Here is a 57671-nt window from a genome sequence, read left to right as displayed (position 1 = left end):
CCGTGAACCTGCTGCCAAATCTGCGTGAACACTCGGTAGCATTCGTGACGACAAGTGGCGCATGGGCGATGACCCGCAGCCAGAGCGGTTGCTTCATCGAGGAAGAAGAGTTCGGTATAGCTGTGCGGCGCCATCAGGGTGCGCTTGTTACCGTTGAAACTCAGCGCACAAGCCACCCAATTCTGATGTGCATGCGTCTTGAGAATATTCTTGTCCTCATCATGTAGAATTCCGCGGTTCCCCATCAGCGAGCCCCGCGCAGCCGAAGCAACGATTTGACCGAACGGATTGACGCGGTTTTGCAGTGCCATACGTATCTCTCTACCAACTTCAAAGTGCGTGCTTGAGGTAGACCCATGCGTGAAAACGGCACTGAATGAACATTGCAAAATCTCAGAGGATCGACCGGCAAATCTTATCAAGACTACCCGGTCAGAAGATCAAAGTGGTCGTTCCCTGCAACTTGTGAAAATGACGGCGATGCGGATTTTTCTGCCTTTGAGCTCGCGGCAGTTTTGCGGCTCTTCTCGCGAGGGCGGCGATCATTGAGGGTAGGTCAAGCGACCGTCAAGCCGTTAAGAGCCACGATCAAGGAGGCCAAGGCGGCAAAAACGGTCCCGACGACATGGCCCACCTGTCTATATTTGGCCGGAGCCAAAAGCGATCCGGGATATCCCAGCGCAAGGATCGCCAAGGCCCCGCCCACACCGGTTGCGAAATTGGTCTCAAAGCCGCCCCCGCCCGATCCGTCGAACCAGATCGCAGTTCCGACACCACCCAGATAAAGAACGCCGATCACGAACCAGAAATAGCTTGAGAAATCACCCAGAACCACGCGCACGAAAAGCCGTTCAAAATCGCATTTCAGGCCATTCGTGACATAGATCGCCACCCAGACCAATCCGGTAAAGGCCAAGGAGAGACCGAGGCCGAGAAAGAAAAGCACGAAACCGTCTATCGGCCTTTCGTCGACAAACAGGAAAGCCGTAGCCACCAGAACAAACAGAACCCAACATGTCGCCCCTATGCTCCACCCCCAGGCGGCGACCTTCAGCAACCTGCGCGATGCGCCGTCTTTGGCCGCACCAACCGATCGCTTACGCAAGGCGCGATAGGTCGGCGCAGATTTCTGCTGCGCAGCAAAGCGAACCTCCTGCGCGCGGGCGCGTTCCTTGATCTCATCGGGCAGACGCCCCCACATCTCGACCAGGCGTTCCCAGACAACCACCTGTTGTTCGGTTTTAGAGCCGCCGAGCCGTTCCATCGCACCGGCGAGATATATCAGCGGCTTAAGTTGAAAACTGTCGCCCAGAATTTCATCAATGAATATCTGCAAAACGCCGTTCTTCCGCGCCATGCCGGAAATGACCCGCAGGAACGTGTCCAACTCATCGGCATCGTGGAACCACGACGGATAGAAGGATGCGCCGTTCCGCACCATCTCTCGGGCGCGGGCGATATTGGCCTCGAACCGCTGCGCTCGGATGACAAGGTAGTTGCGAAGAAAGGCAAAGCCGACGAACGCGAGAACAGACAAGCCCATTGTAGGCCATGCCAGCACCAGCGACAAAAGGAAAAGCGCAGTCATCATATTCGGACCCTCTGCCTTTGGTGTGGCCGGAAATCAGGGCGGGGATCAGGCGAAAATATGGAGATTTCCGGAACTGGCACCCTTCCAACAAAAAAGGACCCCGCAAATCGCGGGGCCTTCTCGTGAACCTGTCTGACAGGTTTAGTTCTTCGACTTGTCCATCAACTTGCCTGCGGAGATCAACGGTGCCGACGGCATGACCTGCTTGTTAGTATTTGGCTGGCACCAGAAGAGAAGCACAGTGTCCCAGCCCGAGGATCGCCAAAGCCCCATCGGCGCAGCGTGAGAAATTGGTTTCAAATCCGCTCTGGCAATAGGGACGGAGGGAGTGGCGTGCGGTCGGTAAATGACCGGAACGGCCTCAAACCGGACCTTAGCCGCGTGCTGCCTGCACAGCAGCTACGAGGTGGGGATCTCCGGTCAGTTTTACTAAGACTGCGCGGTCAATCTTAGCGAGAACGGGCGGTGGTTTTCTGAGAATACGCAGACATCCGTTGAAACTGTCAGAGATCCACTTGAAATCCCTCGATTACTTTCATGGTCCAAACCTAAATCTCTGAACACGCTCAGCAACTGCTCTTTCCGCGGCCTCGGCCCCGATCCTTCGGATGTCAGAATATTTTCCGAAATCTGACAAAAGACCCACCTCCTCGGCACAACACCGAGGAACCTTCGCATGCCACACCACGCCGCGCCCACAGCGCATGCCGGACAAGTTACGACGTCGCAGTTGGCGGAGTTCTTCGTTTGCTCGAATGAGATGGCGCGGCAGATCATGCGCCGGGTAGACATCCCAAAGCGCGGCGGAGGGTATTCCCGGCAACGGCTCTGGCGCGCTCTTGGCTTCCTCGGCCCATGTCCTGTGGATGATGACCCGCTATGGCAACCCCTTGCAGATGTGGCGACAGCGGCAAAGATTGCCATGGTCTCGGAAAAAACGGTCGGACGCATGTTCGACGGAAGGCACGCGGACAAGACCTTCGTGAACCACCTATTTCTGGGCCCGCGAAAGCGGCTGATCTTTCCGTTCGAGCTTGAAGCTTGGCTGACCGGGAGCACGCCCAGGTTTCAGCGCCCAATCGAACGCATTCACGCCGGACTGCGCCCTGGAACCAGCTCTGCCGGTATATCTGCCCAGAAACCCAACCGTGCAGGAAGGAATGTCCGGCCCACGGCCGGTCTGTTCCTTTCCCCGAAAAGCGCATGAAGAGATTTTTCCAAATTGTTTCCCGGAGCTGTCATTTGGACCCATATCATTATTGCCGCGGTGATGAGCGAATTTGCGACACCCTGCGCCACAAAATGCAAAAACGACCAGTCCAAAATGACACTCAGACGCAAGAATTTTCTAATATCGGTCAATGACACCGGCAGCAGACAAAATGACAAACACCCCTGAATATTCGGTGTCGGAAAATTCATATGTTTTTGTCATTTCTCTCTTCGGTTTTCACGATAACGGCCAATTTGTCATTTAATGGACATTATCAGAGGTCGAAATGAGCTTTCAAAAACCGATCACCGCGATGACCCTGCAAGATGTCCAGGAATGGGCTCGCCAGCAAGGCAATACAGATTACGCCAACGCGGTTGCGCGCTTTCCCAAACTGACTGACGGCACGCCCCTCAGCCAGGCCCCAGCGGACCTGCTCATGATCAAACGGGCCCTCCCCCTCCAAGGGTTCGATCCGACGCGCAACAAATCTGAAGCCGCCTACAAGGCCACGCGGCGCAAGATCATTGCCGCCGTCAAAGGCGCTACGGGAGAAATTGAGGCCGCGCAGGAGAGACGTTGTCGCACTGATGCTTGGTCGATGCTTATGGAACGGATGGAAGCCAGGGCACCCGCGCTTTGCGCCAAAGGCGGGCACCCGCCATTTGTCATGGTCCCCGTGCGCAAGTTGGCCGACCTCGCGCGCCAGCACCAGGTGGAACCACGCGACGTTAGTCAAGACTGGCTGAGCACGTTGATCCCTGTTCTCGATCAGAACGAATGGCGTGCCCTTCAGCACGCTCTGCGAACACTGAACCGGGCACGCTCATTTTCGGAGATCCTGGCGTTGCTGCCGACAGAGCCCTTTCCCGCGCCCAAAAGGCGGCGGTTCGAGAACCTGGACCTCATTCCTCCGCATCTTGCCAGCGAAATTGAAGACTGGGTCGCAAACGCAACGTGCGCGGAGTTTGATCCCGTTGAGCAGGAATTCGTCAAGACATCTTCGAAATCCGATCGTGACTTCAAGCGCGCCGCGCTTAGGAAATTCGTCAGCACGCTGTTTCAGTGTGGCGCGGTGGCTGCCGATTGCCAGCAGTCGTTGGGCGATCTCCTCACCCCCGACGCTGGTGCCGCCGCCGTGCGCTACTGGTCAAAGCATGCCGGGCAGTCAGGTCATATCTCTGCCCGAAGCGCCCATGATTACATGAAAGCGAATTTCGTCGTCATGTCGCGGAACCGTCTCGATCCAGAACCGATCAAAGCCCATTTGCGATCCAATCGCTTTCTGACCCAGGGGAAAAGGGCGAGTGGGGAAATGTCAGATCGATCACGGAAATTCTGTGAGAATCTGCTGGGCTCAACGCGGCAGACCATGACTTTCCTCTCGCTGCACGTGCGGTTTCGCAACGATGCCGAAGAACTGCTTCAGCAAATCAGCGATCGAGACTGGGTTCCAACCACCCTCGAGTTGAACCGTATCCGCCAACTCGGCACGGTTGCCGCCCTCTGTGCGATCGAAACCCGCGGGGCGCCTCTTCGCATCGAGAGTGCCTTGAACCTCGTCTACCGCGGACCGAAGGCAACGTTTCTTCTGCCGTCCACGCAAACTCAACATGCGACGATCAAGCTGAGCCCCGAGCACACCAAGAACAACGTCGAAATCTGGGCCCCCATGGCGCCCGGCAACCTGAATGGTCTCGAGACCATTCTTTGGTATCTCAAGAAGATCCGCCCGCTCTACGCTGGCAACGACACCAGTTCCTACCTTTTTCCCGGCGTTCGTGGTCGTGGCCCCCTGCTCTATCAAACATTTTTGATCTGGTTCAAACGCCTCACGCGTGCCGCCGGAATCCCAATGACCCCGCATAAGTTCCGCCACGGCCTTGCGTCCCTGCTTTTGCAGAAGAACCCCGGACGGTGGGATTTGCTCGAGCGATTGCTTGACGACAAGCCCGGCACCGTGCGGAAAAACTATGCTTGGGTAAACGCTCGGGCTCAACGCGAAGAGGTGCAGAAATACGTTCTCGATCTCTCGGAGATCCGCCAATGACCGCGCGCGACCGACGGACCAAGGCGCAGATCCTGCAAAATGCGCGCTGGGATCCGCTGATCGGCGATCCCGGACTCGACGCGGCCTCGACCGACAACCTTCGGATCCTTGATGATTTTCTGAGATACATCGAGGACCTCAAGATTGCAGATACACGCGCCCTGAGCCAGCAAGACTTTCTGACTTTCGATCAGCATAGCAGGTCTCACAGCCGACTTCTCAGACTGAACCGCGCGATTGATGCGGTCTTTCCCGGACACCCGTCGACGATCGCGCTCCGCGCAGCGATCCTCGTCAAGATGCGCGCCTATCTCGGGACAGCCCTTAACGCGACGAAGCGCCCGCGCCGTATCGATAAATCGGTGCCCTATGAGCAATTGCCAGAAACTTGGCAGGACGCGTTCACCGCCATGGAGGCGGGCTTCGAACGAAACCGCGAGACAGCACCGAGCGCAGGTATGCTGCCAACGCTCAAGATGAAGGCACGGCAGCTTCTGCGCTCCGCACGCGATGCCGACCTGCCAGACCAGCTCTCGGAGGCGGCCGTGCGCGCCTATGCGCGAGACCTGCGCGAACGGCAACTCGCCGCGGCCACGCTGCGCGCCTCGTTCTCCGCTCTGTTGAAATTCGCGCGCTACACTGGCGCCGACGAGGCGACCGTGGATCTTCTTGCAGAGCTCAGCCGCACCTACGAGGCAAAGGCGGCCAAGGCGCCGAAGCAGAAATTCGCGCATCTTCAGAACACCGGCTATTCGCCCGTGGCGCTAATCGAGAAAGCAAGCACGATCCTCGCCGCAGCCCAAGCGCTCCCTTGCCCGCGTGAACGCCATGCGCAGCGAAACCGCGCCGCGGCGATTGCGCTTTTTTCGGTGATGCCTGTGCGACTCGCTGACACGCGACTGATATTTGGGAAAACCCTATTCTGGGCCGACAAGGCCTATGCCATAGATGCTCGACTGTCGAAAACCGGCTATCACTGGGCAGCAAAGATTGACACACGACTGAACACGTTCATCGATGCGCTGATCCTGCGAGGGTGCGACCCAGACTGGCTGGACCAGATGCGGCAGGACTGCCTCGCCTCCAGGCGCGCCCTGTTCATCACGCATGCCGGAAAACCGGTCGCCTACAACTATGTCTCCGATGCATGGCGTCGAGAGGTGGGCACTGGCGAGCATATCGCCCGAACGGTGTTACATACTTTTCTCGGCATCAAACTTGGCCAGGCCGGAACAGATATGGCGATGTCAGCCTGTGGCCAGACCAGCCATCAGACTGCGGCAGCTTACCAGGGTGATGCGCTAACAATGGCGCAGCGGATGCGCGCACAGCAAGAACTTCAAGACATTACGAAAGCGGCGGATCATGGAATGTTCGCTTTCATCTGACGGATCAGGGGCGGCCGCGCACGCGCTAAGCTGCAATTTTGATGGAAACTCGTGGAGAAATATTTGCGAAGAGGCCAAGCTCTGAACAATGAAAAAGTCCTCGATATTCTTTATCGACTTCGAAGCATCGTCACTACGGGGCTGGCCGATCGAAATCGGGCTGTCCTGGATCAGCCATGGCCGCGTGGAGACGTGGTCGTCATTGATCCGACCTCGCGCCCAGTGGCCAGACAGTGCGTGGGACCCAACGGCGAACCGAATACACGGCATTGCACGCAAAGAGCTCGACCTTGCTCCGTTAGCTTCTAAAGTTGCCGATACATACCGTCACATCGTGGGTGGCGAACTGGTGATATCAGACGCCCCAGACTACGACGGCGCGTGGCTTCAAGAGCTTGTGGAGGCATCATGCCCCCTGGAGAACTATCACGAGCATGCCGCCAGAACTTTTTCGGGGGCCGCATTGGATTACTTGTATGAGCGGCTTGAGCGATCAAAACCGCCACACCGCGCAGGGCCAGACTCAGCACGGCTCGCGACAGCATGGCTCAGAGCGTTGCAGATTTCACGAAACATACCTTGATCGACGGGAATCAACTGATCGCGCAGCCTGATCAATCACCTGCGACGCCCCCCGAGATCAGATTATTGCCCAAACACTAACTTTGCTCATTCGCAAGTGCGCACTCGCACGCAAAACGCGGTGCAGATCGCGGTGGATGCGGTGGGTTGCGCTGAGCGCTGACTCGCACCGACCCAGAGCTTTCCTGCCGCGAAACAGGGTCAAACCCCCTACGCGGCTCAGGAAGCCGAAGATATGACTGCGCAACTAACAACGCAAAACCGGCTACCAGCGCACGCATTGCGAAGTAGTTCGATCACCAGAAAGCGGGTCAAACAAAAAATTTCCGCGTTGAGAATAGAGACCCATCTCCTCCCTGTAGCAGCGCGCACTCCGTCAACTGCTGCGGTCAAGGCGAATTGCCTGATTAAAAACACAGACGGGATTCCTCGAAAACCGAGGACCCAGCATCAAGGAAACTAATATGACGAACAAGGCTTCCATCCTCGAACTCGTGAGCATCTGCATTTCTGATGGCCTTTACATCCAAGCCGACTTCACGGCTAACATCGGCGGCGTCGACAAGCCCCTTTTGGTCGAAGCCGAACGGGCTCTGGGTCCTATTGCTGTCCATATCGATGATGCCGTCTGGAAGGAAACCGACGAAGACGCGTTGGACTTTGCCGCCACGCACTACGACACAATCCTTGCGCTCCTGGAGGAAGAGCTTGCCCTGTTCGACAAGGCCGCGCTCGTTTGGTAACGGAGAGCCTGTGAAAGAAGGTGCCTTTCCAGTTCAAACGATCAAGGCACTGAACACTCACCCAAAAAACGCGACCATCAGATCCCGGCGATTTCCGGGATCTGATTACATCTCCGCCTCGCTTAGGATATCAAGCGGCTCACCGCGTTCATTATCGCGATACTGCTGAGGGCAATTCGTCAGCAGGGAGTGAGACACACCACGCCGTCGCGTGCACCGCACTTCGCAACCCAAAGTGGCCAAGCTTTTTGCCATCCAGTAGCCTAATCTTCCTCCAGCGTTGATAGCCCATCGCGTGCTGTAAGCGGCGCGGAAGGGCGCCACGATTTACCAAGCCAAAAGATCGCGACAGGAAAGACGCCCGTATCCTCTTGGCACACGACTGCATTACGTGAAAACTGAACGGTAACGCTTTGCGAATATTGGCGATTCCATGAAGCACACCCATACTGCCACCATTTCGCCCGAGGCCATCCTGTCAGGGATCGGAAAGGCCGATCGAGTGCTGATCGCAACTTACCTCGCGCTTCTCGCTGCGGGTGACAGTCTCACCATCATGAAAGGTGCGGTGAAAGATCTCGGTAAGAAATTGCGGCTGCTCGAGGAAGATACTGCGGCGCAGATGCAAGATCGTATCCAGACCATCACGGCATCTCCCGTAACCGACGATGAACTGCGCCACCACCTCTGGGTTGCCCTGACGAAAAGTCTCGATGCTCAGGGGGAGACCCCATTCTCGCCTCGTTCGGCCCGGATGTCCGCTTCGGCTCTTGCCGTGCGCGCCTCGGAGCGGCTTTCGCCGACAATCCGCAAAACCCGGGAGCTTGAGGAGGAGAAACGGACGAACTCGTGTATTGCTCACAACATATCGTGGTCGGAAAAACTGGGTGCCAACGCTGCCAGCAGGGTCCGGAAGCTCAAAAGTCTTCTGCACGGCACCGAGCCGCTGCCGTTCCCAACGATCGTCGAGGAAGAAATCCTCGCATTGATGCAAGATACCGCGATCATGGAACAGGCGGAGCAGGTAGCCGCGACGAAGGATCCACAGTTGGCAGAGGCCGTAAAAGAAGCGCACCAGGCTGCGCAACTTGCCATGGCAGCCGGCGGCGGATGGGCAATGTTTGCAGCTATCGTCGCCAACGCCGGCTTCACTCCCTACATTCTTGCGGCTCAAGCCAGTGCGTGGGTCCCATTGGTCGGCGGCAAGACGCTGGTTTCGCTTCTCGCCGTCCTGGTCAGCCCAGTCACGCTTATCGTCGGCCTTGGGGCCATCGTTTGGCTCGGCGCGGGCAAAACCGGGGACGTCGTCAGATCAGCAATCGCGTCCAGGGTCTGCGTCCTACTGGCCATCGGCGGGCAAGAGAAACCCGAAGAAGGGGTGGCTGGCTTTCTCGACTCAATGCGGACTTTGACACGAGCGCCCGAGTCGAAGATGGCGCATCTTTCCAAATCCGAACGGCGCGCTTTTCGACGCCACGCGGCCATCGTTACCCGCCATCTCGGAAAGCCAATCTTCACGATAGCCGGAACACCTCCTGCACCATGGAATCGACGACTACCTCCGACGACGACGAAGGCTGGCCTTACTGATGCACTTCTGGCCGGAACACTCACAGCCGGAGAGATGTATTGGCACGCCGCATCGATTAACCCGGATGTCATCGCAGCCGCGGATTTCTGTCGTATTGACGATCTCGGCGATCCCGTATCTTTCGCGGCAAACGCACAGATGTTCGCCTCCGACGCCGCGGGTTACTCGTTGCGTGGATACACGGCTGAGCGCCTTGTCATGAACCGTCTAATAGCCGATGGCCGCGCGGTGTCGCTTGCACCTGACAGTAACACGGCCGGGTTGGATCTGATGGTTGACGGCTCGCCGGTGCAGATAAAATGTGGCGGGAACATCTCGAACCTCACCGAGCACTTCGAAAAATATCCCGACATTCCCGTGATCGCAAATGCCGAACTTGCACTTCAAGCCTGGGAACGGGGCGAAGACTGGGCCGACCTCGTCAGCACGGTGCCCGGCTTCGAGATTGCCGGCATAGAGGCTGACCTTGTTGAAGCACTTGGCCACGCGGCCTCCATCGCGGATCCGGGCGTCGTTGAGCTCGCGCTGGAGCTTGGTTTGCTGAGGGGAGGCCTCGAGGCGTGGCGCGGCAGGGTCCCACTAACGGATCTCCCGGCTTGGATGATCATGAACGCGGGAGCCAAGGGGGTGCTCGCATTCGCCGGAGGCAAAGTCGGTTGGCTCGCCGGCCTCGTTGCCGTCGGTCCGGCCGGCGCCGTGATCTTCGGCCCCGCGGTCGCATGCGCGGCCCTGATCGGGGCAATGCCCCTACAAGGTGCCGCGACCAGGGTTTTGTTACGGGATTGGCACGTGGAGCTACTCTCACTGGCCGCTGACCTGCATGCCCAACTTCGCCTTGCCACAGAAGCACGCATCAGGGAACTGAGCGCGAGATCCGAAGCAATCCGCGCCAGAACAGCCCGCGACGGCAGCACCTTTGGTCGATGGCTCGGCCTTCGGTCAGATGACGACCTTATAGCGGCGATTGAAGAACTCGCCAGCATGGGCGAACCACCGCGCACAGCGGCAGACGTTCCCTCATTGATCGTCACCGCGGCGCTTCTTGCTCCAGGGGTAAGAGCGGTCCTTCTTTCCAGAAAACGATTAGAACGACACTTGTTAAGACGCCCCGAGCTCATCGAAGTCGTTGGGAAGCGGGCGATGGATCTCGCGCGTCGCTCCGGATCGCATGTTCCGGAGAAGGATTGAGGTGCACCACACATTAAGAGATTGATCTGCGAAGACGGCCTCACTGACGCACACAGCGCGATGGTCAAAGACGCCTGGGCGTTTGTCGTCACACAAAGAACGCCATGATTCTTGCAGGTCTTTTCAGAAATTTTGAAAGGAAGTTATGGACTTCCTGTCGATGCCTGACAAAACTCAAAGCTTGAGCGTTTATGTTCTGAACTTGACTTAAGTGTGCCATCTTGCCAGCCTCAAGCTGGAACAGGAGGGGAACATGGCTCAATCTGTCAAACTTCCTGATGACATTATGGCTCTGGTCCGGCGCGAAGCCGAACTTAATAGCCGGTCAGTTGCCGCACAGATCACGCATTGGATCAAGATCGGCAGGGCAGCCGAGAGCTCGGACTCCTTCAATTTTGCCAGGATTACCGCAGCACTCGAAGGCAGGCTCGACACGACAGATCTGGGCGAAGAAGAATGTGTCTGGCTCGACAGCTTCACCAAAAAAATGGGCGAAGTCTCGGCCGTCGAGCATGCCTTCTTTACTCAGCGCCGGTCTCTCGGACGTGGAGTCGGCATTGATGCCGCCGGCAATATCGTCCGTGCGGAGGTTGACCCCGGAGCATGAGACCAAGCTTCGTTTTGCCTGTCAGAACCAACGGTTGAACTCGCCTGACCGCATTTCCGCCCCCAACAGACCGCGCCAGTCATGGCCTCCCCCCTCACGACTGCGTCAGGCAGTTCACCATGAGGCGAGACGCGGGCACCTTTCAGCGACGCGGGGCATGTTCGTCAATTCTACGCGACACTGAAAAGTAACATCGCCGCGCAACTAAGCGCAATTCGCCTCCGGAAAATCCAAGGGTGGTCAGTGATTTACACCTGTTCACTCACAGCCGCTTGAAACTGTAACGAATTCCTTCGCCTCGCATCTTCAAACAGGAAGCCCCCTCGTCGGTCATCGGGTTTGGGAGAAGCTCAATTCGGGTTTCTTTGGGATCCGACACATTGCTGACGTAGGCGATTTTGTATCGGACACCGCTCCTACCCTTTGCCGCTTCCCTCGCCGCAGCGACCTCCGTCTCGCCAAGCTCAAATGCCTGAGGATCGTTCAGACTGGCTTTGACTTCGATACGCCAAGTTTGCTTGTCGTATGATACCTCGAAGTCATATCCAAGTCCGTCATCGCCATCTCGACCAGTGATGTAGCCGCCGTTTCTCGACTTCCAAGCTGCATCGACATCTTGACCTTTCAAGATATTCTTCAGCCAAGAATACACGACGATTTCACCTATCCGCCCAATAAACTCAGTCTTTTCGGCCGGGCTCCGCGGAAGTCCCCCTGAGCCATGCTTTTTCCTGCTCTTCTTTGATCCGATCGGCCGATGATCATCGTCCTCAGTCGCCGCCAGAGAAGCCTGAAAACTCAGAGAACGAGAAATCTCGCCTTTGGGCAGCGACGCGCGGATTTCTTCGGTCAAGACTCCAAAGTCCACGCCGCCTTCGGGATCGATCATGCGACCATTAAATGGCACTGAGCGCGCAGCGCGCTTTCGCTCTTCGCTGACCTTGCGCGCCTCGACTTCTTCTTGCTTCAGGTCATCGTCGGAGAGCCCAAGCTCATCGAGCTTCAAGGATGCTTTCATGCCGTCTGGCCACACGCCGATCTCAATGCACCAACGCACGAGCATGTCCTCGTCGAGCTTCTTGAAGTCGAGGGCGCCGACTTGATCTAACATCTTACGAACGGCGTCAGCCGAATTCTGCTGCGTGAAATGGCCTCCCCGATTAAGTGCGCCCATCTTGGCACACCACGCTCGCACAATCGGCTCGGCTTTCTTAAAGAAGTTCAGAAAAAGCGTCCCGTTGTGGAAGCGAACATCCGTCAACTCGTTTGGGTTCGCCAAGTCATCATCCATGACAAGCGCGCCGTTTTCTTGAAGCCACGCATTGACGCGGCCTCTAAGCAGGTCCTCGGGCGGCACTTCGTATAACTCCAGCCACGACCCGTCCGGCTCGATTTCATAAATGGCTGACCGTAGGTCGCCATAACCCGCAAACGCCTTAATTGCCTCCAGTGAGGTGCGCGCTGAAAACAAGATGCATTGCGTGATTCTGAGGGCGTTCTCGCGCACAAATGCGTCCAAGGCCCGGCGATGCTGCTCGGGATAGAGATCCATTTCCTCCCCGACGGCAAACATGCTTTTGTTGAAATCTGCAAACTCTAACCCGAGGATCTCCCTGAAGTTCCGTGCTGAGTGACCATCTCGTATCACCTCGTCCAACATGTCCGGGCTTAGTGGGGTATCCTTCAACAGATCTTCCCAAAGTGTCCGGAGGCATCTTGGATCATTGTCCAATGCCTCGAACTGATCATCAAATTTATGAAGGGCATCCGATCCCGCAGCGTAATGTATAACCGCGCGCAGGAGAGGCACGCGTGTTTCCAACCCTTCGCTAAGAGTAGCGAGCGCAGCGCGCTTTTCAATTTGCGACAAGAACAAAGTATCGGCCATCGCAGAGACTTGATCCTGAATACTCTCGCCCGGCGCGCCAAGGTCGCGCGAACCGCGCTTAGATACGAGCAATCGAAGATGCGAAGCAAGGCTGACATGCCCCAGAGCCTCACAGATCTGAAGAATGCAACCGTCCAGGATCTCCCAATTCAATTCACCTGTCGCGTTGAGCAAGATCAAGGTTTTGCCATCGTTGCGTGTGAAACTGAACGATTTTCGGTTCAGATCCTCGATAGCAATGCTAATCCCGTCGATAAAGAAGCGGACGGTTTTGGCTTGCGCGAGCATGATCAGATCGAGATTTCGTAGCACCTCCAAGCGGTTCGACGGCAGCCTCTGTGCTTCGGTGCCCTTCAATGCCTCAATGGCGACCGCAATCATTGCCCGCAGCTCCGGCACCAGGTTTCTGATCGGCTCACCGGTCACGTCCGCGATTTCTCTGTGGTCAGCCTGAAGCGTGTATTCGACTTTCGAAACCCGGCGGACACGATTTCCGTATAGGGCCTCGAACATTTCCCCTGTCGTCTCACCGTCAAAGTCCGGCAAATTGAAGAAAAGCTGACCGCTTGCCATCAAGAGATCGAGATCGCCAAGTCGACCCGTATCGCAAATATAGACAGGATCTTTCAGATTCTCGTCGTCCTGATCATGAAGATTGACCGCTTCCACCTGCTGGCCACGCTGCACCAAAACCTCCGTCGGCCTTCGAATGCCTTCCGCCGCCCGGCCAGAAGCGGCTACGTTCTTGAGAAACCGACGCCAAGTCTCTGAATACAGGTTAAACAAGCGTTGCCGATAGAATGGATCGAACTCTCCGGCGACAAAACAATTGGACAGCATGGCGAGCTGATCCGCCAACGTATTGTCTTTACCTATCTGATTAAACCCGGCTTGGTTTCGCAGGCTCAGGAGGAGTTGAGCCCCACTTCGCTCGATCAACCGCCTAATTTCTATCCTCGGGCGCGGCAGGAACGGCAAAAAGAGCTCTTTGTCGATATCGCCGAGCCAGATGTCTGAAGTAAGGGTCGACGCTATTGCATCTTCAGACGCCTTTCCCCCTTCCATCGGCAGCCAGGGCGCAGCTCGGAGGAACGCGGTAAGCGGCATAGGCCAATGTCTGGTATCAGCATAGGTGTAATGCTGATGATGAACCTCTACATGCGAAGGGAAATCGGGCTTCGCTTCCAACCATTTCAAGACGAGCATCGCATACTTTTGCAGGCAAGCCGGGCTGAATGCCTCAAAGTCGCCTTGGCAGGGGAACCATAACAAAGGCTCGGAAATTAGGTAATTCGTCGTATGTTGTAAACTGAGGGCATTTTGATCCTCGCTTAGGACATAGCTTCGCCAGAAGCTGCCGAAAGCAGGCATCACCCCATAATGCTCGACAAACGAAAAATCTTGGATCTCACCCGCTCTGAACAAAGCCTTGCGGGAAGTCCTTCGAATTGGGTGAAGCCCTCGGCGAACACCGAGTTCAGAGAGAAAAGCGACCCAATCCTCAATATGCCTGTTAAGAAAGGCATGGTGTTTCGTTTCTGCCAATAGCTGTCGGCGAACGCCTTTGATTTCGTCCAGAGCGTCTGGTGCGACATCGAGAAATCCCTCGAGCAGCGACCCCAACGTCTCTTCCGGCCAGCTCGCCGAGAAGATCACTTCTTTCGCGTCAACGTAGTCTCCATTTTGGACAGGCACACGAAACCGAAACGTTGGTTGCATCCGAAACGGCCGGGGAGATGAGCGCGCTTGTCGCCATAATTCGAAGGCCCAGCGCAGCCCCCCTCGGAGAACCTCCTTGTTGCCCTCATCTCGCAACATCTGATCAAGGCGCCTGAAGATGGCCTCCCGGTCAAATTCTTCCACGAGACTGTTGTCTTGTAGGAACTGACGGGTTTTCGAAAGATCATCGTGCCATGACAGCTCGCTCCACAAAAAGTCGAAACGCTCTCTCAGCCTGGCTGGAGGTTCAATCTCAAGGTCATCCGCTTCGCCAAGTCGCCGTCGATCGGGAGGTGAAAAGACCGCGATTTCCTTTCTGCGACGGCGCTTATTATCTCTTTTCCCCGGCACCGAATTCGGCGCATGAGACATCGCGCGACAGAGCGTGCCATCCTCCCCGACCAGAACCCGCAATCCCTCGAGGCTCTTCGCTGAGGTTTCCATGAATACCGGCAATTCTGAGAAGTAGTCCGTCCATTTCGTCGTGCTCTTTGGCGAAGACGACGAAAGACATTTAGCGACAATTTCGACCAGGCGAGCACGCTCTTCGCCGCTTGGCGTTTCGCGATAGGCCTCGCAACCCTGACCAAGGAATTCACTCAATCTCGCCCTTAGCGCTTCGGACATCGGCCAAATAGGCCACAGATGCATTTCCCGCGCCCTTTCAGCCACCGCCGCGTCTCCGAAGACCGATAGCCCTGAGGGCCAGTTTCGCGCATGTTCCGGCGTCTTCCAAACAAGTCGACGCTCCCCATCGACCATTTCAACGCAAGGCACGATGATAGCCTGATCCAGTTTCTTGCAGTCAAAGCGGGCAACCAGAACCTCAGCCATTGCCTCACAGAGATCCGTTTTGGTTTTGAGGCTGCTTACGGCACGCCACGACATCAGCTCTGCCACCACGGTGGCTGCTTCTGTGTCGCTCAACGAAACAGGAAGATCTGCACCAGATGCACCAACAAGGTGCCAGATACTGTCGGCGACCAAAATCCTCGCATTCTCCAGGATCAACGCGTTGAGAAGATGCTCGGCGTCGAGATTTTTCCGGTTTGAAGACGGAAAAAAACTGCCCTGCAAAAAACCGGAGAACGGGGCTTCGGCCTGTTCCCCCATCGGGAGATAGGTATAGATACGGGACGCCGGATGAGGTGCATCGAGACGAACAGCCACGGCGACATCCCCTGCTCCGCGCCACTCATTCCAGTAGGTATCCAACTCATTAACCTCAACCGCTTTCGCAATTGTGGCTTTCATCCGTTCTTCGCTCACATCTTTACGGGCCACTAAATAATTGCCGCTCGCCCCCAACGCGACACGCGAAAACGTAAGACCGAGCAACTCGTGCCGTTCTTCGGAGCGTGAGAACGAAAAACTCTTCATGAGCTCACCGGCATCGGAAATGACGCGCACCTTAAGTTCCGACATCCGGTCGAGGAAGAGATGCATAGGAACGTCCTGTGCCTCAAGCTCTTCGACTTTCCGAAGCGTAGCGTCTGTCGCGGAGGCGTCCCGGAATGGCAAGACAATCACAGTAGACATCCCCTGCCGCGCAAACTCGCAAACCACTTGGTCCTGCTCCTCCAACCAGACCGGAATGTTGAATTTGGGCAAATCCTTCTTGGCGAGGGTTCGATGGATGGGGTTCTCGATCAGCGTGTCAAAGTCCCTCTGCGCGGCGAACCTAAAGCAAAAGCCCTGAAAACGGTCACGAGCAACCCGGTCCATATTCTGAGAAAATATCTGTGGATCATCGGTGATTTGAATGACGCTACGAAATCCGAGGCCCTTGTTGCCTATAGATTGACCGACGAACTTAGCCGACAAAGCGATGTCGGAAAGCGACTTTACGTTGTGAGACGTAAAGGGCAGGCCCGTGTTAGCGATGTAGAGAGCCCCGTGTTCGCCCGCCCTGAGATCAAGCGTAACGTTAATCCGACCGTCACTCTGTCCGGCGGGCTGCGCGTCGTATGCGTTTTGAATAAGCTCGACCAGAAAACGGTCGCGGTAATCTGTTGCCACGTTCGTCGTTTGCGCGGTCAAGCTCTTGGCCATTTCGGTCAAATAGGTGCCGTCTGCGTCGATGGTCCCCAGGAAACCTTTGATTTTGTTTGAGGCCAGTGTTTCGACGAAGGCACGGGGAGACATTGATGCTACCTCACCGGATCCAACCCGATCACCTCTTCGCACAATGATCGCGTCCGACGCTTGATCTGGCATTTTACGTTTCCTCAAGGTATTGACTGCCGTGCGCGTTGCATGCACCGCAAAAGACTCATTTCAACTCGCGCCTGCCGAACCAGAGCGAACACGTCGCTCTAAGTTCAAGAGCTCATTACGCCATTGACACTTCCGAAATTCTGGGCCGCTCACCGCCCAGACCCGCAAAGGCCAACTGCCGACACGAAAACACAATGATCTGCTGGTTGGCTGCGACCCGATTGAGCGCGGTGAACATTTTCACGATCCGATCATCATCAGAATAGACCAGCGCGTCATCAAGTATGATCGGGACATGCTCGCCGCGCCTCGCCAAGAGCCGGGCAAAAGCCAGACGGGTGAGAATCGCGATCTGCTCTTGAGTGCCGCCGGAAAGGGTTTCGAAGTCTTCGACGTCGCCACCCCGCTGCAAAGCCCCGGGAAGAATTTGATCGCTCTCCCATTCGATCTGCGCGTCATCGTGGAGGATACGCAGGAGCGGCGCGAGCTCGGTCTGGATCGGCTTGAAATAGAACTCGCGGGCCTGATCGCGCGCGGCCTGCAAGTCATCGCGAAGCCGCACGAGGGCCGCGACCTCGAAGGCATAGCGGGCCGCGCGCTTCGTCGCCTCCTCGAGCAGTTCGGCGACTTCAGCACGGCGCTCTTCAATGCCTCCATCCGCGTGGGTGTTGATCTGGCCAGTCAAGGTCGCGCGGCCTTCACGCAGAGTGCTCAGTCGACTGCGCGCGTTGTCGAAAGCGGTCTTGGCGCGATGCAGATTGGCCTGAGCCGTTTCGAGATCGGGCGCGTCCTGCGTCAGGTCGTTCAGTGCTGCTGACTTGGCCTCCTCGTCCAATCGGGCTTCGGCGAGATTGCTCTCGAGCTCGGCTTCGTCCTCGAGGCGGTCAAGCGCTGCCTTGGTCCGTTTCGCTTCGTCCCAGGCCGCCTGCATCTTCGCCTCGGCGCCCTCGGCTTCGATCCGCGCCTCGGTCACGCGCTCGCGCGCCTGCTCCCAGGCCTGCCGCCCCGCCTGCTCCGCCTCGATTGCAGCTTCGAATTCGGTCGAGACCTCTTCAGCCTCCCGCACGTCGCCTTCCGGGGCATCGGCAATTTTTCCACGCGCCTTTGCAATGGCGATGTCCAGCACCTCCGTCCCATCGGGCGCGAGAACCTTGAGCGAATTCAAGGCGAGGTCGATCACGGCTTCGTCCCGCCTGCGTTCAGCGAGCCGTTCATGAACCTGAGCCACAGCCGAGACCGCGCAGTCCGCCAACCGGCCTGCCAAAGTCCGCTCGGCATCAGCCAACTGAGCGGAAAGATCATCTGTGCCTGCATCCGGGAGCGCAAAGCGAAGCGTGCCGATCCCGGGCACCATCAGCACGTCAGCGTTCGCGAGTGCGACCGGAACCCCGTCGGGAACCTCGCCCCCATCCTTGGTGACCCTGCGCGCCCCGACATAATCAATCGTCACCGAGACTCGGCGCGCGGCGATCTGCGCGGTGAGCCGGTCGGTCAATCGTTGAGCGGCATCTACGGTGTCGGCCAGCTCCGGTGTCACCCTGTTGTCGGAAAGGCGGGCCCTGGCCTCGGACATGGCCTGGAGATGTTTCTGAGCCTCACCATGGACTCTCATGAGCCGCTCGAGATTATTTTCGGCCTCGTGCGCCGCCGCCTGCCGCTCGGCAAGCCGCAGCTCATCGCGCAAGTCCAGCGTCGCCGCGACCAGTTTGTCCAAGGCGTTTCTCGCCTCGCCTTCAGATGCCTGAGCCGCCTCCCGCGCGGCTTTTGACAGATCAAGGGTTTCTTGAGTTTTCTGCACTTTGGCTTCAGCGATCCGGGCCTGTTCCACCGCCTCACGGCGGGTGTCCGACCGTCTGGTAGCTTCCCTCAGGACAAGCCTCGCCATCGAGAGGGCGCTCTCAGCCACTTCGCAGGTCCGGGAGTGCGCTTCAGCCGTCTGCAAGTTCTGTGTGGCTGCGTCGAGATCGCATCGCCGGCGGTCTGTTTCCGCCGGATCAGTCAACCGGGCAAGTTCGTCGTCGATCTTGCGACGGGCCTCCAAAGCATCGCGAAGCTCAGATACCTTTTGGTCCAGATCAGAGAGCTCGGCACTCAGATCGGCTTCCAGATCACGCGCCTCCTTCCATGGCCCCCGTGGGCTCAGGGTCTTGACAGACGCAAACACTCCGAGGTCTTCCTCGCAGCGCCTCAGGATGCGGTCCATGGTGCGGCCGCCGGTGACCTGGTCAATCTCGCCCGCGACTGAGCTGAGCAGGTCCCGACGCACCTCGGCCAGTTTTTCTCGATCAGCAGGTTTACTGTCGGCAGGTTCAAGTCCGAGCACGCCCTGACGCACCCACAAAAGCCCTGCCGGGCCTCTGTTGGCGTCACTTAGATGTCCGGCAACCCATGCCTCCGCCTCGTCGTCTCGCGCGATAACGCGCCCCGTCGCCGTCTCGGTCACGCTGGCGCCGGCTCTTGCGAGAAACCGCTTTTCGACATCGAACCGAGCGCCTCCAATCTCGACCTGCGCAGCGACCTTGACGCCCCCGCCCGCATGCGGGCGCAGCGATTTCACAGATTTGACCGTGGTGCTGTATTTCTCGAAGAACAGCGCGTGGAGCGCGTCGAAGAAGGTGGATTTGCCAAATTCGTTCGCTTCGGAGATCACGCTGACCCCGTCGCCGAACCCCTCGATAGACACGGATTTCCCACCGAACTTGCGCACATTTACGAGTGTCAGGGACCGGAGTTTCATTTGTCCTCCATCGCGTAGGAAAAGAGCCGCGTCAGCGCCGCTGCGGCGACCTCGTCGCCGGTGTCGGCCGCTTTGGCCAGAGCCTCGGCCGCATCGCGCACCGCACCTCGGTCGTCGATGTGATCCAGATCGCCCGCATCGTGGGCCGTGCCGAGGCCCGACAGGTCGTAATCGCACCACATGAAGTCCGGCGCAGTGTCGTGGACCGCCTGCTCGAGCGCCGCTCGCGCTCCGAGGCCGAGCTGGCCCGTCGGTCGAATGTCGATCATCGTCCGGCGACGACAACGCAGGTCGGGCAAGGCCGCACGGAGCTGCTCTGCCCCGTTGTCACCAGCGAGCAAGTCGATCGACAGGGTCGTCCAGTCGATCTTGCCTGTTTCGACTTGCAAGACTTTCGCTGGTGCGCCTCGTTCTTTGATCTCGACACTCAGGACGCCCGAAGGTTGGTGCGGCTTGAAACTGTCGGCCTCCGGCGTGCCGGAATACCAAGTGTTCGACGCCACTTCGATCCGCCCGTGCCAATCTCCGAACGCCAGATAGTCCAGCTCCGCGCGCTTGGCGCGATCCGGTGCGATGACCGCTCCGCTTTCGCCTCCCATCTCGTCCACCGAGCGAAAATCGCGGATTGATCCATGAGCGAGCCCGATGCGGATGGCATCACCGGTCGCGCAAGCGTCATACCATTCCGTCAGATCGCGGCCCGGATTACGGCTCGTGCAGGGCGCGGGTAGGCAGAAGGCGCCCTCGACCAAAGGCAGCGGGCTCGGCTCGAGCGCGAGGACGACGTTAACGGGCGCGTCACGGCGCAGCACGTCCCAGATTTCCGCCGCCTTCAGATGATCGTGGTTTCCCGGCATGAGAACCCAGGTCACGTCTGCCGCATCCGCCATCGCGTTCATGGCGTGGCGCAGCACCGTCCGCGCAGGCGTTTCGGCGTCGAACGTATCGCCAGCCAACAGAATATGGCTCGCGCACTGTGACCGAGCCACCTGCGCCAAAGTGTCGAGACTGTCCTGACGGGACTGCCGCAAACGCGCCCGCACATCCTCGGGAAAGCGCCCGAAAGGCTTACCGAGGTGGATATCCGAGGTATGAATGAAGCGGATCATGACGTCCCCCGTTCTTCGGCAAAGATTCGGGCTGACGCTTCCCGTGCATCCGCCACATGATGGAACAATTCTCCGCGTTCGACGCCGCCGACACGGAGCGCGAACACGTTCTTGCGGCCGGCGGTATGCGTATCCGTATATGTGATCGTCGCAACGACCTTTCCTTCGTAGAAGCCACGCATCACGTATTGCCCATCGTGAGGCTCCCATTCCAACAGGCCGACTGTCATTCGCCGCGGCTCGAAATACTCGATTTCGTAGGCGTCGATGGCCCCAAGGATCGCTTCGGCATCGGCCTTGCGGGGATCATCCAGTGACAGAAAACGTGTCGCATTCTTGGCTGCGGCGTAGCGTTGCTCCCTCGTCATGAGCGGGATTTTCGCGATGATAGGGTTCTGGGACATTCGCATCTCCTATTTAGCCGCGCGCAGCTTGGGTGTGCGGCTCATTTCCGCCAAGGCGCAGAGCGTATTGACAAGGCACATTTGTTCCACGGTCGTGCATTTCGCATCCAGCAGACGTGGAGACCCAAAAACCAACGCCAGGCCTTGGGCGCGTGACACCGCGACATTGATCCGTTCGCGAGAAAGCAGGAACTCCATTCCGCGAGGCATTTCATCCCCGGAGGACGCGGTCATCGACACGAGGCAGACCGGAGCCTCCTGCCCCTGAAATTTGTCGACCGTGCCGACGCGTATGCCGTCGGGCAAGGCCCGTCTGAGCGCGTTCACCTGAAGGTTGTAAGGCGCTACCACGATGATATCGGACTGGCGCAGGGGCCGCGTGTCACCGGACTTGTCCGTCCAAGTGCCTTGCAGAAGTGCGCCCACGGCCTGCCGGATGGCATCGACCTCTTCGCGTGCAATCTGAGCGTTACCTTCGTGCGGAACCTCGATGAAATGAGCGCCGGTCGAAGGCAGGTTTGGCACCTTCCCGACACATTGGCGCGCGGTGTCGGGGTGGCTGCGCAAGTGGCCCTCGTAGACCTGATCGGAAATGAACCTGCACACATCGGGGTTCATCCGGCGCGTAACAGGGAGAAAAATGCCCCGGTCCTTCGGGATCGCAGCGGCGTCACCCTGCATCCAGTCGAGGCACGACAGGTTGGCAGGCTCGGGATGCGCTCCCTGAACCACCTGCGGCAACTGCCGGGGATCGCCGATAAGGACCAGGTTACGAGCGCAAGTGCTCATCGCAAGAGTATTGGCGAGCCCCACCTGCCCGGCCTCGTCGATGAAAAGCACATCGAACGCCTGTTCAAACTCGGGCCGTGAGAACAAAAACGCAGTCCCACCCACCACTGAAGCGGTCGAAAGATACGCATCGTCATTGTCATAGGCACGATGGACCGGGCAGTCGTCGGGATAGGTGTCGTCAGACAGCTTGTGGACTATGTCGAACTCTGGATCATCAAACCCCTGCGCCGCAATCACCTGCATCAACACGTTCCGCACCGCCTCGTGACTGGTCGACGCGACCGCCACCCGCTTGCCTGCCCGCACCAACGCCATAATCGCGTGGGCGGTGACATAGGTCTTACCGGTGCCCGGCGGGCCTTGGATCGGCAGGACCGAGCCGTCGAGTTCACTGACCGCGTCGATGGTGCCCTCGACTGTCTCGCGCTCCATGAGCACATCGACGCGGGGGCCGGAGAGAAAGCGCGGCGCATCGCGCGACAAGAGCGCCTCGGCAGCGCGGAACTGCTTGTCAGCGCATTGATCCTCGATCACCCGTAGGATCGCCGCGCGGATCGCTTTTGTATTGAGCGGTGTGCCGGGATGAAGGCCCGTCACCTCGGCCAAGAGATGCGCCGACTTGTTGCCAATCTTCAGCGCAAGCTCGCCAGCCTCGGCGTCGAACTCGATCAGGGTCATGGTCTGAATGAAGCCCGCGTCGTTGTAGCCGACCGTCGGCATCGCTCCGACCCGAAGCCGCGTCTCCTGTGGCGGAAAGGCGTATCGCTGCATCTTCGAGCTCTTTACCGCCTCGGGCGCCCCGATCAACGTCAGTCCTCCGACCGCATCGACGCTGTCGATAAGCTCTTCCTCGTCCTTGGCCAGACTGTCATGGATCGACCAATAAACCGGTTTGTCCTCGCGCGCGTGATATTGCGCGAGATCGAAGAGCATGCTCTGCCGGGCTTGGTCCAGATCCGACCCGGCCAGTAGCGCGCGCAAGGCTGCGTTACGCTCGTCCTCTTCGACCTCCTTTGCTTCGGCGCTCTCCTCAAACACGGGCCAGGGCCCCTCGGGCCGGATCGACACCAGCCAATTGCGCAGCTCTTCGGTAGAGACGCAATCGACCTCGTTATAGGCGCGTATCTCTTCGAGGATGCGGTCATCGTGCGTGCGCCGCCACTCTTCATAGGCCACCACCGAGCCGCCGGACGTCGTCACCTCCCCATCGCGCTTTCCGCGGTAAAACGCCTCCATCGACTTGATCGAATAGTTCTTTTCCGATGCGAGCACGCCGCCGCGCACGACGGCGTAGAGGTCGACAAAGCGGCGCTCGCGCAGAAGCCGGTCGAGAAACGCCTCACCAACCCCGTATTTCGTCGTGAGCCGCTTCAGCGCGGTCACCTCATATGGCGCATAGTGGTATATGCGAGCCTGCGGATAGGCCCCGAGCCGAGCGCGAAACCAATCGAACAACGCAACGAGAGCTGCTTTTTCTGCGGGATGATCATGCGCCCAGAACGCAGTAAAGGCCCCATCGGCCCAGATCCCATGCAGATATTCCAGACCGCCCTCGTAATGTGGATCGCCCTCGATGTCGTAGAACACATCACCGAGAACCGGTTGTGGCAAGAGATCGAACCCCTTCCCCGGCTCGCTTTCACGCAGCCGATACTCGGGACCACCAGCCTTGCGGGTGTGCTGAAGCTGCGCCTGAACGACAAGCCGTTCCAATGTCGCCTGAGAAATCCGAGGCACACGCTCGGTCGTTTCCGCGAGAGCAGCCATGGTGGTGATGCCGGCGGCTTCGAGTTTGGCGATCTGAACGGCCGAGATATTGGCCACGTTATACAGGCTGTCGGCTTCATCCCAGACGCTCTGGCAGTGATCTTGCCAGCGACAAAGACCGCAGGCCCCGCAGCGTTTGGGCCGGGTCTCGGGGCGACTATTGACGAAGTCCTCAAGACGCGCCCGCATCCGCCGAGCGTAGGACGCATAATCGGCCAGCCGGAAAGACACGCGCTCGCCATTGCCGAGCTCGATATGAGCCTTTTCGGGCATCACGCCCTGCAACTCTGCCAAGAGGTCGGAATAGAGCACCAGTTGCAATAGGTGTTTGGGGTCCGGCTTGCGTTTTAGCTTGGTGTCCGTGACTTCATAGGAAAATGAGCCGAGGTCCGACGGCGTTTGGACCCGCTCGAGGAAGTCGGACCATCCCCCCCAACGCGCACCCGAAAAAGCTGCCTGAAAGACCACTTCCGGCCCTTTGCGAAGCGCCTCGAGGGTCGTCTGGCGCGCCGCCCCGAGGTCCAGTCCTTCGCGCGAAATTTCGATCACCGACTTGCCAGAAGCCTTCAACCCGTCGAGGTGCGAAGCCTCATGCGCATCACCGGCCTCCTGCAACAGTGCCGCCTCGGCGTCGTCCTCGCGCGGATCCGGCGCCCGTCCCTCAAGCCGGGCGATATCCATCGTGGTCGCGTGGGCACAGCCCGCAAACCGCATCAAATCGGATGCCGAGAAGAAAAACTCCCCGTTTTCAATTTTCATTCCCCGCGAGCCTCCATCTGAAAAACGACTCGCTCGATTTTTGCCTCCGGACCAGAATAGGTTGCGAGGGTGTCAAAAAGAGTCATGGTCTATTATGTCTTATTCCAAAGCGTCTGATTTAATTGAATTGGCCATGATGGCGAGTGCAAGGCATGCGGGTGTCACACTCGTGGAGATCATGGACCGCTTCAACATAGAAAAGCGAACGGCCCAGCGAATGACCGACGCCCTCGCCAGTGTGTTTCCCAATGTAGAACTGCGCGTCCTTCCGGACCGCCGACATGCCTGGAAACTGCTTGCTCCAATTGACACACCGCTATCGTTACCACCCGTAGAGACGGTAGAAGCTCTGGATCTCGCTGTGAGAGAGGCACAGGACGCCGGACGTCATCACCATGCCCGCACGCTCTTGCGCCTGCGTGACAGCATCGTGTCCTCCCTGCCTGCAAATCGTGCACGCGCTGCCGAAAGCGATGCCGAAGCGGTGTTGCAATCAATCGCCAATGTGGCGCGACCCGGACCGCGTGGTCGTGTCGCACCGGATGTCGCGGAGGCTATTTATGACGCGTTGCGAGGGCCTTATCGTCTGGACATTGCCTATCGACCGGCATCGGGCGAGCTTAGGACCCGCCGGATCGAACCGCACGGGGTATTGCTGGGGCCGCGCTCCTATCTGGTCGCGCATGTTGCGGAAGACCGGGACCTCAGACATTTTCGAATGGACCGCATCGTCCACGCGACATGCACGGACGAATGGTTCGCGCTCGATCCGGAGTTTCAAATCGAACGTCACGCCGCCGAGGCTTTCGGCTCCTATCACGACCCAGGTCAGATCGGCCCTGTCGTCTGGAGCTTCTCGGCAAAAGCGGCTCCAGCCGCTCGTAACTTCGTTTTCCATCCCGATCAGATCTTCGAAGACCAAGACGATGGTGGCCTCATCGTAAGATTCACAGCCTGCGGCTGGCTGGAGATGGCTTGGTTTCTATATCAATGGGGCTCGGACGTGGAGGTCCTGGAGCCCGCAGGGCTCCGCGAACTGGTCGCACCCGGAAGGCGAACCTTCGACGCAACACCTTGAATGTTTTTCGAAGAAGGTAAAACTCGTCGCAGCAAAGCAATCTGTATAAGGGACATTGAGTATTTTGACTTTCGAAGAATTAAAGGCAAAACAACGAGCGCTGAGGGATGGTTTTCCCCCATCACACGGCCTGCGAGTGCACCGCGCAATTTCATGGATCAAGCGGGCTGAGTTCGAGAGCAATGATCACGACGCGAAATTCATTTTTCTCTGGATCGCCTTCAACGCGGCCTATGCCAATGACGAGACCGGGATCAGTGTGCTCCGGACTTCGGCCCGCCGCGGCATCAAGGATTATTTCGCCAAACTCGTGGCAGTCGACCAAAGCAAAGTGGTCTACAACGCGCTATGGATCCGGTTTGCAGGTCCCATCCGCCTGCTGATGGGAAACCCGTATGTTTTTGCGCCGTTCTGGTCGCACCACAACGGAATTGAAGGCTACGAAAACTGGAAGGAGCGGTTTGGAAAATCGGACAGCTTTTTCCGCAACGCCTTCGCCGACCAGAATACCGTCGAGGTGCTTAGCTGCGTCTTCGATCGGCTCTATGTGCTTCGCAATCAGATTATGCACGGGGGGGCGACCTGGCACGGCGCGGTCAACCGCGATCAGGTCCGCGACGGCGCGGCGATCCTTGAATTTCTGGTGCCGGTCTTTGTCGACCTGATGATGGAACATCCAAACGAGGATTGGGGCGTTGCGAGCTATCCGGTGGTCGAGGATGCATAAACCTCGAAAGTTCGCGCCGTCCGTCGTCAGGACATTCGGCGCTACCCGCAGCGTAGATTAGCAGAGTGCACGCTTTGCCTTGAGATGGATGTCAGTTGGCAAGGTTTCGGTGCTGCAAGTGCCGACACTCGATGGTTTGTCTCTTGATCTTTCGCGCTGTTTTCATCATTGCGGACGCCCTGTCGAAGCAGGCGTCGGCGGGCGTCACGTTGGCCAGACTCTCGTGATAGCATTGGTGGTTGTAGTGCTCGACGAAGGCGTCGAGATCGCCGGGCAGGAAGTAGTCCTCCGGCAGGATGCGTTTCTGCAGGGTCTGGTGCCCGCGCTTAATCTTGCTCTGGGTCTGGGGACGAAACAGCGGGGCGCGCTCATAACGGATCTTGTTGGCCTCAATGTATTCCACCACTTCGACCGCGATGCGGCAGGGGTTTTTCTCACCAAGCAGTCTGTGCCTTTTCATTACTGTGGGCCGTCATCCCCTGAAAAAAAGAACTTAAAATGTTTCCCGGTTTCTCAGAGCGAACTCATCTCCGAATAGTCAGACCAAGAGGAGATTGACATGAAATTTGAAATCCGCGAGTCGCGTTACATTAGCTTTCCCTTTGAACTGAAGGATGAGTTTCGCGCTGCGTTCCCCCGCGCGAAATGGAACACGGAGACCAAGGAATGGAGCGTTGCGAAAGCGGCCGCCAAGCGGCTTGAGCAGTGGGCCGACACGGTGAAGGCTTCTGGCGCTCTTGAGGCCCTCGAACTGGCGGAGATTGCTGAACTGAGTGAAGCCGATGTCCGCCGCTTACAAGCCGCGCTCAACGAGATGAAACATCGGATTACGCAGCAGCGGGATCTTGAAGCCGTGGCCCGCGCAGCAAAATCACGTGCGGATGAAATCCGCGAGCATCTCAGCGCAATGTCTTTGGAGTTGCAGAAGGCCGCGGATGCTCGAGCGATTGCCGCTGCCGCTGCCGATGCCGCAAACCAAGAGATTATTACCGAGTTGAGTGCGGTTGCGGACATTGAAGAAATCGAAGGACTGCGCCGCGGGATGCGTTCAGATTGGCGCGCGGCGAAGGCTGTAAATCGCGAACGTTTTGAAGAAAAACAGCGGAGGTTGAGGGAAATCCGTTCGCAGCTTGAGACTGTCGAGATCGGATCCCGTGCCCTTGATCTTGCGATCGCGGCAAACTTCAATAGGCCAGACCGCGACACCGCAACTCTCAATGTGAGTCTCGAGTTCGCGCGCTTGAATTGATCGCCCTCCAGAAGCATGACCAATCGCTGTTTAGACTCTTAAACTGGATGGCGATTGGTGGCCTCTGGCATTTCTGCGCCGGAGTATGGGCTCTCATCGGAGCTCGCGTCCTTTCCACGCCTCATCAAACACGTCTCACCGTGACGCATTCCGTCTGAGGGATGCGCCGCGCATGATGGGCGGCGGAAGGCGACGTTGGAGTTTGCTTTTGTGGCAGCCCGAAACCGCGTCCAACCGAAAGCGCTATCTCGAACAGAACTCGGGCATCTCTTGCTTCGGCAGCACCACGCCAGCCAATGGCAGCTCCAAGGTCACGAAAGGCGTCAGTTCTTCTGACTTCCCTGAGAGCATGGCGAGTGAGATCTTCGCCCTTGGTGAAAGACCAGACCCATTCGCAAGACCCTCGAACAAATCAAACCGAGCAGAGCCACTGAAACTCCGGTTCCAGTTTATCAGGCCGCGATCCTGAACCAGCGTCAGTTCGTAGTGCTGTTGCGCATCCAAGAGAATCCTCTCGCGCGGCAACGTCTTGAGCTCGAAATGACCAACGGAATTTCCTGGTGTCCATTCGAATTCAAGAGGCTTTTGTCCAAGTGTCAGCGTGGCCCGGATCTCGTGCTCCTCCCGAAGTTCCGGCGGAAGGTCAATGGTCAGAGTAATTTCATTGCGGACCCAAGGGCGAAAGTCGCTATTGCCGATCACGGCTTCCAACCCGTCGACCCAAGGGGCCAAGAGGGGATTTTCCGCCTGCTCCTTGATAGCCCACCGAAGAGTCTTAACATTTGCTGAAGAGCGTGCCTGAAGATTTTCTCTTATGGAATCAAAGCTAAAAAGGATATCCTGCGCTGCCTGACAGGCCCCCAACCTGTCGACATCCTTCAACTCGGAGAGCGAGATTTTCTGAACCGCCTCCTTTCGCCGAGCATCGGCATCCAGCGCCTTTCCGTCCAGCATCGCTTCCAGCGCCCGGTAAGTCTCTTCCTTCTGATTGTCGATTAACTCACGCAGATCGCGCTCAAATTCGTCTCGCGTGACGTATTCGTCCAGCTTTACCAGGGCCAGATCCACGCCAACCCAAGTGATCACCGCTCCAACCACGGCGCAACCCGCTGCTCCTGGGCCGGCCCATGAACAAGCTCCGGCACCGATGCCGGCTCCGCTGGCAACTGTAACCCACTTCGTTCCGGTCTTGGCCGCCACTTTCGCTGCCAGCTTTGTGCCAAGATTTTTGGCAAAACCCTTTGTCAGAGCCTTAAACGATACACCACCCAAAGCCCCTGCCGCGAATACGCCCGCCGTCTTCTCCATCCGGCTTTTCGCGTCATCAATTGCCCGGGTGACAACGGACCCCATCGCGGCGCGACCGCCCGGCACCTTCGCCAGCGCCTCGTCCAGCGCTATCGAGTATCTCTCATCGAAGTCTCGGTCCAGTTCAACGGCAAGGGCCGTCAATCGCGTCTCAAGTCCTGAGAACAGATAGCTGTCCAGTCCCACACCAATCTCACCCAAGGCAGCCGAGCCAAGTTCCAACCATTCGCCCTTCAGTGAATAGTGGTAATCCATATAGGCAGGAATGCCCCGATAGACCGGCGCATAGGCCTTATCCAGCAACGGACCGATTTCGCGTCTGGCACCTTCTGCCTTCTCCTCCGCCACCGTAAAGGCCCGCTCCACATACGTCGTCTTCGTCTCCGACTGACCGCCTGGGCTGCCCTCATCGGCACCCTCTACGTCGTTTCGACCCGCGTGCCATGAGGCAAGCAGCTTCGCAACGAGCGTAACCATAAACAGCAAAGCGATCGTTCCCCAGAACCAGCGCGAAAGATTTGGCGCCTTGCGGTCCTTTCTTCTCTCGACCCCGATCGATACTCGCATTCCTGCCTGCGGCTGACCCGCCCCAGCCTCTTCGTGCGGAGGATCATTCTGGGAATGGGTCATTCGCCCCCCTTGCCGTAATGCGTTTCGACGAAATGTGTAACGACTACACTTGCTCTGGCAGCAAAGAAGCCGAACAGGGCCGTATCCAGATTGAACAACAGCGTGACCAGACGATATTCCCTGGCCTGCACCACCAGCCAGAGTTTCGCAGCCTCGAAGGCATAGCCGAGGGCAAGAATCTCAGCTATCCAACCACGCCTTTCGGGAAGCTCACTTAACGCGGACTGAACGCTCTCGGAAAAGGGGGCCGCAAGCACTTCACCTGGAACGGTCGGGGCATACCAAGTCACGAGAAAGAGGATAGACGAGAATGGCAGTCCGATTAACCAAGTGCTTGGTCCTGTAGCAAAAATCTTATCAAAGGGTGGTCGGACGTGCAGTGCCAAAAAGGATTGCATCGACAGGAACAGCCAGGCTGACGAAAAGGCAAGCGCAAGGAGGACGCTTACCTCCAACGCAAGCATATTGAGCGCTTGCCAGGCCAAAACAGGCACCACGACCAACACCAAGAGCATCGAGGACAAGAAGGCCCAGGTCCTTCCCGTGAGCCAACCCGAAATCCAAGACTCGGGCCTCAACACGATTCCGCGCTCGGCGCTCCAATGATCCATCACAATAGACCAATTGCCGCGAAAGATCATGGCGGCAAGCAACAACAACCAGACGGCAGCCCAATCCGAAAAGTCGTAAGTCAGTCTCCAAAGATAGAGTAAAAGTGCAGAAAGGAGCGTTACCACTACGGCAATTGAAACCTTTCGATTCATGAATTGCCTCCGATCTTCCTGCATTCAAAGTATCCTTGAATGGTCTGCGTGCGACAAGGTGCTCATCTCGCCTTGTCGCACGATCGCGGATCGAAACTATGGGAAGACGTCAGAAAATAAGCAACGCCGGTTGCTCCGCGTGAGGTTGGAGATCTTTCGAAGGCACAGCCCAGGTGGGCGCTTTGGGAAGTTCGTCCACAAAGCTGAGGCGCCATCCTGAGCGAAGCAGGGAAACTCGCCTGAGTGGCGGTAGAGTCATTTCGATTTGAACGGTGGGAGCGAAACCCCGTCCACACCGTCGCCTTCGCCACAGACTGCTACATTATACCCCTAAGACTCTATTGGTTGAGAATCTGACGCACAGCAGATCGACGACCGGCCAGATGTTTTCCAGACCTTCATTGCGCGGCCTGAAAAACATCCGGCACAGCCGTCGAACAAGACGCAAAACATGAATGGCCCGCCCCCGAAACACTCCGCCCGTGGGTCGCAGCCCCTCTTTGTCACATCCAGATCGCGCGGCAGACATTTATGTCTGCGGCTCATTCCCACCTTGCCGTCGCTCCCGGCACCGCCGCTCCGCTGAACGTTGTCAGGATCGGCGTCTTGAGAAGACGCATGTCGCGTTTTCACCCGCGAAGGAGTTCACCACATGCCCCATCAACCGCTCTACGAGCGTCTCGAAAACGCCATCCTGATCGCCGTCCGGCGCGGTCGTTGTCTCGCCGAGGATTGGAGCGAGCACGGGCCGGAGCCCTCTGACAGCGCCCCCATCCAGGAAACCCTTGCCCGACTCCGGGAAGGGGAAGTTCTGGCCCGTCACGACGACATCACCATCCAGAGCATGGGCAAGGCCCTATGCGCCGCTCTGAATGCGCTGAAACCCGGCTACGGCGATTTGTGCCTGATGAACGACACCAGTGATCATCTCATCTTCGAGGCGCCTCGCGAACATCTGCGCCAATTGATTGAGTGCTGGAAAGCTTTGCGCGATGTCCGCCAGGAGGTCCGGGATCTGGTCGCGGCCATGCGTGCCCTCGAGGCAGAGATCCACACCAATGCCTGATCAGGTCGCGTCACAGGCAAGCCCGTCAGGGCTTGCCACGGAGCACAATCCAGTGCACAAAACGTTGCACAAACTGGTGCCGTGCAAACCGAAGCCGAAAAATTATCGTTTCAAATCAACGCTGTGCAAAGTTACTCTGCGCCCTACCGCCGGAGCCAAAAAATCCAATAAATTCAAGCTACAGCGCGCTGACTAAATCAGTCAGCGGCCGATGTCCTTCGTCGGACTGTAGCGGTGGGCCAGGAAAAGCGCCACTAGGCGAGGGGTTTTCTGGTCTGGCGAGCGCATGCCGGAAAGAGCAGCCACTGACCAATGCTAGGCCTGATCGGATATCCTGACAAAGCAAGTGGAATCGGAAGGGCGGACTCAGGCGCTGATGCGCTTTGTTATTGGGCTGCGCCACCTTCGCCACGGGGATTGCCTGCCTGTAGGTGATCTCGCGCGAAAGCCCGCTGACCGCTCCATTCATCGGATCGCTCAGGCTTGATTCACGTGTCCAACATGAAGAAACCGCCACATTCTTCTGATGTCGAAGCGGAAATTATCGGCTACTGATGGGGTGCGGCGATGCGGCCCATGGCACAGACCGAAAAATGACGACGCGCAGGCCGAGAAGGAGACAGCATGACGTTCGCAGCACTCAAGAGATCCGCAGCACGCGGCACGGCGGCCCTTCCTGCCCATCAGAGCGGCCTCGCGATCGCGGTAGCGCTTCTGATTGCGTCTGCAGGCGCCTCCACTGCTCAGGAGACGATACTTGAGCGCGAGTTCTCCAATGCCGCCGTGATGGGGCAGACGGACGTCGGCATCAGCAAGGGCTCTGTCGTCATCGCCCCGATCCCCTTCTCGAACCCGATGATCGAGCACGGGCTGACCCTTGGCGCAGGATACCTGTTCAACCTTCCCGGCTCGAAGCCCTCCGGCGCAGGGATCGCCGCCCTCAAGACCAGCAACGGTAGCGAAGGGATTGGCGGCGGCTTCAACGTGAACTTCGCGGACGGCCTTTGGTCGGTGGGCCTGATCGGCGGCGAGGCCACCCTTTTTTATGACTTCCCGCTGAGCAATACGGCCGATCTTCCCCTGAAGCAGACCGGCAAGCTATATGCTTTCACGGTCAGCCGGGCGGTAAACAGCAAGCTGTCGGCGGGAGTGTCGCTCAGTTATCTGGACTCAACCCTTGGTCTTGACGTGCCCGGCTTTGAAGATCTGCCCCCGATCCTGAGGCCAGATGCCAATGTGACCGTGGGCAAGATCAACATTCACGCGGCATATGACACCCGCGACGACACCTTCTTCCCCACGCAGGGTGCGCTGATCAAAGGCTCGCTCGCCTATGGAGAAGAACTGGACGCGATTTTCGACGGCGAGATCCCTGTGATCGACCGGCACTATTCCAAGGGTGTGGCCTCCGCATCGCGCTATGCGCCCTTGGGCAAGAATGGCATTCTGGCCGCGAATGCCTCGATCTGCGGCGCCTCCGACTCGGCACCGTTTTTCGACGGCTGCGGCGTCGGCATGGCAAACGGGCTGCGCGGTTTCGGCACGCTCGATGATCTCGCCTCCTGGTCGGCGGGCGCCCAGGTCGAGTATCGCGGGCGTCTGACCGAACGCATCGGCTATGTCGGCTTTGCGGGCCTTGGCATCGGCGGCGACACTTTCGCCGACATGTCGCTCGATCAGGGCGGTTTTGCTGCGGGGTTTGGCCTGCGCTACCGGATATCGAAGCAGTTCGGGCTCGACTATGCGATCGACTATGCGCGCAACGACGCGCAGGAGGAGTTCTTGTACATCACCCTGGGCCAGCGATTCTGAGATGCGCGGGCGCAGCGTGAGCCGTAGTTACGGGAGAAAGACAGATGCCTGACCAGACACCCCAGTCCAGCGTCGGTCGCAAGAGATTGCACCGCCGCAGCTTCATCGCCCTTGCGGCGGCCTTTCCCTTTGCGGCTCATGCGGATCAGGATCTGGGCGAAGACTGGATCGTGCTGGCCGAAAGCAAGATCAACCTGCTCAAGAACTTCTCGATCATCCCTGTCACCCTGAACAAGGGGCTTTTTGCGGGTCTTGTGATCGAAGCGGTCGACAACCCGATCTTCATCGAAAGCGTGGAAGTCACCTTCAGCAACGGGGAGACGACCGAACTTGCAGTCCGCTCGATCATCAGCGAAGGGCGCCGCACCCGCAAGATGCTCCTGCCCGGCCTCGTGCGCGGAATTCGCCTGATCAAGATCATCTACAAGCGCGTGCCCGTGGGCGGCACCACCACTGTGCGCATTTACGGGCGGCAGGTCTGATCTTAGACTACCGGGCCGTCCATCCGGAGAGAACGAATGCTATCCTTCCTGCTCAACATTCTGAGGCTGTTCAAAGCGATCATTCGCTCCTGGCGCATCCCGACGTTTCGCGCCACCCTCAGCCTTGCGGGGATCCTCTTGCTCACCGGGACGGTCTTCTATCACCAAACCGAGGGCTGGTCCTGGATCGACTCGCTCTATTTCAGCACCACGACGATGTCGACCGTGGGCTTTGGCGACCTGACGCCGCAGACCAATGTCGGCAAGCTGTTCACCGTGGTCTATATCTTCGTCGGCGTAGGGGTTTTCGTGGCGCTTTTCACGCAACTCGCCCGCGCCCTGCTGAAAATCGAGGAACCCGCAGACAGCCCCACGGCGAAAGAACCCGCCAAAGACTAGGAACGCGCGTCGATCCGCTGTGCCACCAGTTCCTGCAAAAGCCACAGACCTTCGTCATGCATCCCGCGCGCCTCCAGTTGCGTGACCGTGTTCAGCAGGTATTCGGCACCGGTTCCCAGATGACCACAGCTTTGCGACAGCACATCGGCAACCTCGCCGGGCGTCAGGTCTCCGGCATATTGTGGTGACTCGCGGTTCATCACGAAAACCAGCGCGTTGACTGGCCCGTCCCCGGTTTCAACCCGCAGCCATGTGGGAATATTGGTGATCGGCTTCACCGTGAATTCGCGGCGGAACAACTGGTGGAACTGTGCCTCAAGATCGGCTTTGGGCAGCTCGAAGAGGACGCCCTGACACTCCCCTCCCCGGTCGAGCGACATCATCAGGCCCGGGTACTCCGGCGAGCCGCGAAACCGCCATTGCCGCAGGCAGAAAGACCGCCGCCACCCTGGCAGACGCGCGCATTGCTCGCCCCGATGGTCGATCTCGGGGCGCCAGATCAGCGAGCCATAGGCGAAAAGCTGGGTCGGGCGATCGGGCGCCGGATGGCTCGCCAGAATTCGATCCACCCATTCGGCATAATCCTGATCGGTCTGGGGAAGCAGGCCCGCAGGCTGGCCGCCGTCCTTGATCTCGCGATGCACGCGCGCCACATGCCCCGGGGTCAGCGATAAAACTCTGGGTCCGTCAGCCATGTTCAGTCCCCCCGTCACCCAAGGGTGCGGAGGGACCGCGCAATTTGCAAGCCTTTTGCGGCGCGGCCAGAGCACACGGGCCCCGGCGGCGCCGGTTTCACGCCAGATCGGCGGGCAGAACGCTGGCCGGGATGTTCTGATAGCAGACCGGGCGCAGGAAGCGGCGGATCGAGAGCGTACCGACCGAGGTCGCCCCGAAGTTGGTCGAGGCCGGGTAAGGCCCGCCATGCACCATGCTGTCGCACACCTCGACACCCGTCGGGAAGCCGTTCGCCAGTACCCGCCCGGCCTTGCGCTCCAGGATCGGCATCAGCCGCCGCGCGAGACCTGCGTCTGCCTCATCCATATGCAGCGTCGCAGTCAGCTGACCGCCAAAGCTGCGCGCCACGTCCAACATCTCATCCATGTCGCGCGCCACAACGACCAGCCCGAGCGGGCCGAACACTTCCTCGGCAAGGGCATGGTTGCCCATCCAGTCCTGCGCCGAGACACGGAACAGGAACGGCTTCGCCTCGCGCCGGTCGCACATCGAGGTCAGCAGGCCCTGAACGCCGGACTGCGCCCCCATTTGCGCGGCACCCGAGACATAGGCGCTCGCGATCCCGTCGGTCAGCATGACCTGCGCGCCCGTCTTTGATAGCGCCGCGCGCGCGGCCTCGACGAACGTGTCAGCCTGTGGGCCGTTCAGAACCACTGCGATACCGGGATTGGTGCAGAACTGACCCGCCCCCATCGATAGCGACGCCGCCCATCCCTGACCAAGCGCCTCACCGCGCCGCGCGACCGCCTCGGGCAACATGAACATCGGGTTGACCGAACCCAACTCGCCGAAGAACGGGATCGGCTCTGGGCGCTGCGCGCAAAGGTCGAACAGGGCGCGCCCCCCGGCGAGCGAGCCGGTAAAGCCCACCGCCTTGATCAACGGGTGCTGCACCAGCGCCTGTCCGACATCGCGCTTGCCACCCTGCACAAGCGAGAACACGCCGCGCGGCATGTCGCATTTGACGATGGCCGCAAGGATCGCCTCGGCGATGATCTCGCCCGTGCCCGGATGCGCGCCGTGCCCCTTGACCACAACGGGGCAACCGGCGGCCAGCGCGGCGGCCGTATCTCCGCCCGCCGTGGAGAAGGCCAGCGGGAAGTTGGAGGCGCCGAAAACCGCGACCGGGCCGATCGGGCGCTGCATCATACGCAACTCGGGGCGCGGCAAGGGCTGCCGGTCGGGCATGGCCGCATCGTGACGACGATCGAGGTAATCGCCCTTTAGGATATGCTGCGCGAAAAGCCGCAACTGGCCGGTGGTGCGGCCACGTTCGCCGTTCAGGCGGGCTTCGGGCAGGCCGGTTTCCTGCGTGCCGATCTCGGTGATTGCCTCGGCGCGGGCCTCGATCTCATCCGCGATGGTCTCCAGAAACGCCGCCCGCTCCGCGCGGGTCGAATAGCCGTAGCTCCAGAAGGCGTCCTCGGCGGCGCGAACCGCCTGATCCACCAGTTCGGGCGTCCCGACCGAGAACGCATGGGCCGATCCATGCGCGGGCTCCGACAGGAACGTCTGTTCAGTCGCGCGCCATTCTCCGGCGATCAGATGCTTGCCGTGGGGTGTGAAAGTCATGGGAATCCCTTCCATTTGCCGCCGCGAGGGCATTTTCGCGCCCGCGATCGCTGCCGTTCCGGCCCTGGGCGCCGCAATCGGCCGTTTTTTCTCGAACGAAAATTCAAGCAATTGCGCTCACTTGCGTCGATACTCAAAATTTTCTCGACGCGCCAGCATTTTTCTTATATGAAAATTTCTTGCAACAAAGAAGAAAACATTTCATGTTCGCTCAGGAATCAACAGAGGGGTTCAACCAATGAAAAAAACCATCATGGCTACCGCGCTGATCGCTGCTACCGGCTTTGCCGGTGCTGCTCAGGCCGACAAGCTGGACGACATCATCGCTTCGGGCACACTGCGCTGCGCAGTCGTTCTCGACTTCCCGCCGATGGGGATGCGCGACGCGAATAACGAGCCGGTCGGCTTCGACGTCGATTACTGCAACGACCTTGCCGCCGCACTTGGCGTGAGCGCCGAAATCGTCGAGACCCCGTTCCCCGAGCGCATCCCCGCGCTGATGTCGGGCCGCGTGGATGTCGGCGTCGCCTCGACCTCGGACACGCTCGAACGCGCAAAGACCGTGGGCTTCACGATCCCCTACTTCGCCTTTGAGATGGCCGTGACCGCCAATGACGGCGCAGGCATCGCCTCGTATGAAGGCATGAAGGGCCACACCGTCGGCGCCGTCGCCGGCACCTACGAGGCCATCGCGCTTGAAAAGCAGGTGCAGGAGTGGGGCGAGGGCGAGTTCCGCCCCTACCAAACCCAGGCCGACGTGTTCCTGGCACTCAGCCAGGGCCAGCTTGACGCGACCGTCTCGACCTCGACCGTCGCGATGGCCAACGTCAAGACCGGCAACTTCCCGGGCATCTCGGTGGTCGGCAAGGCCCCCTTCGACACCGACTATGTGGCGCTGTTCACCAGCCGCAACGAATACGGGCTGATCAACTACCTCAACCTGTTCGTGAACCAGCAGATCCGCACCGGCCGCTATGCCGAACTGTATGAAAAGTGGGTCGGCGGCGAGCTTCCCGACCTGACGGTTCCCAACGCCTATCGTTGATCGGAACCCGGAGCCAATGACGGCGCGGAGCCCCCGCGCCGTTTTTCCTTCCGCATCCGACCAGGCAGGAAACAGCAATGTTCGGTTACACCTTCCAATGGAACCAGGCGCTTGCCCGGCTTCCCAAGATGCTGGACGGTGCAGTGGTGACGATGGAAGTGGCGGTACTGTCGATGCTGATCGGCATCGCTTTCGCCATTCTCCTGACGCTTCTGCGCCTGTCCGGCTCTCGTCCGCTTCGGGCCATCGCGACCGGCTGGGTCGAGATCGCGCGCAACACCCCGGCCCTGTTCCAGATCTATATGGCGCATTTCGGGGTGGCGAGCTTCGGCATCCATTTCAGCCCTTTCGTGTCGCTGCTGATCGGGATCACCTTCAACAACGCGGGCTACTTGGCCGAGAACTTCCGCGGCGCGCTCAAGGCAATTCCTGACACGCAGACCCGCGCGGGCCGGTCTCTGGGCATGTCCCAGTTGCAGGCGTTTCGCTACATCATCCTGCCGCAGATGCTGCGCATCTCGTTCTTGCCGATGACCAACCAGATGGTCTGGGCCGTGCTGATGACCTCGCTTGGCGTCACCGTCGGGATGAACTCGGACCTTTACGGCGTGACGCAGGATCTCAACGCGCTGACTTTCCGCACGTTCGAGCTCTTCGCGATTGCCGGGGTGATTTTCTACATCATCACCAAGGCCATCACCCTGAGCGCACGGCTGATCGCTGCCCGCCTGTTCCGGTATTGAGGGAGGACCGACCATGTTTGATACCGCCCTCACGACCGCCGATCTGATCTTCCTCGCCAAGGGCGCGGGCATGACGATCCTGGTGACCGCGATCTCGGTCGCGATCGGAACGGCGCTCGGCATCGCCTTCGGGGTGATCCGCGTGCAATTCGGCGCAGCGCTGACAGCGCCGCTGACCTTCGTGCTCGACATCTTCCGCTCGGTGCCGCTGCTGATCCAGTTGGTGCTGGCCAATGCCTTCCTTGGCATGGTGCTAAAGCTGCAATTGTCGGGCTTCTTCGTCGCCTGCATGGTGCTTTCGCTCTACACCTCGGCCTATTGCGCCGAGATCGTGCGCGGCGGCATCGACGCAGTGCCCGCCACCACCCGACGCGCGGCACGCTCTCTGGGGATGAGCTGGGGCCAGGACATGCGCTACATCGTGATGCCGCTGGCAACGCGCGTGGCCCTGCCCTCATGGATCGGGCTTGCGCTTGGCGTCATGAAGGACTCGGCGCTGGTCTATGTGGTTCAGGTCACCGAACTGCTGAAATCCACCCAGATCCTCATCACGCGCCTGCAAGAGCCGCTTTTCCTGCTCATGATCGGCGGCGCCTTCTACTTCCTCATCAGCTTCCCGCTTGCCCGTTTCGGCGGATATCTCGAAAAAAGGTGGTCCAATGATTGAGATCCAGAACGTCCACAAATCCTTTGGCCATCTCGAGGTTCTCAAGGGCATCGACCTGACCGTCGAAAAAGGCGAGGTGGTCACCGTGATCGGTGGCTCGGGGTCGGGCAAATCCACGCTGCTGACCTGCATCAACGGGCTTGAGCCGATCGACTCAGGCAAGATCCTTGTCGATGGCGTCGAGGTTCATGCCAAATCGACCAACCTCAACAAGCTGCGCCAGAAGATCGGCATCGTGTTCCAGCAGTGGAATGCCTTCCCGCACCTGACCGTGCTGGAGAACGTCACGCTTGCGCCGCGCAAGGTGCTCGGCATGGGCAAGGCCGAGGCCGAGGCCATCGCGGAAAAGCAGCTCAAGCACGTGGGCCTGGGCGACAAGCTGTCCACCTACCCCTCGCGCCTGTCGGGCGGCCAGCAGCAGCGCATGGCGATCGCCCGCGCGCTGGCGATGTCGCCCGACTACATGCTGTTCGACGAGGTGACCTCGGCCCTCGATCCGCAGCTTGTGGGCGAGGTGCTTGAAACGCTGAAGATGCTGGCCGAGGAAGGCATGACCATGATCTGCGTAACGCATGAAATGGCCTTCGCCCGCGACGTGTCGAACCGCGTAGCCTATTTCCACAAGGGCATCATGGCGGAAATCGGCGCGCCCGAGCAGCTTTTCGGCGACCCGCAGCACCCGGAAACCAAGAAGTTCCTGGCCAGCGTACGCTGAGAGGACACCAAGCAAACAAGAAAGGCGCGGGTCGCAACCCGCGCCTTTCTTTTTTCTAAAGCGATAGCTCCACCGACGCATGGCGCCAAGGTGTCACCCTTTTCAGCACCCGGGCAATTCCCCCGGCAAGATCCCGACCTCGCGGCCCGCGCCGGAACCTCCCATGGGCGTTTCGCGGATCGAAAGCTCATAGCCCGAACCGCGATACTCTGCCCGGACGTCATAGAACATACCTGGCCGCACCGGCAGATAGCGTGCGCTGTCGATCATCGAGGTCGAGTTCAGCGTCCTGCGGGTGAACTCGACCGACAGATAGACCGTCTGCCCCGGCGCAATGACCGTGGTCACTCCATTCTCCTTGAACGGAAGGGTTCCGGCGAGCGTATGCGTGCAGGCATCCTTCGGCCGATAGACAAGGAATCGCCCACTTACGCTGGAGAGCGCGCCGCCTTCCGCCACGCCGGACAGCCTCACATTCGTCGGACCCGGCGGGGCCTGATAGGCAGGCAACGTCCCAACGCAGCCCGCCAGGGTCAGTGCCGCTGCCGCAAGCGCGTAGGCAATCTTCGAGAAACGGGCCCGCATGATCAAATCCGCGACAGGTCAGGGCAGCTTTGCGAGCTCCCCTCGGCCCAGGCTAGAAGCGACGGTAGCAACTTGGTGCCGGTCAGCTTGACGTTACGAATATCCAACCGGGTATGTCCGCTGTCGATCTGTCGAATGTCGGCCAGAACGAAGTACTGCGGCCCCTCATGCGACGGGTCGAGATAGACCATATTCAGGGCGGTCATCTCACGCTTGATGACGAGGCTCCGGATCCCCCCTTCGGTGACGATGCGCGCGTAGTAATAATCCTTCGAGACCTGATAGGACGTCCCGCCCGTTGTGGTCGTCTGGAATGCCTTGCCGTCGATACAGGTGCGTGCATAGCGGTTCAACGATGCCTCAACCGCAGACGCAGGACGCGCAACTGTGTGAGAGCTGCTGCCAACGATCGACGGCGCGCTCCGAAAACCGGCATTGGTAGAAGGGGCCGGCATACAGGCCGCGAGAAGACCCGCACAGCAAAGGGCAACAGGGGACAGGCGCGTTTTCTTGGAAATCGCTACTCAACTCTATGAAGAATAACTTGGCGTACAATGCACGCATTAGCAGATCGGATTAATGCATCTTTCCGAGCGTCACGCGAGGCATTTCTTTCAAAAATACAAACACCTGCCAGGAGGCTATCCTGGCAGGCGTCGCAACTATCTGAATCAAGCGGCCCCCATCAGATAGGGGCAGAGTCGCTCAGCCGGAAACGGCGGCCAGACCCTGCGTCTCGAACCGCGCAAGCTGCGCGAGCTCGGCATCGCTCAGGGTAATCCCGTCCCGCAGCGCCTTGGCGCGCGCCTGAAAGCGGCGCTGCGAGGGCAGACGCGCGCCCTGCCCGCTGATCGCGGTCAGCAGCCGCTCGCCCTCGGCAATCGGATCGCGCCCGCTGCGCGCCGCGAAGACCTGCGGATCGAGCGCCAGCACCAGCGCGCCGTGACGCGGCAGCAGGTCGGTGCCGCCCATGAAGTCGAGCGCCTCCTTGCTCATGAACTCGCCCAGCATCGCGCCGGACAGCAACTCGACCATCGTCGAGATCGCCGAGCCCTTGTGCGACCCGAAGGTCAGCATCGCGCCCTCAAGTGCCGCTTCGGGGTCGGTCGTGGGGTTGCCGTCGCGATCGACCGCCCATCCTTCGGGGATCGGCGTGCCCGCGCGGCGGTGCAACTCGATCTCGCCGCGCGCAGCGACGCTGGTTGCGAAGTCGAAGACATAGGGGGCCTCACCCCGGCGCGGCCAGCCGAAGGCGATCGGGTTGGTGCCAAGCAGCGGCTCCTTGCCGCCCGCGGGCGCCACGAAAGAATAGCTCGGGCACATCGACAGCGAGGCCAGCCCCTCTTCGGCCAGCGCCTCGACATCGTGCCAGAGCGCCGAAAAATGCAGGCAGTCGCGGATCACCAGCGCGGCAAGGCCCGTTTCGCGCGCCCGCGCCACCAGCAGATCTTTCGCCGCATAGAACGCAGGGTTCGAGAACCCGCCCTTCGCATCGACCTCGATCACCGATGTGCCCGCATCGTGAACTTCGGGAACGGCGAGGGGCTCGACCTTGCCGGCCGCCAGCACACGCAGGCAGCCCTCGATGCGGTAGATCCCGTGCGACTTGCAGTTGTCGCGCTCTCCCGCAACGATCACGCGCGCAACGTCGCGCGCGCTTTCCGGGCGCACCCCGGCACGCACAAAGATGGCCTCGACGCGCGCCAGAAGCGCATCGAAGGTAACGGTATTCTGCTCAGCCATATTCGGCAGTCTCCCTTGCGGATTTGGAATGTGGCCAAGCGCAGGCGAGCGCCCTACTTGTCCACGTCGATATAGGTGCAGGCCCAGAAGATCTTGGCCTCGTCATCGTCCAGCGCGCGCAGCCCGTGCTTGAGCGTGCTGTCGAAATAGGCGCAATCGCCGGGTTCTAGGATGACGGGCTGGTAATGCTCGACCACCAGCTCGATCCGGCCCGAGAGGACATAGAGCGTCTCTTCCCCATCATGGGATTCCAGATCCTCGGGGCGCAGCGGCGCGCGTTGATCGACCAATGTCACCAGCGGGATGATCTTCTTTTCCGCCAGCGCATTGCAGAGCACTTCGTATTCGAAGTTCTTCGAGCGCACCTTGCGCCCCTGCCCCGCCTTGGTCACCGTCATGCGCGTGGTCTGATGCGCCTCGTGATCGGCCGAGAACAGCCGCTCCATACCGATGTCATAGGCCCGTGCGATTCGAACCAGGTTCTCGTAGCTCGGCGAGACGCGCCCGTTCTCGATCTTGTGGATCGTCGAAAGCGCGAGGCCGGTTTTCTGGGCTGCAACCTCAAGCGTGAAGCCGCAAGCCTGGCGGACCGCCTTCATGCGCGCACCCAGATCCGAGCGCAATTGCATGCGTTCCGCTTCCCAAGCATCATCCGCCTCGGGTGCTACATCACCATGCGAAGATTTTTCCGTTTGCGACATATTTTTCTTTTCTTACCAGTTGTGATCGTTTAAGCATATTTTTGTAGTGAGCGCAAGATTAGCAAGTAGCCAAAAGCAAAGGGAATCCAAAAACGCGGCTTCACTCTTCCGATTCCGGAAAAATGGCCGAAATGCCGGATTTCTTGCCCGCAACGAGGTGACTCATGGCAACCAAGATCGTTTCAGCATCCGTTCAGGGGCCGCTCCTTGTCTGCGAGGAGGGTCTGAGCGTCTGGGGTGGGGTGAACCCGTCCACCGGCCAGATCATCGACGCGCATCACCCGCAGCACGGGCGCACCCTTGCGGGGCATATCGTGATGATGCCCACAAGCCGCGGATCGTGCACCGGCAGCGGTGTGCTTCTGGGCCTTGCCTTTGCGGGCGCAGCCCCGCGCGCGCTGATCTTCCGCGAGGGCGAGGACATCCTGACCCTTGGTGCGTTGATCGCCGGGCGTCTCTTTGGCCACGCGATCGCGGTGCTGCGCCTGAGCGCGGCGGAATATGACGTGCTGGCGCGCGAGACCTCCGCCGAGATCACCGAAACGCATCTGAAGGCGGGAACCCATGCCTGGCCGCTCCACCCCGCCGGGTCGGCGCCGCTGGAACTAACCGAAAGCGACTGCGCCTTCCTTGACGGTGCGCATGGCGAGGCCGCGCGACTGGCGATGGAGATCATCGCCACGATGGCCACGGCACAGGGCGCCACGCGCCTGACCGATGTCAGCCGCGTGCATATCGACGGCTGTATCTACGCCAGCCCCGCCTTCCTCACCTTTGCCCGCGCGATGGCCGACAAGGGCGGGCGGGTGCGCGTCCCGACCACGATGAACGCGATCTCGGTCGATCATGCGAACTGGCGCGCGCAGGGGGTGAGCGAGGAGTTCGGCGCCCCCGCCGCGGGCCTTGCCGATGCCTATGTCGAAATGGGCGCAAGGCCGAGCTTCACCTGCGCGCCCTATCTTCTCGAAGACCGTCCAGCAGCGGGCGAGGATATCGCCTGGGCCGAAAGCAACGCGGTGATCTATGCCAACAGCGTGCTTGGTGCGCGCACGGTGAAACACGCCGATTTCATGGATCTGTGCATCGCTCTGACCGGTCGCGCCGCCCGCGCGGGTGTCTATCTTGAACAAAACCGCGCGCCCCGGCGTATCATCGACGTCGCGCTGCCCGAGGGCTATGACGATGCCTTCTGGCCGATGCTCGGCTGGCTTGTCGGTCAGGCCGCGCCTGACCGCATTCCGCTGATCCGAGGGCTTGAGGGCACCGCCCCCTCGGACGACGATCTCAAGGCGCTTTGTGCGGCCTATGGGACGACCTCGGCCTCGCCCATGCTGCATATCGCGGGCATCACGCCCGAGGCCTCGCTGCCACCTGCCCCCGACGCCGACACCACCCGCATTGGCCCCGCCGATTTCGCCCGCCTGTGGGACGAGTTCAACCAGGGCGCTGAGCAGGTCGATCTGGTCGCGCTTGGCAGCCCACATTTTTCGGCCAGCGAATGCGCCGCCTTTGCCGCGCTGATGGATGGCACGCAAACGCACCCCGATGTGGCGACCATCGTCACCCTTGGCCGGGGAACGCTGACCACCATCACCGAGAACGGTGTGAAGGCGCGGCTGGAGGCGGCAGGCGTCAAGATCATCCCCGACCTGTGCTGGTGCTCGATCTCGGAGCCGGTCTTCCCGCCGAGCGCCAAGGTGCTGATGACCAACTCGGGCAAATACGCCCATTACGCGCCCGGCCTGAGCAACCGCGCGGTGCGCTTCGGTTCCCTTGCGCAATGCGCCGAGACCGCGCGCAGCGGTCTCGCCCCCTCGTCGCCGCCCGGCTGGATCGCCAGACAGGGCCACTGAACACACAATCGCGGCACTCCCTCCGCGCCCAGAACAACCAACGGAGTCCTTCGGATGAACAAAGACGTATTCTTCGGCACGATCCCCGCGCTGCTGACCCCCTGCACCGCCGACCGCCAACCCGATTTCGACGCGCTGGTGCGTAAGGGTCAGGAAATGATGGATGCCGGCATGTCGGGCGTCGTCTACTGCGGCTCTTGCGGGGACTGGCCGCTGCTGACCGACGAGCAGCGCATGGAGGGCGTCGAGCGCCTGACCAAGGCTGGTGTGCCGGTGATTGTCGGCACGGGTGCGGTGAACACCAAATCCGCCGTCGCCCATGCAGCACATGCCCAGAAGATCGGCGCTGCGGGCCTCATGGTCATTCCGCGCGTACTTTCGCGCGGTCAATCGGTGGTGGCGCAGCGCAACCACTTCAAGGCCATTCTCGACGCGGCCCCCGATGTGCCCGCCGTCATCTACAACAGCCCCTATTATGGCTACGCCACCCGCGCCGATCTGTTCTTTGCGCTCCGCGCCGAGCACAAGAACCTGATCGGTTTCAAAGAGTTCGGCGGCAAAGCCGACATGAGCTATGCGGCCGAGCACATCACCTCGCACGATGACGAGGTGATCCTGATGGTGGGCGTCGATACCGAGGTTTACCACGGCTTCGCGAAATGCGGCGCGGCCGGCGCGATCACTGGCATCGGCACGATCTTCCCGAAAGAGGCGCTGCTTCAGGTCGCCCTGTCGCGCCGCGCCGCCGAGGGCTGCCCCGAGGCCGACCTACGCGCCCGCGAACTGGCCGAGGCTTTCTCGGTTCTGGCCAAGTTCGACGAGGGCGTTGACCTGGTGCTGTACTTCAAGCATCTCATGGTGCTGAAGGGCGAAGAGGAATACCGCCTCAACATCTACGAAACCGATGCGCTCTCGCCCTCGCAGGCGAAGTTCTGCGAGGCGCAGTTCCATCAGTTCAACAGATGGTTCGCCAACTGGTCGAAACAGGGCGGAGTGATCGCCGAATGCATGTGATCGACAGCCATACCGGCGGAGAGCCCACGCGGGTTATCCTCGACGGCGGCCCGGACCTTGGGTCCGGCCCGCTGGCCGAGCGCGCGCAACGGCTTGCGACCGAGTATCGCGATTTCTACCGCTCGGTCATCCTTGAGCCGCGCGGTCAGGTCGCGATGGTCTGTGCGCTGCTGGTCGAGCCGGTCGATCCGAGCTGCGTGACCGGGGTGATCTACTTCGACTCCGAGGCGGTTCTGGGCATGTGCGGTCATGGCACGATCGGCCTCGCGGCGACGCTGGTGCACATGGGGCGCATCGGTCTGGGTCAGCACCGGATCGAGACGCCCGTCGGCGTCGTTACGGTGGACGTTCTGGATGCCAATACCGTAACCGTCACCAATGTCGAAAGCCGCCGCTGCAGCACAAGCGTGTCGGTTGAGATTGACGGCATCGGCACCGTGACCGGCGACATCGCCTATGGCGGCAACTGCTTCTTCCTCGTCGATCCAAGCCCCATTCCGGTCACCGCCACGAATATCCGCCAACTGACGGATGTGACGGTTGCCGTGCGCGAGGCGCTTCTGGCGCAGGGCTACGGCTGCGATAACGGCGCGCCGGTCGATCACGTGATCTTCTATGGCCCGCCAGAGACGCCTGAAGGCCACAGCCGCAACTTCGTGCTCTGCCCTGACGATGCCTACGACCGCTCCCCCTGCGGCACCGGCTGCTCGGCGCGACTGGCCTGCCTTGCCGCCGACGGCCGCCTCGCCGAGGGGCAGGAGATCGTGCAGGAAAGCGTGATCGGCAGCACCTATCGGCTGTCCTATCGCGAGGGGTCGAACTGCGGGGTGATCCCCTCGATCACCGGCAAGGCCTATGTTATGGCGGAAAGCAAACTGATCTTCCTGCCACAAGACCCGTTCAGCAAAGGGATCGTCCTTTGATCCATGCCGCCCGGCGCCATGCAGGCGCCGGGCATTTTCGTTTCACTTCCAGCCCGACCGAGGTCCGCCATGACCCAATCCGAACAAGTTGAAATCCTCGTCATCGGCGCGGGGATCATCGGCGTGACCAGCGCGCTTGCGCTTCAGGCGCAGGGGCACCGCGTGCGCCTGCTCGACCGCAAGGGGGTGGCCGCCGAAACCTCGCGCGGGAACGCGGGCGCCTTCGCATTCCCCGAGGTCGAGCCGCTGGCGACCCCCGGCATCATGCGCAAGGCGCCAAAATGGCTGCTTGACCCGCTTGGCCCTCTGTCGCTGCGCCCGGCCTATGCCGCCCGGATCGCGCCTTGGATGCTGCGCTTCTGGCGCGCCAGCTGGAAAGACCGCTACGAGCCCGCCGTCGCCGCGCAATCTTCGCTGATGCGGGTGTCGCAAGCGGCGCTGGAGCGGCTGATTCCGCGCGTCAATGGCGAAGCCTTCATGCGCCGCGAGGGGCAATTGCAGCTTTACGAGGGCCGCGCACAATTCGAGGCATCGCTGCCCGCGTGGAAGCTGCGCGGCCAGCACGGCATCGCCTTCGACCTGCTCGAAACCCCCGCCGCTATCGCCGAGATCCAGCCTGGCCTCAACCCCCGGTTCACGCATGCGGGCTTCACCCCAAGCTGGCTGAACGTGACCGATCCGGCACTCTGGACTGAACACCTTGCGCGCCAGTTCGTGGCCGCCGGGGGCCAGATCGAGATCGTCGAGATCCAGTCGATCACCCCGACCGCCTCGGGCATCGAGATCGCCACCAATGCCGGGCCGCGCCGGGCCGATCAGGTCGTCATCGCGGCGGGCGCCTGGTCGCACCGGATTGCGCGCACCCTTGGCGACAAGATCCCGCTTGAGACCGAGCGCGGCTACAACACCACCTTCCCCACCGCCAGCTTCGATGTCCGCACGCATCTGTCGTTCAGCAGCCACGGCTTCGTGGTCAGCCGCATCGGCGAGGGGCTGCGCGTGGGCGGTGCAGTCGAACTTGGCGGACTGGAACTGCCGGCGAACTACAAGCGCGCCGAAACGCTGGTGCGCAAGACGGTTGAGTTCCTGCCCGGCTTCGACCCGAACGGCGGCACGCAATGGATGGGGTTCCGCCCCTCGCTGCCTGACAGCCTGCCGATCATCAGCCGCTCGCCCCGCTCGGATCGCGTGATCTATGCCTTCGGCCACGGTCATCTGGGCCTGACCCAATCGGCAGGCACGGCCGAGCTTGTCGCATCCCTTGTTGCACGGCGCGAGGTGGAAATCCCGCTCGGCCCCTTCGACATGCGTCGCTTCTAAGGCGCAGGGCCTGCCCGATCCGCTCCGGCAGGCCCTTGTTTCACTTGAACAGCCGCGGCCAGGTATCCGAGATCCGGTAGCCGCCCGGCCATGGGTCGCCGGGATCGAGCATGTGCTGATGCGTCCCGGTGATCCAGGCGCGGCCGCTGATCTCGGGGCGGATCGCGTCGCGTGTGCCCACCCTGGTGGTGCCCAGAATGCGGCCGTGGAACTCCGAACCGATGATTGACACGCCGGTGAAGCGGTCCTGCGGCCCCATCTCGCCGCGCGCGTGCAAGATCGCCATGCGCGCCGAGACGGCGGTGCCGGTGGGCGAGCGGTCGAGCTTGCCGGGCTGGATCGCGACGACCGAGAGCGCACGCAGTTCCGTCCCATGCCGGGCGATCTTGCCCGCGAAAAGACAGAAGGAATGATGCGCCCAATCGGGCTTTTCCGGGTGCTCGAAACGGAACTGCGCGTTCGCGGCATTGGTGATCCGAATACCAAGCGCGGCAATTTCGCGCGCATTCTCGGCGATCAGATCGACGCCAAGCGCCTCGGGATCGACGACAACGAAGCTGTCCCCTCCGAAGGCCGTGTCAACGGTGATCACCCCCAGCCCCGGCACCTCGAGTGGCACCCCCAGCCGGGTCGCGAACGAAGGCAGGTTCTCGACATAGATCCGCTCGGCCTTGCCATTCGCACAATCGGCACGGACACGCACGAGGCCGCCGGGCGCCTCCAGCACCATTTCGGTCACCGGCTCCTGCATGGGCAGAATGCCGCTGTCGAGCAGAACCGTCGAGACGCAGATCGAGTTCGAGCCAGACATCGGCGGGGTGTCCTCGGGCTCCATGATGATCCAGGCGGCCTGCGCCTCGGGGTGTTTGGGGGGCACAAGCAGGTTCACATGGCGAAACACCCCGCCGCGCGGCTCGTTCAACACAAAATTGCGCAGCACCTCATCCTCGGCGATCCATTTGCGCTGCTCCCAGATCGTGTCACCGGGGGGCGGCGCGACCCCGCCGACGATGACATCGCCCACCTCCCCCTCGGCATGGCACGAGACGACATGGATAACCTTGGTGCTTCGCATGTTTTTCTCCGTTCTGCGATCCGCCGCAGGCCCTTACAGGGACGAATCTCTTATTTTGGATATTGTATCCAATCTTGGCCGGCCATGCTATTCTCCCCGTAGCCCAAAGCGGAGTTTTCAGGCATACCCGCCCCATGAAGTTCGAACGCACCGACCTGTCGCAGACCCGATCCGCCGCCGATATCGTCTTCGCGGCGCTGCGCGATGCTATCGTGAAGGGTGATCTGGAGAACGGCGCGCAGCTCCGTCAGGAAGAGATCGCCGCAGCCTTCAACGTCAGCCGCATTCCGGTGCGCGAGGCGATTGCACGGCTCGAACAACTCGGTCTAGTCGAGACACGGCGCTACAAGGGCGCCTTCGTCACCGACCTGCCGATCCAGGAGATCGAAGAGATCTTCCGCCTTCGCGCGCTGGTCGAAAGCGATGCGATCCGCCGCGTGGTAGTCGACATGGACCCCACCGCCCTGGCCGAGGCCCGCGCGGCGCATGACGCCTTCGCGCAGGCCACCGACCCCGCCGCATGGATGGAGCAGAACCGCCGCTTTCACTGCGCGCTTTACCGCGCGGGCCAGCAGCGCCACTACATGGGCGTGATCGAGAACCTGCTGAACCTCAGTGACCGCTACCTGCGCGCGCAGCTGTCGCTGACGGACGGCCAGCAAAAAGCAGTGGCCGAACATGCGCTAATCCTTGCGGCCTGCGAAAACGGCGACGCCGATCTGGCGGCCCGCCTGACCGCTCAGCACATCGAGGATGCGAAAACCTCTCTGCTCACCCGTCTGAATGAGAAACGTGCCGCAAGCGGCTAGAGCATCCACTCCAGCGGCAGGTATTGCAGCGCCACCATCAGCCAGCGCTTGATCGGCCCCACGCCCGGCTCGGTCGTGTGGCTTGGACCGACACCATCCAGCGGCGCCCATTGAAGCGTGCCATCGGGCGCTTGCGTGACCTCATAGGCAGCGCGCGTTTGGTCCAACTCATCGGACAGACCGCGCGCCAGACGGGGGCTGTCGATGACAAAGCCCATCTCGGTATTCAGCGCGGCCGAGCGCGGATCGAAGTTGAACGACCCTACGAAAACACGCTTGCCGTCGATACCGAAGGTCTTTGCATGAAGGCTGGAGGCCGAGCTGTGCAGCAGATGCTCGACGCTTTTCTGCCGTTCGACATCGGGCTCGGCGCGCAGTTCCAGAACGCGCACCCCGGCCTCAAGCAACGCGGGGCGGTATTTCATATAGGCGCTATGGACGAGCGAGACATCCGTCGACTCAAGCGCATTGGTCAGCACCCGCGTCTTCACACCCTTGCGCGCAAGCGAGCCAAGCAGTTCCGCGCCCTTCTTGCCGGGAATGAAATAGGCCGAGACGAGGTCGAGCGATACCTCGGGGTGATTCAGCAGCTTCGGAAGCTGGTTGATCAGCAGCGCCTCGGGTGGCGCGTTCCCCAATGCCTTGATCGGATCGTCGGCCACCATCTGAATCGTGGTCCACTCCAGATCGGGCGTTTCCGACAGCAACCCTTGGACCGTGGGCGAGGCCTCGATCGCCTGAACGTAGTTCGATCCCATCAGACTCTCGCGCGTATGCGCGCCCTGCGCCTGCAAACCGGCAAGGCCCTCCGGCGCCGGCGGCAGGATCGCGGCGGCAGGATAGGCCGATGCGCTCGCCCAATAGGCGTCGAACGAGGCTTGCACCTCCCCCACGATCGGGCCCACGGCCAGCACGTCAAGGTCGATAAACTGGGTCTCTTCACCAAAGGCAAAGTAGATGTCGCCGATATTGCGCCCGCCAACGATGGTCGCCGCCCCGTCGAACGTCATCGACTTGTTATGCATCCGATGGTTCAACCGGCTGAAGGCAAAGACATAATTAAGTATCTTGGGCGAACGGAAGGTGAAGGGGTTGAACAGCCGCACCTCGACATTCGGCTGCGCATCAAGCGCGGCCAGCGCCGCATCCAGGCCGGGGACGCCGTTATCATCAAGCAGCAGGCGCACACGCACGCCACGTTCGGAGGCTTGCCGCAGCTCGTCCAGCAGCATCCAGCCGGTCGTGTCGGTCTGCCAAATGTAATACTGCACATCGATGCTTTCGCGGGCCTGCCGCACCAGCGCGACCCGCGTGGCGAATGCCGCTTCGCCCGCGCCAAGAGGCGCCACACCATCCATGCCCGGATGATCCGCCGCCAGTGCCGACATCTGCGCCCCGAGCGGCGTCTGATCCGAGAGCGGAATGGCACGCGATACTGCGTCCTCGTCGCGCGGCGGCAGAGGGAAGGCCCATCGCATGACAACCACGCCGACCGCGACCACGATCACAATCCAAAGCAGAACTCTTACGAATCCCATGGCGGAAGCCCTCCAACTCAGGCGGGGCCGTAACTCGGCGCCTTCGGCGCGGCATCGGCCTCGGATAATGCATCCTGCCATAGTGTTAACGCGTCATGACGCACAGGGCCACCCGCGAGCAACCGCGAGTGGCCCCGGCACTGATTGAAGTACGCTCAGGCGGCCGCGGCGTCATAGACGACACCCTGATGCAGCGAAAAGAGCAGCTCATGGATATCCACGTCAGGGGCGCCGATCACCTTGTAGGCAGAGGGAATGGTCCGGGCCAACTCGGTCTTGGCGAAGGCTTGCATGGCCTCGACCGACTCCCAGATCAGGAAACCGCCGAAATGGTTGGGTTTGGCGAGCTTGAGGTAGAATTTCTGCACGAGGCCCGGCGTCGCCGCATAGGCGGGCACACGCTCCTTGGCGACGGCCATGGCTTCTTCCTCGGTCAGGGCGCTTTCGAATTGCACGAACTGGACGATCATCTGTCTTCTCCCATGTTGCGTTTGCGCCGGTCTGTTCCGGCCATGAGAGAAGTCTTGCATGTTTATTTTTGCGCCAGAATTCGTTAATGTGGAAATGTCAGCTTGCAAAAACGGACAGGTCAAACATGCCTCAGACCGATGATGCCGCCCTTAGCCGCCGCGATCTGGACTGGAGCGATCTGGCGATCATTCTTGCCATCGGCCGTGCGGGAAGCCTGTCGGGGGCTGCGCGGGCCTTGGGCAAGACGCACTCGACGATCTTTCGCAATATTACCGCGATCGAAGAGAAAACCGCCGTGCGGTTCTTCGACCGTTTCGATAACGGCTACGTCCCCACCGACGCCGGGCGTCTTGCGCTGCAATATGCCGAGCGGGTCGAGAGCGAGTTTCACGCCATGAGCCGCGAGATCCTCGGGCAGGACACTCGCCTCAGCGGGCGCATCCGCGTCACCTGCCCCGAGGTTTTCGCAAGCGACCACGCGCCCGGGCTGATGGCGCGCTTCATGGCGGAGCACCCCGATATCCGCGTCGATGTTATTCCCGGCCACGGCGCGGCCGACCTGAGCCGCCGCGAGGCCGAAGTGGCCATCCGCGCGACCAAGGCGCCGCCCGAGACCACCTTCGGGCGCAAGGTCTGCGCCTTCCGCTTCGCGCTCTACGCCTCCCCCGCCTATATGGAGCGCCGCGCGGACACCCCTCTGGCCGAGCACGCCTTCTGTCTGATTGAGGGCACGGCCTCCTGGCTAGTTCCGGTTGTGTGGAAATCGCGCCAGCAGGGAGAGGACTGCGCGGTCTTTCAGTGCCGGGCCTCGCGCGCGGTGCAAAACGCCGGGGCCGAGGGATTGGGGATCGCCTTCCTGCCTTGCTATGTCGGCGATGCCGATCCCCGGCTTGCGCGCGTGTCGGACCCGCTCGCACATCTCGACATGCAGCTTTGGGTCCTGACCCATCCCGATCTGCGCAACACGGCGCGGGTGCGGGCGATGATGGCCTTCCTTTACGACACGCTCGGCGCCGATGCCGACCTGTGGGGTGGGCAGCGCAAATCGGCGGATCGCTGGAACCTGCTGCCTCGTGAGGGCTGGCGCCGATAGGCGTGCAGCCTGCCTAGCTTTGCCCCGAAGCTTCGAGGGCAGCGGCAAGCTCGGCCACGCGCTCGGCATTCGTTGCGGCGACGGACAGATCGGTATTGAGACGATTGTTCTCGAACCCGATCCGAGCCTTTCCGCCCATCTTGGCCGCCGCAATCAGGCACGCCGTTTCCTGCGCGCCAAATGCGCAGACGGCCCAATCTGTATCCGGCAGCAGCCCCTGCAGCGCCCCGGCGGGCGCATCGAGGTCGGAGGGAGCGGATTTCTGCCCCGCGCTGTATCGCCCCAGCACGATCAACGCCCGAAGGCCCGCGCGCGGCACATCGCCCTGACCGACGAGGCGCGCAAGGTGCTCGATATCCGCGACATCGTAGAGGATATGCTGCACCTCGATCCCGGCTTCGTGGCAAAAGCCGAAGAAGCGGGCGGTCTCGGCCGGCTCAGCGTCCAATGTGATCTCGCGCAGCGCCACGGACACGGCCGCAGGGCGCACTGCATGAACCAATGCCCGCTGTTCGGCCGCAGAGTAGCGCCCGACCGCCTCGGTCGTGATCTGCGTATAGAAACCCGGCAGCACCAGATCCAACTCGGCCAGCAATTCACGATAGAGCCCGGCATCGAGAACATGCGCGCCATCTGCATCGCGCACATGAGCGTGGATGCCGTCAGCCCCGGCCCTATGGCAGGCAACCGCGCAATCCACGATCTCGGGGATGGTCACGGGAACGCCGGGGTGATCGGCCTTGGTCAGCCGCGCGCCGTTCGGGGCGACCATGATGCGGGGAAGCGGCCTCATGCCGAAAGCGCCCGGTCGATGGCACCCGAGAGCTTGCCGACAAGCTCGTCGATCTGCGCGTCCTCGATGATGAAGGGCGGCGCGAGCAGGACGTGATCGCCCGATTGCCCGTCGATCGTGCCGCCCATCGGGTAGCAGATCAGGCCCGCCTTGAAGGCCTCGGCCTTGATCCGGGCGTTCAGCTTGCGTGCCGGATCGAAGGGCGCCTTGGTCGCGCGGTCTGCCACCAGTTCGACGCCGCGAAACAGGCCGCGCCCGCGAATATCGCCGACATGGGGATGATCGCCGAAGGCATCGAGCAGCGCGGCTTGCAGCTTTTCGCCCTGCGTGCGCACCCGGGCCAGCAGATCCTTGCCCAAGATCTCGGCCAGCACGGCATTCGCCGCCGTCGCCGCCATCGCATGGCCCATGTAAGTATGACCGTGCTGGAAAAAGCCCGATCCGGCGGCGATGGCATTGTAGATCCGGCCCTGCACCAGCAGCGCGCCGATGGGCTGATAGCCCGCCCCCAGCCCCTTGGCGATGGTGATCATGTCGGGCGCGACGCCGTCTTCCTGACAGGCGAACAGGTAACCCGTGCGGCCCATGCCGCACATCACCTCATCAAGGATCAAGAGCACGCCGTGGCGATCACAGATCTCGCGGATGCGCTTGAGGTAACCCTTGACCGCAGGCACAGCGCCCGCCGTCGCGCCCACGACCGGCTCGGCCACGAAGGCCATCACGCTTTCAGGCCCGAGGCGCTGGATCTCGGCCTCCAGCTCATCCGCGGCGCGCAGCCCGTAGGCCTCGACGCTCTCACCTTCCGCCCTGCCCCGGTATTCGTAGCAGGCCGAGATATGGCTGGTCTCGATCAGCATCGGCGCGAATTGCGCGCGGCGCCATTCGTTACCGCCGGTCGCCAGCGCCCCGAGCGTGTTGCCATGGTAGCTTTGGCGCCGGGCGATCACCCGGTGCCGCTGCGGCTGGCCGATCTCCAGGAAATACTGTCGCGCCAGCTTGAGTGCCGCCTCGACCGCCTCGGACCCGCCCGAGACAAGATAGACGCGCTCGATCCCTTCGGGGGCATTCGCGATCAGCGTATCGGCAAGCTGCTCGGCCGGTTGCGAGGTGAAGAAGCCGGTATGCGCGAAAGCCATCCGGTCAAGCTGGTCATGCAGCGCCGCGCGCACGGCCGCATTGGAATGCCCAAGACAGGACACCGCCGCCCCGCCCGATCCATCAAGATACCGCTTGCCGCTGGCGTCGATCAGATAGCAGCCATCGCCCGCCACAGCGACCGGCAGAGTGCCCTTGGTGGAGCGGCCAAAGATATGATCGGACATGCGCAGATCCTTATGCAATTCCGGGGCAGACCGGCTTTCGACTGGGACTATCCCATCCGCCAGTAATTCATATGCTTTATTTATTGATGCGTAAAGATGCGTTTGCATTTTTCGCAAAACTGGTCTTTGATATGTGCCAGAGCCACCGCCAAGAAAGCCGCAAGCCCATGATGTCCGAAGAAAAACTCCAGTCTGCGCTGCGTGATCTGGCGCAAACCGCGCCGCCCAAACTTGGCGCCTTCGCACTGTGGCTGCTTGAGCACTGGAACGATATTGCCTTCAACTCGATTCGCGGGCTGGCGCAGAAGGCCGGGGTCGATGCGAACCTTGTCACCCGCACGTCGCGCGAGTTGGGCTACGAAGGCTACGACGCCTTGCGCGCCGATGTTCAGCGTCTGCTTCAGCGCGGGGGCGCCACCTATGGCGGCCGCGCGCGGGCGCTGCGCAACCTTCCCGATGCAGACATTTTCACGCAGGTGCTCTCCGCAAGCGGCGACAACCTCCAGCGGCTCTCATCGCCCACGCTGCTGGAAACCGCGAATGACTGTATTGCGCCGCTACTGGAAGCGCGCCACGTCTATTCCGTGGGTGTGCGCAGCTGCTACTCGATCGCGCATTACCTGTCCTATGTCGGCGGGTTGACTTTCGATAATTTCGTCCCCGCCCCCGCCGCACCGGGCGCAATCCTTGACCAGGTGTCGCAAAGCACCCCCGAGGATGTCGTCGTCGCGATTACCTACGCGCATTATTCCGCCGAGGTCGTGCGCGCCTGCCAAATCGCCCGCGAGTGCGGCGCGCGGGTTCTGGCGCTGACCGATGCGCAGACCTCGCCCATAGCGCTTGGCGCGTGGAAGGTGATCTGCCTGCCGATGTCGGGGCCGCAGCTCATGCCCTCGCTCAACAGCGCCTTCCTGACGGTCGAGTTGATCCTGGCCGCGATGGCCGCGCGCAGCGACGGCGCGGCCGACCGGGTCGCGCGCTTCGAGGAGCGGATCGCCCGCTTTGGCGGCTACATGGCGCAGTAGGCTCTCAGATCAGATAGGGCATCAGCAGGCTGGCGAGGCTAAGCACAAGGAAGAAACCCGCCATATCGGTGATCGTGGTCAGGAGCGGCCCGGAGGCAACCGCCGGATCTTGCCCCAACCGCTTGAGGACCAGCGGCACGACGCCCCCGATGGACACCGCCAGCATGGTATTGAGCGCGAGCGCCGCCCCGATCACCGCGCCAAGCCAGACGTTGCCCTTCCAGAGCCAGGCCACAAGCGCGATCAGCACGCCAAGGGCCAGCCCGTTGATCGCGCCGACAGACAGCTCCTTGAGCCAGACGCGCATCGCATCCTTGGGTTGCACCAACCCCAGCGAAAGCTCCCGCATCGTCACGCCCACCGCCTGATTGCCCGAACAGCCCGACATGTCCGACACCATCGGTAGGAAGACCGCGATGGCAATGACAGCGGCCAAGGTCTCCTCATAGGCCGAGATCACCGAGGCCGCGATCACGTTCAGCACGATATTGGCCGACAGCCACATCAACCGCCGACGCGAACGCAGCCAGAGCGGCATCGAGCGCAATTCATCCCCGACGCCCTGCAACTTCAGCGCCTCGCTCTCGGCGCGCTCCAACGCGGCGGCATTGATCGCCGCCCGGGACACAACGCCGACCAGACGCCCGTCCGCTTCGACCACCGGCAGGCCAAGGAAGCCATGGCGGTCGAACAGATCCTGCAATTCATCCAGCATCGTATCGACCGTCACGACGATCGGCTCAATCATGATCGCGCTGAGCTTTTCCGAGCGTTTCGCCACCAAAAGCCCGCGCAGCGAGACAACGCCCACAGGGCGCCCCTCGGCGTCGATCACATAGGGATGCTGACCGCGATAGCGCTCAAAGTCCTGATCCTCATCGACGAAACTGCGCAGCACCGCGCCCACCGTCGCGGTGACCGGGAACTTGAAGGCCTCAGCCACCATCAACCCGCCTGCGGTATCGTCCTCATAGGCGACCAGACGGCGCACATCGGCCGCGTCCTCGGGTTCAAGCTCGGCCAGGATCGCCTCGGCGTCCTCACTGTCGAGATCGCCGATAAGGTCGGCCTGAAGGTCGCTGTCGAGCACGTCGATGATTTCGGCGGCGCGGTCCCATTCGAGGCGTTCGACCAGTTCGGTCGCGGCGGCATGGGGCGCCTCTTCTACCAGCGCTGCGGCCAGTTCGGTCGGCACAAGCTCCAGCACCGTGTCGCGGTCATCGGCCGAAAGCGTCAACAACTGGCGTAGCGCCGCCGAAAGCGGCAAAGGCTCCAGCAGGGCATTCAGTTGCTCGGCGTCGCGTGCGTCCACCGCGGCTTTGACCCGCTCTCGCAGGGTTGGCGTGGTGGGGTCACCATCCTCGGGCGTGGGCTCGGGACGCTCCAGCAGTTCGGTGTCTTCGGTCATTGCTCCCTTTCCGAGACCGCCCTTGGGTCGGGGGTCATGATCAGATGCGAGGCTTCGTGAAAATCGTTCAGATCGAGCGGCCAGCGCCCGCGCGGCCAACGCAGTTCCATCTCGCCTTTGCGCGGGCGGTAAACCGCCGTGTAAAGCGTGCCGAAGCCCCGATCATACGCCGTCGAGTAAAGCGGCGGGCGCAGGAAGGCCGAGATGAACTTCTCCTCGGGCTCAACATGCAGCGTCAGGCGTTGCAGCAGGAAGCGCTCGCGCTCGACCGAGGCGGTCATACGGGCGTGGGCATCCCACTCGACGCGCTCCTGATGGTTCGTCGCGACCGCCGCATGGGTCATGATCGCGGGCCGGTCTGGCGACAGGAACGCCGTCAGGTAGTTGCGGCGCCGATCCAGCACGGTGACGTTGTAGCTCATGTGCGAGGGGATGCGCGCCAGCGCCTGCCCTGCCTCTTCGGCGGTTGTGCAGGTTTGCAGCACATAGCGCAGGATGATCGGCACGCCAAAGCCGTCGCCCACCACGCGCCGCCCGCCGAAGGTCAGCGACACCGCGAGCCCCGCATCATTCATGCCATCGACTAGCCCCCAAAGCCCGTCGGAGGTGCCCATGACCCTGCGGCCCTGCCAACCCGAGTGCAGCACGATGCGTTCGA

46 protein-coding genes and 1 pseudogene (2 of these 47 only partly in view) are annotated in these 57671 nt (G+C 60.7%); 24 read left to right on the top strand and 23 right to left on the bottom strand.

The window, feature by feature from the left end; genetic code table 11:
- On the bottom strand, positions 1 to 311 hold the 5' portion of the coding sequence (locus KTQ37_RS05755; protein WP_218629543.1) for a hypothetical protein. The gene continues 307 nt to the left of window position 1, outside the view; the window shows 311 of its 618 coding nt (coding positions 1-311); its start codon is at positions 309 to 311; its stop codon lies beyond the left edge, outside the window.
- 245 nt (positions 312 to 556) lie between these two features.
- The gene (locus KTQ37_RS05750; RefSeq protein WP_218629542.1) at positions 557 to 1570 is read right to left on the bottom strand and encodes a hypothetical protein; all 1014 of its coding nucleotides are present in this window, start codon (positions 1568 to 1570) and stop codon (positions 557 to 559) included.
- Between the two features lie 697 nt (positions 1571 to 2267).
- On the opposite strand from KTQ37_RS05750, the gene KTQ37_RS05745 reads away from it, so the two are divergent.
- From KTQ37_RS05745 to KTQ37_RS05720, 6 genes are all read left to right on the top strand, one after another.
- Positions 2268 to 2798 carry a hypothetical protein gene (locus KTQ37_RS05745; RefSeq protein WP_218629541.1) on the top strand — a complete coding sequence of 177 codons (531 nt, stop codon included), beginning with the start codon at positions 2268 to 2270 and terminating at the stop codon, positions 2796 to 2798.
- A 292-nt stretch (positions 2799 to 3090) separates the two neighbouring features.
- Positions 3091 to 4854 carry a tyrosine-type recombinase/integrase gene (locus KTQ37_RS05740; RefSeq protein ID WP_218629540.1) on the top strand — a complete coding sequence of 588 codons (1764 nt, stop codon included), beginning with the start codon at positions 3091 to 3093 and terminating at the stop codon, positions 4852 to 4854.
- Entirely contained in the window at positions 4851 to 6242 is a 1392-nt protein-coding gene (locus tag KTQ37_RS05735; RefSeq protein ID WP_218629539.1) for a hypothetical protein, read from the top strand. Before KTQ37_RS05740 ends, KTQ37_RS05735 begins: the two co-directional genes overlap by 4 nt.
- A gap of 1046 nt (positions 6243 to 7288) precedes the next feature.
- Positions 7289 to 7567, top strand: coding sequence for a hypothetical protein (locus tag KTQ37_RS05730; protein ID WP_218629538.1), 279 nt, complete (start codon positions 7289 to 7291; stop codon positions 7565 to 7567).
- Between the two features lie 433 nt (positions 7568 to 8000).
- Positions 8001 to 10346, top strand: a complete 2346-nt coding sequence (locus KTQ37_RS05725) for a hypothetical protein (protein WP_218629537.1) — start codon at positions 8001 to 8003, stop codon at positions 10344 to 10346.
- Between the two features lie 253 nt (positions 10347 to 10599).
- Complete coding sequence (locus KTQ37_RS05720; RefSeq protein WP_218629536.1) at positions 10600 to 10953, top strand: ParD-like family protein; 354 nt, start codon at positions 10600 to 10602, stop codon at positions 10951 to 10953.
- Positions 10954 to 11215: 262 nt separating this feature from the next.
- Here the strand turns inward: KTQ37_RS05720 and KTQ37_RS05715 are convergent, their stop codons facing one another.
- The 5 genes from KTQ37_RS05715 to KTQ37_RS05695 all read right to left on the bottom strand — a co-directional run bounded on the left by KTQ37_RS05715 (position 11216) and on the right by KTQ37_RS05695 (position 24345).
- Positions 11216 to 16705 (bottom strand): sacsin N-terminal ATP-binding-like domain-containing protein, encoded by a 5490-nt coding sequence (locus KTQ37_RS05715; RefSeq protein WP_218629535.1) that lies wholly within the window; start codon positions 16703 to 16705, stop codon positions 11216 to 11218.
- A gap of 187 nt (positions 16706 to 16892) precedes the next feature.
- Entirely contained in the window at positions 16893 to 19514 is a 2622-nt protein-coding gene (locus tag KTQ37_RS05710) for an AAA family ATPase (protein WP_218629534.1), read from the bottom strand.
- On the bottom strand, positions 19511 to 20623 hold the full coding sequence (locus KTQ37_RS05705; RefSeq protein ID WP_218629533.1) for a metallophosphoesterase family protein: 1113 nt from the start codon (positions 20621 to 20623) through the stop codon (positions 19511 to 19513). Before KTQ37_RS05705 ends, KTQ37_RS05710 begins: the two co-directional genes overlap by 4 nt.
- Entirely contained in the window at positions 20620 to 21027 is a 408-nt protein-coding gene (locus KTQ37_RS05700) for a hypothetical protein (RefSeq protein WP_218629532.1), read from the bottom strand. Before KTQ37_RS05700 ends, KTQ37_RS05705 begins: the two co-directional genes overlap by 4 nt.
- 9 nt (positions 21028 to 21036) lie before the next feature.
- Positions 21037 to 24345, bottom strand: a complete 3309-nt coding sequence (locus KTQ37_RS05695) for a TM0106 family RecB-like putative nuclease (protein WP_218629531.1) — start codon at positions 24343 to 24345, stop codon at positions 21037 to 21039.
- A 94-nt stretch (positions 24346 to 24439) separates the two neighbouring features.
- On the opposite strand from KTQ37_RS05695, the gene KTQ37_RS05690 reads away from it, so the two are divergent.
- Together KTQ37_RS05690 and KTQ37_RS05685 are read left to right on the top strand one after the other, a co-directional pair.
- A complete protein-coding gene (locus tag KTQ37_RS05690) occupies positions 24440 to 25423 on the top strand; it encodes a helix-turn-helix transcriptional regulator (protein WP_218629530.1) in 984 nt (327 codons plus the stop codon).
- A gap of 55 nt (positions 25424 to 25478) precedes the next feature.
- Positions 25479 to 26150 (top strand): HEPN domain-containing protein, encoded by a 672-nt coding sequence (locus tag KTQ37_RS05685; protein ID WP_218629529.1) that lies wholly within the window; start codon positions 25479 to 25481, stop codon positions 26148 to 26150.
- Between the two features lie 91 nt (positions 26151 to 26241).
- Here the strand turns inward: KTQ37_RS05685 and KTQ37_RS05680 are convergent.
- Positions 26242 to 26616, bottom strand: a pseudogene (locus KTQ37_RS05680) (IS3 family transposase); the annotation flags it as partial.
- Positions 26617 to 26709: 93 nt separating this feature from the next.
- On the opposite strand from KTQ37_RS05680, the gene KTQ37_RS05675 reads away from it, so the two are divergent.
- The gene (locus KTQ37_RS05675; RefSeq protein ID WP_218629527.1) at positions 26710 to 27399 is read left to right on the top strand and encodes a hypothetical protein; all 690 of its coding nucleotides are present in this window, start codon (positions 26710 to 26712) and stop codon (positions 27397 to 27399) included.
- A gap of 243 nt (positions 27400 to 27642) precedes the next feature.
- Here the strand turns inward: KTQ37_RS05675 and KTQ37_RS05670 are convergent, their stop codons facing one another.
- Positions 27643 to 29337, bottom strand: a complete 1695-nt coding sequence (locus tag KTQ37_RS05670; protein WP_218629526.1) for a hypothetical protein — start codon at positions 29335 to 29337, stop codon at positions 27643 to 27645.
- Positions 29334 to 30101 carry a hypothetical protein gene (locus KTQ37_RS05665; RefSeq protein ID WP_218629525.1) on the bottom strand — a complete coding sequence of 256 codons (768 nt, stop codon included), beginning with the start codon at positions 30099 to 30101 and terminating at the stop codon, positions 29334 to 29336. The genes KTQ37_RS05670 and KTQ37_RS05665 overlap by 4 nt, the downstream gene beginning before the upstream one ends.
- Before the next feature lie 652 nt (positions 30102 to 30753).
- On the opposite strand from KTQ37_RS05665, the gene KTQ37_RS05660 reads away from it, so the two are divergent.
- The 4 genes from KTQ37_RS05660 (at position 30754) to KTQ37_RS05645 (ending at position 33860) form a co-directional block, all read left to right on the top strand.
- Positions 30754 to 31167 (top strand): hypothetical protein, encoded by a 414-nt coding sequence (locus KTQ37_RS05660; protein WP_218629524.1) that lies wholly within the window; start codon positions 30754 to 30756, stop codon positions 31165 to 31167.
- 624 nt (positions 31168 to 31791) lie between these two features.
- Positions 31792 to 32979, top strand: a complete 1188-nt coding sequence (locus tag KTQ37_RS05655; protein WP_218629523.1) for a BamA/TamA family outer membrane protein — start codon at positions 31792 to 31794, stop codon at positions 32977 to 32979.
- A 44-nt stretch (positions 32980 to 33023) separates the two neighbouring features.
- Complete coding sequence (locus tag KTQ37_RS05650) at positions 33024 to 33461, top strand: hypothetical protein (protein ID WP_218629522.1); 438 nt, start codon at positions 33024 to 33026, stop codon at positions 33459 to 33461.
- Positions 33462 to 33497: 36 nt separating this feature from the next.
- Entirely contained in the window at positions 33498 to 33860 is a 363-nt protein-coding gene (locus KTQ37_RS05645) for a potassium channel family protein (RefSeq protein ID WP_218629521.1), read from the top strand.
- On the opposite strand, the gene KTQ37_RS05640 is transcribed toward KTQ37_RS05645, so the two are convergent.
- Positions 33857 to 34555 (bottom strand): gamma-glutamylcyclotransferase, encoded by a 699-nt coding sequence (locus KTQ37_RS05640; RefSeq protein WP_218629520.1) that lies wholly within the window; start codon positions 34553 to 34555, stop codon positions 33857 to 33859. The genes KTQ37_RS05645 and KTQ37_RS05640 overlap by 4 nt on opposite strands.
- Positions 34556 to 34652: 97 nt before the next feature.
- Positions 34653 to 36167, bottom strand: a complete 1515-nt coding sequence (locus tag KTQ37_RS05635) for an aldehyde dehydrogenase (NADP(+)) (protein ID WP_218629519.1) — start codon at positions 36165 to 36167, stop codon at positions 34653 to 34655.
- Positions 36168 to 36405: 238 nt separating this feature from the next.
- Here KTQ37_RS05635 and KTQ37_RS05630 point away from each other — a divergent pair, with 238 nt between their 5' ends.
- The 4 genes from KTQ37_RS05630 (at position 36406) to KTQ37_RS05615 (ending at position 39337) form a co-directional block, all read left to right on the top strand.
- Positions 36406 to 37212: an ABC transporter substrate-binding protein gene (locus KTQ37_RS05630; protein ID WP_218629518.1), complete on the top strand. Its 807-nt coding sequence runs from the start codon at positions 36406 to 36408 to the stop codon at positions 37210 to 37212.
- Positions 37213 to 37289: 77 nt separating this feature from the next.
- Positions 37290 to 37955: an amino acid ABC transporter permease gene (locus tag KTQ37_RS05625; protein WP_218629517.1), complete on the top strand. Its 666-nt coding sequence runs from the start codon at positions 37290 to 37292 to the stop codon at positions 37953 to 37955.
- Positions 37956 to 37968: 13 nt separating this feature from the next.
- Entirely contained in the window at positions 37969 to 38622 is a 654-nt protein-coding gene (locus tag KTQ37_RS05620) for an amino acid ABC transporter permease (protein ID WP_218629516.1), read from the top strand.
- Positions 38615 to 39337, top strand: a complete 723-nt coding sequence (locus tag KTQ37_RS05615; RefSeq protein WP_218629515.1) for an amino acid ABC transporter ATP-binding protein — start codon at positions 38615 to 38617, stop codon at positions 39335 to 39337. Before KTQ37_RS05620 ends, KTQ37_RS05615 begins: the two co-directional genes overlap by 8 nt.
- A 102-nt stretch (positions 39338 to 39439) precedes the next feature.
- Here the strand turns inward: KTQ37_RS05615 and KTQ37_RS05610 are convergent, their stop codons facing one another.
- The 4 genes from KTQ37_RS05610 to KTQ37_RS05595 form a co-directional block, all read right to left on the bottom strand.
- Positions 39440 to 39922 carry a hypothetical protein gene (locus KTQ37_RS05610; protein ID WP_218629514.1) on the bottom strand — a complete coding sequence of 161 codons (483 nt, stop codon included), beginning with the start codon at positions 39920 to 39922 and terminating at the stop codon, positions 39440 to 39442.
- Positions 39923 to 39924: 2 nt separating this feature from the next.
- Positions 39925 to 40275 carry a hypothetical protein gene (locus KTQ37_RS05605; protein WP_218629513.1) on the bottom strand — a complete coding sequence of 117 codons (351 nt, stop codon included), beginning with the start codon at positions 40273 to 40275 and terminating at the stop codon, positions 39925 to 39927.
- Positions 40276 to 40627: 352 nt separating this feature from the next.
- On the bottom strand, positions 40628 to 41665 hold the full coding sequence (locus KTQ37_RS05600; RefSeq protein ID WP_218629512.1) for an Ldh family oxidoreductase: 1038 nt from the start codon (positions 41663 to 41665) through the stop codon (positions 40628 to 40630).
- Positions 41666 to 41718: 53 nt separating this feature from the next.
- Positions 41719 to 42294: a helix-turn-helix domain-containing protein gene (locus KTQ37_RS05595; protein ID WP_236021096.1), complete on the bottom strand. Its 576-nt coding sequence runs from the start codon at positions 42292 to 42294 to the stop codon at positions 41719 to 41721.
- A gap of 236 nt (positions 42295 to 42530) precedes the next feature.
- On the opposite strand from KTQ37_RS05595, the gene lhpI reads away from it, so the two are divergent.
- The 4 genes from lhpI to KTQ37_RS05575 all read left to right on the top strand — a co-directional run bounded on the left by lhpI (position 42531) and on the right by KTQ37_RS05575 (position 47476).
- Positions 42531 to 44219 carry a cis-3-hydroxy-L-proline dehydratase gene (gene lhpI / locus KTQ37_RS05590; RefSeq protein ID WP_218629510.1) on the top strand — a complete coding sequence of 563 codons (1689 nt, stop codon included), beginning with the start codon at positions 42531 to 42533 and terminating at the stop codon, positions 44217 to 44219.
- A 54-nt stretch (positions 44220 to 44273) separates the two neighbouring features.
- Positions 44274 to 45233, top strand: a complete 960-nt coding sequence (locus KTQ37_RS05585) for a dihydrodipicolinate synthase family protein (RefSeq protein ID WP_218629509.1) — start codon at positions 44274 to 44276, stop codon at positions 45231 to 45233.
- Positions 45224 to 46156 (top strand): 4-hydroxyproline epimerase, encoded by a 933-nt coding sequence (locus KTQ37_RS05580; RefSeq protein ID WP_218629508.1) that lies wholly within the window; start codon positions 45224 to 45226, stop codon positions 46154 to 46156. Before KTQ37_RS05585 ends, KTQ37_RS05580 begins: the two co-directional genes overlap by 10 nt.
- A gap of 69 nt (positions 46157 to 46225) precedes the next feature.
- Positions 46226 to 47476 (top strand): NAD(P)/FAD-dependent oxidoreductase, encoded by a 1251-nt coding sequence (locus KTQ37_RS05575; RefSeq protein ID WP_218629507.1) that lies wholly within the window; start codon positions 46226 to 46228, stop codon positions 47474 to 47476.
- Between the two features lie 40 nt (positions 47477 to 47516).
- On the opposite strand, the gene KTQ37_RS05570 is transcribed toward KTQ37_RS05575, so the two are convergent.
- Positions 47517 to 48551 carry a trans-3-hydroxy-L-proline dehydratase gene (locus KTQ37_RS05570; RefSeq protein ID WP_218629506.1) on the bottom strand — a complete coding sequence of 345 codons (1035 nt, stop codon included), beginning with the start codon at positions 48549 to 48551 and terminating at the stop codon, positions 47517 to 47519.
- Between the two features lie 134 nt (positions 48552 to 48685).
- Between KTQ37_RS05570 and KTQ37_RS05565 the strand changes: the two genes are divergently transcribed.
- A complete protein-coding gene (locus tag KTQ37_RS05565; RefSeq protein WP_218629505.1) occupies positions 48686 to 49360 on the top strand; it encodes a GntR family transcriptional regulator in 675 nt (224 codons plus the stop codon).
- Here KTQ37_RS05565 and KTQ37_RS05560 read toward each other — a convergent pair.
- Both KTQ37_RS05560 and KTQ37_RS05555 read right to left on the bottom strand, forming a co-directional pair.
- Positions 49357 to 50898: a phospholipase D-like domain-containing protein gene (locus KTQ37_RS05560; protein ID WP_218629504.1), complete on the bottom strand. Its 1542-nt coding sequence runs from the start codon at positions 50896 to 50898 to the stop codon at positions 49357 to 49359. The genes KTQ37_RS05565 and KTQ37_RS05560 overlap by 4 nt on opposite strands.
- A gap of 155 nt (positions 50899 to 51053) precedes the next feature.
- Positions 51054 to 51368 carry a hypothetical protein gene (locus tag KTQ37_RS05555; protein ID WP_218629503.1) on the bottom strand — a complete coding sequence of 105 codons (315 nt, stop codon included), beginning with the start codon at positions 51366 to 51368 and terminating at the stop codon, positions 51054 to 51056.
- A 125-nt stretch (positions 51369 to 51493) separates the two neighbouring features.
- On the opposite strand from KTQ37_RS05555, the gene KTQ37_RS05550 reads away from it, so the two are divergent.
- On the top strand, positions 51494 to 52462 hold the full coding sequence (locus tag KTQ37_RS05550) for a LysR family transcriptional regulator (RefSeq protein ID WP_218629502.1): 969 nt from the start codon (positions 51494 to 51496) through the stop codon (positions 52460 to 52462).
- Between the two features lie 13 nt (positions 52463 to 52475).
- Here KTQ37_RS05550 and KTQ37_RS05545 read toward each other — a convergent pair whose 3' ends face one another.
- Both KTQ37_RS05545 and KTQ37_RS05540 read right to left on the bottom strand, forming a co-directional pair.
- A complete protein-coding gene (locus tag KTQ37_RS05545; protein ID WP_218629501.1) occupies positions 52476 to 53255 on the bottom strand; it encodes a beta-keto acid cleavage family enzyme in 780 nt (259 codons plus the stop codon).
- Positions 53252 to 54580: an aspartate aminotransferase family protein gene (locus KTQ37_RS05540; protein ID WP_218629500.1), complete on the bottom strand. Its 1329-nt coding sequence runs from the start codon at positions 54578 to 54580 to the stop codon at positions 53252 to 53254. Before KTQ37_RS05540 ends, KTQ37_RS05545 begins: the two co-directional genes overlap by 4 nt.
- Before the next feature lie 167 nt (positions 54581 to 54747).
- Between KTQ37_RS05540 and KTQ37_RS05535 the strand changes: the two genes are divergently transcribed.
- Complete coding sequence (locus KTQ37_RS05535; RefSeq protein WP_218629499.1) at positions 54748 to 55605, top strand: MurR/RpiR family transcriptional regulator; 858 nt, start codon at positions 54748 to 54750, stop codon at positions 55603 to 55605.
- 4 nt (positions 55606 to 55609) lie between these two features.
- On the opposite strand, the gene mgtE is transcribed toward KTQ37_RS05535, so the two are convergent.
- Together mgtE and KTQ37_RS05525 are read right to left on the bottom strand one after the other, a co-directional pair.
- Complete coding sequence (gene mgtE / locus KTQ37_RS05530; protein WP_218629498.1) at positions 55610 to 57013, bottom strand: magnesium transporter; 1404 nt, start codon at positions 57011 to 57013, stop codon at positions 55610 to 55612.
- Positions 57010 to 57671, bottom strand: the 3' portion of a protein-coding gene (locus KTQ37_RS05525) for a C45 family autoproteolytic acyltransferase/hydolase (protein ID WP_218629497.1). Its footprint extends 337 nt past the window's final position; the window shows 662 of its 999 coding nt (coding positions 338-999); its start codon lies beyond the right edge, outside the window — the gene reads right to left on this strand; its stop codon occupies positions 57010 to 57012. Before KTQ37_RS05525 ends, mgtE begins: the two co-directional genes overlap by 4 nt.

The organism is Sedimentimonas flavescens, from assembly GCF_019264375.1.
Taxonomy (GTDB): Bacteria; Pseudomonadota; Alphaproteobacteria; order Rhodobacterales; family Rhodobacteraceae; genus Rhodobacter; species Rhodobacter flavescens.
The sequence above is the reverse complement of the archived record's forward strand: the minus strand, read 5'-3'. Positions and strand labels throughout refer to the sequence as shown.

Excerpts from the sequence above, each read along its gene's own strand:
- KTQ37_RS05580 (WP_218629508.1), top strand. The coding sequence starts at position 45,224 with ATGCATGTGATCGACAGCCATACCGGCGGAGAGCCCACGCGGGTTATC.
- KTQ37_RS05570 (WP_218629506.1), bottom strand. The coding sequence starts at position 48,551 with ATGCGAAGCACCAAGGTTATCCATGTCGTCTCGTGCCATGCCGAGGGG.
- KTQ37_RS05640 (WP_218629520.1), bottom strand. The coding sequence starts at position 34,555 with ATGGCTGACGGACCCAGAGTTTTATCGCTGACCCCGGGGCATGTGGCG.
- KTQ37_RS05735 (WP_218629539.1), top strand. The coding sequence starts at position 4,851 with ATGACCGCGCGCGACCGACGGACCAAGGCGCAGATCCTGCAAAATGCG.
- KTQ37_RS05585 (WP_218629509.1), top strand. The coding sequence starts at position 44,274 with ATGAACAAAGACGTATTCTTCGGCACGATCCCCGCGCTGCTGACCCCC.
- KTQ37_RS05635 (WP_218629519.1), bottom strand. The coding sequence starts at position 36,167 with ATGACTTTCACACCCCACGGCAAGCATCTGATCGCCGGAGAATGGCGC.
- KTQ37_RS05715 (WP_218629535.1), bottom strand. The coding sequence starts at position 16,705 with ATGTCTCCCCGTGCCTTCGTCGAAACACTGGCCTCAAACAAAATCAAA.
- KTQ37_RS05550 (WP_218629502.1), top strand. The coding sequence starts at position 51,494 with ATGCCTCAGACCGATGATGCCGCCCTTAGCCGCCGCGATCTGGACTGG.
- KTQ37_RS05665 (WP_218629525.1), bottom strand. The coding sequence starts at position 30,101 with ATGAATCGAAAGGTTTCAATTGCCGTAGTGGTAACGCTCCTTTCTGCA.
- KTQ37_RS05720 (WP_218629536.1), top strand. The coding sequence starts at position 10,600 with ATGGCTCAATCTGTCAAACTTCCTGATGACATTATGGCTCTGGTCCGG.
- KTQ37_RS05545 (WP_218629501.1), bottom strand. The coding sequence starts at position 53,255 with ATGAGGCCGCTTCCCCGCATCATGGTCGCCCCGAACGGCGCGCGGCTG.
- KTQ37_RS05655 (WP_218629523.1), top strand. The coding sequence starts at position 31,792 with ATGACGTTCGCAGCACTCAAGAGATCCGCAGCACGCGGCACGGCGGCC.
- KTQ37_RS05645 (WP_218629521.1), top strand. The coding sequence starts at position 33,498 with ATGCTATCCTTCCTGCTCAACATTCTGAGGCTGTTCAAAGCGATCATT.
- KTQ37_RS05695 (WP_218629531.1), bottom strand. The coding sequence starts at position 24,345 with ATGAAAATTGAAAACGGGGAGTTTTTCTTCTCGGCATCCGATTTGATG.
- lhpI (WP_218629510.1), top strand. The coding sequence starts at position 42,531 with ATGGCAACCAAGATCGTTTCAGCATCCGTTCAGGGGCCGCTCCTTGTC.
- KTQ37_RS05610 (WP_218629514.1), bottom strand. The coding sequence starts at position 39,922 with ATGCGGGCCCGTTTCTCGAAGATTGCCTACGCGCTTGCGGCAGCGGCA.
- KTQ37_RS05710 (WP_218629534.1), bottom strand. The coding sequence starts at position 19,514 with ATGAAACTCCGGTCCCTGACACTCGTAAATGTGCGCAAGTTCGGTGGG.
- KTQ37_RS05555 (WP_218629503.1), bottom strand. The coding sequence starts at position 51,368 with ATGATCGTCCAGTTCGTGCAATTCGAAAGCGCCCTGACCGAGGAAGAA.
- KTQ37_RS05675 (WP_218629527.1), top strand. The coding sequence starts at position 26,710 with ATGAAATTTGAAATCCGCGAGTCGCGTTACATTAGCTTTCCCTTTGAA.
- KTQ37_RS05740 (WP_218629540.1), top strand. The coding sequence starts at position 3,091 with ATGAGCTTTCAAAAACCGATCACCGCGATGACCCTGCAAGATGTCCAG.
- KTQ37_RS05575 (WP_218629507.1), top strand. The coding sequence starts at position 46,226 with ATGACCCAATCCGAACAAGTTGAAATCCTCGTCATCGGCGCGGGGATC.
- KTQ37_RS05690 (WP_218629530.1), top strand. The coding sequence starts at position 24,440 with ATGTCTTATTCCAAAGCGTCTGATTTAATTGAATTGGCCATGATGGCG.
- KTQ37_RS05540 (WP_218629500.1), bottom strand. The coding sequence starts at position 54,580 with ATGTCCGATCATATCTTTGGCCGCTCCACCAAGGGCACTCTGCCGGTC.
- KTQ37_RS05600 (WP_218629512.1), bottom strand. The coding sequence starts at position 41,665 with ATGGCTGAGCAGAATACCGTTACCTTCGATGCGCTTCTGGCGCGCGTC.
- KTQ37_RS05595 (WP_236021096.1), bottom strand. The coding sequence starts at position 42,294 with ATGCAATTGCGCTCGGATCTGGGTGCGCGCATGAAGGCGGTCCGCCAG.
- KTQ37_RS05615 (WP_218629515.1), top strand. The coding sequence starts at position 38,615 with ATGATTGAGATCCAGAACGTCCACAAATCCTTTGGCCATCTCGAGGTT.
- KTQ37_RS05620 (WP_218629516.1), top strand. The coding sequence starts at position 37,969 with ATGTTTGATACCGCCCTCACGACCGCCGATCTGATCTTCCTCGCCAAG.
- KTQ37_RS05560 (WP_218629504.1), bottom strand. The coding sequence starts at position 50,898 with ATGGGATTCGTAAGAGTTCTGCTTTGGATTGTGATCGTGGTCGCGGTC.
- KTQ37_RS05705 (WP_218629533.1), bottom strand. The coding sequence starts at position 20,623 with ATGATCCGCTTCATTCATACCTCGGATATCCACCTCGGTAAGCCTTTC.
- KTQ37_RS05700 (WP_218629532.1), bottom strand. The coding sequence starts at position 21,027 with ATGTCCCAGAACCCTATCATCGCGAAAATCCCGCTCATGACGAGGGAG.
- KTQ37_RS05725 (WP_218629537.1), top strand. The coding sequence starts at position 8,001 with ATGAAGCACACCCATACTGCCACCATTTCGCCCGAGGCCATCCTGTCA.
- KTQ37_RS05745 (WP_218629541.1), top strand. The coding sequence starts at position 2,268 with ATGCCACACCACGCCGCGCCCACAGCGCATGCCGGACAAGTTACGACG.
- KTQ37_RS05625 (WP_218629517.1), top strand. The coding sequence starts at position 37,290 with ATGTTCGGTTACACCTTCCAATGGAACCAGGCGCTTGCCCGGCTTCCC.
- KTQ37_RS05535 (WP_218629499.1), top strand. The coding sequence starts at position 54,748 with ATGATGTCCGAAGAAAAACTCCAGTCTGCGCTGCGTGATCTGGCGCAA.
- mgtE (WP_218629498.1), bottom strand. The coding sequence starts at position 57,013 with ATGACCGAAGACACCGAACTGCTGGAGCGTCCCGAGCCCACGCCCGAG.
- KTQ37_RS05660 (WP_218629524.1), top strand. The coding sequence starts at position 30,754 with ATGCCCCATCAACCGCTCTACGAGCGTCTCGAAAACGCCATCCTGATC.
- KTQ37_RS05650 (WP_218629522.1), top strand. The coding sequence starts at position 33,024 with ATGCCTGACCAGACACCCCAGTCCAGCGTCGGTCGCAAGAGATTGCAC.
- KTQ37_RS05730 (WP_218629538.1), top strand. The coding sequence starts at position 7,289 with ATGACGAACAAGGCTTCCATCCTCGAACTCGTGAGCATCTGCATTTCT.
- KTQ37_RS05565 (WP_218629505.1), top strand. The coding sequence starts at position 48,686 with ATGAAGTTCGAACGCACCGACCTGTCGCAGACCCGATCCGCCGCCGAT.
- KTQ37_RS05670 (WP_218629526.1), bottom strand. The coding sequence starts at position 29,337 with ATGACCCATTCCCAGAATGATCCTCCGCACGAAGAGGCTGGGGCGGGT.
- KTQ37_RS05630 (WP_218629518.1), top strand. The coding sequence starts at position 36,406 with ATGAAAAAAACCATCATGGCTACCGCGCTGATCGCTGCTACCGGCTTT.